Source organism: Peribacillus sp. P4_B1 (genome assembly GCF_056402395.1).
This window is the reverse complement of sequence record NZ_JBFUHM010000009.1, coordinates 1-57,671: the sequence shown is the minus strand read 5'-3', so window position 1 is coordinate 57,671 and position 57,671 is coordinate 1. Positions and strand designations below refer to the sequence as shown.

The 57,671-nt window shown below is 42.1% G+C and carries 56 protein-coding genes, 1 tRNA gene, 3 pseudogenes and 1 riboswitch; of the genes and pseudogenes, 21 read left to right on the top strand and 39 right to left on the bottom strand.

Translation table 11 applies throughout. The features are described from left to right. The first annotated feature begins 36 nt into the window (after positions 1-36). The 3 genes from pdxK to bshB2 all read left to right on the top strand — a co-directional run bounded on the left by pdxK (position 37) and on the right by bshB2 (position 2,096). Positions 37-864, top strand: a complete 828-nt coding sequence (pdxK, locus tag AC1DVK_RS07260) for a pyridoxine/pyridoxal/pyridoxamine kinase (RefSeq protein WP_176431819.1) — start codon at positions 37-39, stop codon at positions 862-864. A 122-nt stretch (positions 865-986) separates the two neighbouring features. Further along, positions 987-1,334, top strand: a complete 348-nt coding sequence (locus AC1DVK_RS07255; RefSeq protein ID WP_061465802.1) for a YojF family protein — start codon at positions 987-989, stop codon at positions 1,332-1,334. Positions 1,335-1,430: 96 nt separating this feature from the next. Beyond that, positions 1,431-2,096, top strand: coding sequence for a bacillithiol biosynthesis deacetylase BshB2 (gene bshB2 / locus AC1DVK_RS07250; RefSeq protein ID WP_477626150.1), 666 nt, complete (start codon positions 1,431-1,433; stop codon positions 2,094-2,096). Between the two features lie 146 nt (positions 2,097-2,242). On the opposite strand, the gene AC1DVK_RS07245 is transcribed toward bshB2, so the two are convergent. The 3 genes from AC1DVK_RS07245 to AC1DVK_RS07235 are packed head-to-tail and all read right to left on the bottom strand — an operon-like array spanning position 2,243 to position 4,467. Next, positions 2,243-3,448 carry an MFS transporter gene (locus AC1DVK_RS07245; protein ID WP_410860643.1) on the bottom strand — a complete coding sequence of 402 codons (1,206 nt, stop codon included), beginning with the start codon at positions 3,446-3,448 and terminating at the stop codon, positions 2,243-2,245. Between the two features lie 18 nt (positions 3,449-3,466). Beyond that, positions 3,467-3,886, bottom strand: a complete 420-nt coding sequence (locus AC1DVK_RS07240; protein WP_089362052.1) for a MarR family winged helix-turn-helix transcriptional regulator — start codon at positions 3,884-3,886, stop codon at positions 3,467-3,469. Between the two features lie 26 nt (positions 3,887-3,912). After that, positions 3,913-4,467, bottom strand: coding sequence for a hypothetical protein (locus AC1DVK_RS07235; protein ID WP_477626149.1), 555 nt, complete (start codon positions 4,465-4,467; stop codon positions 3,913-3,915). Here AC1DVK_RS07235 and AC1DVK_RS07230 point away from each other — a divergent pair. Continuing rightward, the gene (locus AC1DVK_RS07230; RefSeq protein WP_477626148.1) at positions 4,466-4,684 is read left to right on the top strand and encodes a hypothetical protein; all 219 of its coding nucleotides are present in this window, start codon (positions 4,466-4,468) and stop codon (positions 4,682-4,684) included. The two genes, AC1DVK_RS07235 and AC1DVK_RS07230, sit on opposite strands and share 2 nt — an antisense overlap. A 129-nt stretch (positions 4,685-4,813) precedes the next feature. On the opposite strand, the gene AC1DVK_RS07225 is transcribed toward AC1DVK_RS07230, so the two are convergent. From AC1DVK_RS07225 to AC1DVK_RS07130, 20 genes and pseudogenes are all read right to left on the bottom strand, one after another. Next, a complete protein-coding gene (locus AC1DVK_RS07225) occupies positions 4,814-5,905 on the bottom strand; it encodes a PQQ-dependent sugar dehydrogenase (protein ID WP_477626147.1) in 1,092 nt (363 codons plus the stop codon). Positions 5,906-5,932: 27 nt separating this feature from the next. Further along, positions 5,933-6,799, bottom strand: coding sequence for a Cof-type HAD-IIB family hydrolase (locus AC1DVK_RS07220; protein ID WP_317778015.1), 867 nt, complete (start codon positions 6,797-6,799; stop codon positions 5,933-5,935). 167 nt (positions 6,800-6,966) lie between these two features. After that, positions 6,967-8,085: a PRK06851 family protein gene (locus AC1DVK_RS07215; RefSeq protein ID WP_477626146.1), complete on the bottom strand. Its 1,119-nt coding sequence runs from the start codon at positions 8,083-8,085 to the stop codon at positions 6,967-6,969. Positions 8,086-8,174: 89 nt separating this feature from the next. Continuing rightward, complete coding sequence (ybaK, locus tag AC1DVK_RS07210) at positions 8,175-8,651, bottom strand: Cys-tRNA(Pro) deacylase (protein ID WP_089362056.1); 477 nt, start codon at positions 8,649-8,651, stop codon at positions 8,175-8,177. 98 nt (positions 8,652-8,749) lie between these two features. Beyond that, on the bottom strand, positions 8,750-10,294 hold the full coding sequence (gntK, locus tag AC1DVK_RS07205) for a gluconokinase (protein ID WP_317778017.1): 1,545 nt from the start codon (positions 10,292-10,294) through the stop codon (positions 8,750-8,752). 22 nt (positions 10,295-10,316) lie between these two features. Further along, positions 10,317-10,875, bottom strand: a pseudogene (locus tag AC1DVK_RS07200) (GntT/GntP/DsdX family permease). A gap of 18 nt (positions 10,876-10,893) precedes the next feature. Further along, entirely contained in the window at positions 10,894-11,076 is a 183-nt protein-coding gene (locus tag AC1DVK_RS07195) for a hypothetical protein (protein ID WP_477626145.1), read from the bottom strand. Between the two features lie 296 nt (positions 11,077-11,372). Then, the gene (locus AC1DVK_RS07190) at positions 11,373-12,059 is read right to left on the bottom strand and encodes an ATP-binding protein (RefSeq protein WP_477626144.1); all 687 of its coding nucleotides are present in this window, start codon (positions 12,057-12,059) and stop codon (positions 11,373-11,375) included. 8 nt (positions 12,060-12,067) lie between these two features. Beyond that, positions 12,068-12,562: an ECF transporter S component gene (locus tag AC1DVK_RS07185; protein ID WP_410860649.1), complete on the bottom strand. Its 495-nt coding sequence runs from the start codon at positions 12,560-12,562 to the stop codon at positions 12,068-12,070. A gap of 2 nt (positions 12,563-12,564) precedes the next feature. Further along, positions 12,565-13,149 (bottom strand): cob(I)yrinic acid a,c-diamide adenosyltransferase, encoded by a 585-nt coding sequence (locus AC1DVK_RS07180; RefSeq protein ID WP_317778021.1) that lies wholly within the window; start codon positions 13,147-13,149, stop codon positions 12,565-12,567. A 13-nt stretch (positions 13,150-13,162) separates the two neighbouring features. Beyond that, a complete protein-coding gene (locus AC1DVK_RS07175) occupies positions 13,163-13,591 on the bottom strand; it encodes a bifunctional adenosylcobinamide kinase/adenosylcobinamide-phosphate guanylyltransferase (RefSeq protein WP_089362062.1) in 429 nt (142 codons plus the stop codon). Further along, positions 13,543-14,160: a histidine phosphatase family protein gene (locus AC1DVK_RS07170; protein WP_477626143.1), complete on the bottom strand. Its 618-nt coding sequence runs from the start codon at positions 14,158-14,160 to the stop codon at positions 13,543-13,545. The genes AC1DVK_RS07175 and AC1DVK_RS07170 overlap by 49 nt, the downstream gene beginning before the upstream one ends. Further along, positions 14,118-14,909, bottom strand: coding sequence for an adenosylcobinamide-GDP ribazoletransferase (gene cobS / locus AC1DVK_RS07165; RefSeq protein ID WP_477626142.1), 792 nt, complete (start codon positions 14,907-14,909; stop codon positions 14,118-14,120). The genes AC1DVK_RS07170 and cobS overlap by 43 nt, the downstream gene beginning before the upstream one ends. Next, entirely contained in the window at positions 14,906-15,481 is a 576-nt protein-coding gene (locus AC1DVK_RS07160) for a bifunctional adenosylcobinamide kinase/adenosylcobinamide-phosphate guanylyltransferase (protein ID WP_477626141.1), read from the bottom strand. Before AC1DVK_RS07160 ends, cobS begins: the two co-directional genes overlap by 4 nt. After that, positions 15,454-16,527, bottom strand: coding sequence for a threonine-phosphate decarboxylase CobD (gene cobD, locus AC1DVK_RS07155; RefSeq protein ID WP_477626140.1), 1,074 nt, complete (start codon positions 16,525-16,527; stop codon positions 15,454-15,456). The genes AC1DVK_RS07160 and cobD overlap by 28 nt, the downstream gene beginning before the upstream one ends. Beyond that, complete coding sequence (cbiB, locus tag AC1DVK_RS07150; protein WP_477626139.1) at positions 16,502-17,467, bottom strand: adenosylcobinamide-phosphate synthase CbiB; 966 nt, start codon at positions 17,465-17,467, stop codon at positions 16,502-16,504. Before cbiB ends, cobD begins: the two co-directional genes overlap by 26 nt. Further along, a complete protein-coding gene (locus AC1DVK_RS07145) occupies positions 17,464-18,936 on the bottom strand; it encodes a heme ABC transporter ATP-binding protein (protein WP_477626138.1) in 1,473 nt (490 codons plus the stop codon). The genes cbiB and AC1DVK_RS07145 overlap by 4 nt, the downstream gene beginning before the upstream one ends. A 6-nt stretch (positions 18,937-18,942) precedes the next feature. After that, positions 18,943-19,998, bottom strand: coding sequence for a FecCD family ABC transporter permease (locus AC1DVK_RS07140; protein WP_061465837.1), 1,056 nt, complete (start codon positions 19,996-19,998; stop codon positions 18,943-18,945). Continuing rightward, positions 19,961-20,926 (bottom strand): ABC transporter substrate-binding protein, encoded by a 966-nt coding sequence (locus AC1DVK_RS07135; protein ID WP_477626171.1) that lies wholly within the window; start codon positions 20,924-20,926, stop codon positions 19,961-19,963. The genes AC1DVK_RS07140 and AC1DVK_RS07135 overlap by 38 nt, the downstream gene beginning before the upstream one ends. A 160-nt stretch (positions 20,927-21,086) precedes the next feature. Continuing rightward, positions 21,087-21,261: riboswitch (cobalamin riboswitch) on the bottom strand. Positions 21,262-21,347: 86 nt separating this feature from the next. Then, positions 21,348-22,250, bottom strand: coding sequence for a polysaccharide deacetylase family protein (locus tag AC1DVK_RS07130; protein WP_477626170.1), 903 nt, complete (start codon positions 22,248-22,250; stop codon positions 21,348-21,350). Between the two features lie 188 nt (positions 22,251-22,438). Between AC1DVK_RS07130 and AC1DVK_RS07125 the strand changes: the two genes are divergently transcribed. Beyond that, positions 22,439-22,512: transfer RNA gene (locus tag AC1DVK_RS07125), tRNA-Arg, on the top strand. A gap of 381 nt (positions 22,513-22,893) precedes the next feature. On the opposite strand, the gene AC1DVK_RS07120 is transcribed toward AC1DVK_RS07125, so the two are convergent. After that, the gene (locus AC1DVK_RS07120) at positions 22,894-23,757 is read right to left on the bottom strand and encodes a hypothetical protein (protein WP_477626137.1); all 864 of its coding nucleotides are present in this window, start codon (positions 23,755-23,757) and stop codon (positions 22,894-22,896) included. Between the two features lie 901 nt (positions 23,758-24,658). On the opposite strand from AC1DVK_RS07120, the gene AC1DVK_RS07115 reads away from it, so the two are divergent. Both AC1DVK_RS07115 and AC1DVK_RS07110 read left to right on the top strand, forming a co-directional pair. Further along, positions 24,659-25,135: a GNAT family N-acetyltransferase gene (locus AC1DVK_RS07115; RefSeq protein WP_477626136.1), complete on the top strand. Its 477-nt coding sequence runs from the start codon at positions 24,659-24,661 to the stop codon at positions 25,133-25,135. 304 nt (positions 25,136-25,439) lie between these two features. Then, positions 25,440-25,595 (top strand): hypothetical protein, encoded by a 156-nt coding sequence (locus AC1DVK_RS07110; RefSeq protein WP_477626135.1) that lies wholly within the window; start codon positions 25,440-25,442, stop codon positions 25,593-25,595. 218 nt (positions 25,596-25,813) lie between these two features. Here AC1DVK_RS07110 and AC1DVK_RS07105 read toward each other — a convergent pair whose 3' ends face one another. Continuing rightward, entirely contained in the window at positions 25,814-28,006 is a 2,193-nt protein-coding gene (locus tag AC1DVK_RS07105) for a DNA topoisomerase III (protein ID WP_410860661.1), read from the bottom strand. A 261-nt stretch (positions 28,007-28,267) separates the two neighbouring features. On the opposite strand from AC1DVK_RS07105, the gene AC1DVK_RS07100 reads away from it, so the two are divergent. Together AC1DVK_RS07100 and AC1DVK_RS07095 are read left to right on the top strand one after the other, a co-directional pair. Further along, on the top strand, positions 28,268-29,818 hold the full coding sequence (locus AC1DVK_RS07100) for an ABC-F family ATP-binding cassette domain-containing protein (protein ID WP_061465848.1): 1,551 nt from the start codon (positions 28,268-28,270) through the stop codon (positions 29,816-29,818). Further along, positions 29,800-29,928 (top strand): hypothetical protein, encoded by a 129-nt coding sequence (locus tag AC1DVK_RS07095; protein WP_477626134.1) that lies wholly within the window; start codon positions 29,800-29,802, stop codon positions 29,926-29,928. The genes AC1DVK_RS07100 and AC1DVK_RS07095 overlap by 19 nt, the downstream gene beginning before the upstream one ends. Here the strand turns inward: AC1DVK_RS07095 and AC1DVK_RS07090 are convergent. Genes AC1DVK_RS07090 through AC1DVK_RS07080 form a run of 3 tightly spaced genes read right to left on the bottom strand, consistent with a single transcriptional unit; the run spans position 29,925 to position 33,767 of the window. After that, positions 29,925-31,112, bottom strand: a complete 1,188-nt coding sequence (locus AC1DVK_RS07090; RefSeq protein ID WP_477626133.1) for a class I SAM-dependent methyltransferase — start codon at positions 31,110-31,112, stop codon at positions 29,925-29,927. The two genes, AC1DVK_RS07095 and AC1DVK_RS07090, sit on opposite strands and share 4 nt — an antisense overlap. Positions 31,113-31,145: 33 nt before the next feature. Next, positions 31,146-32,054 (bottom strand): phosphotransferase, encoded by a 909-nt coding sequence (locus AC1DVK_RS07085; protein ID WP_477626132.1) that lies wholly within the window; start codon positions 32,052-32,054, stop codon positions 31,146-31,148. A gap of 15 nt (positions 32,055-32,069) precedes the next feature. Next, complete coding sequence (locus AC1DVK_RS07080) at positions 32,070-33,767, bottom strand: DEAD/DEAH box helicase (protein WP_477626131.1); 1,698 nt, start codon at positions 33,765-33,767, stop codon at positions 32,070-32,072. Between the two features lie 305 nt (positions 33,768-34,072). Between AC1DVK_RS07080 and AC1DVK_RS07075 the strand changes: the two genes are divergently transcribed. Then, entirely contained in the window at positions 34,073-35,365 is a 1,293-nt protein-coding gene (locus tag AC1DVK_RS07075; RefSeq protein WP_477626130.1) for an NCS2 family permease, read from the top strand. A gap of 97 nt (positions 35,366-35,462) precedes the next feature. Here the strand turns inward: AC1DVK_RS07075 and AC1DVK_RS07070 are convergent, their stop codons facing one another. Further along, a complete protein-coding gene (locus AC1DVK_RS07070) occupies positions 35,463-36,002 on the bottom strand; it encodes a hypothetical protein (RefSeq protein WP_410860668.1) in 540 nt (179 codons plus the stop codon). 8 nt (positions 36,003-36,010) lie between these two features. Beyond that, positions 36,011-37,204: a ParM/StbA family protein gene (locus AC1DVK_RS07065; RefSeq protein WP_284469144.1), complete on the bottom strand. Its 1,194-nt coding sequence runs from the start codon at positions 37,202-37,204 to the stop codon at positions 36,011-36,013. Between the two features lie 519 nt (positions 37,205-37,723). On the opposite strand from AC1DVK_RS07065, the gene AC1DVK_RS07060 reads away from it, so the two are divergent. From AC1DVK_RS07060 to AC1DVK_RS07045, 4 genes are all read left to right on the top strand, one after another. Next, complete coding sequence (locus tag AC1DVK_RS07060; protein ID WP_477626169.1) at positions 37,724-38,005, top strand: FAD-dependent oxidoreductase; 282 nt, start codon at positions 37,724-37,726, stop codon at positions 38,003-38,005. Positions 38,006-38,419: 414 nt separating this feature from the next. After that, positions 38,420-39,949 carry an FAD-dependent oxidoreductase gene (locus AC1DVK_RS07055; RefSeq protein ID WP_477626129.1) on the top strand — a complete coding sequence of 510 codons (1,530 nt, stop codon included), beginning with the start codon at positions 38,420-38,422 and terminating at the stop codon, positions 39,947-39,949. A 103-nt stretch (positions 39,950-40,052) separates the two neighbouring features. After that, a complete protein-coding gene (locus tag AC1DVK_RS07050; RefSeq protein ID WP_061465859.1) occupies positions 40,053-40,247 on the top strand; it encodes a YwbE family protein in 195 nt (64 codons plus the stop codon). Between the two features lie 175 nt (positions 40,248-40,422). Beyond that, complete coding sequence (locus tag AC1DVK_RS07045) at positions 40,423-41,082, top strand: SIMPL domain-containing protein (RefSeq protein ID WP_477626128.1); 660 nt, start codon at positions 40,423-40,425, stop codon at positions 41,080-41,082. Positions 41,083-41,142: 60 nt separating this feature from the next. On the opposite strand, the gene purU is transcribed toward AC1DVK_RS07045, so the two are convergent. Continuing rightward, positions 41,143-42,045, bottom strand: coding sequence for a formyltetrahydrofolate deformylase (gene purU, locus AC1DVK_RS07040; protein WP_061465863.1), 903 nt, complete (start codon positions 42,043-42,045; stop codon positions 41,143-41,145). 496 nt (positions 42,046-42,541) lie between these two features. Between purU and AC1DVK_RS07035 the strand changes: the two genes are divergently transcribed. The 4 genes from AC1DVK_RS07035 (at position 42,542) to AC1DVK_RS07020 (ending at position 46,753) form a co-directional block, all read left to right on the top strand. Then, entirely contained in the window at positions 42,542-43,321 is a 780-nt protein-coding gene (locus AC1DVK_RS07035; protein WP_061465865.1) for a transporter substrate-binding domain-containing protein, read from the top strand. Positions 43,322-43,347: 26 nt separating this feature from the next. Further along, complete coding sequence (locus tag AC1DVK_RS07030; RefSeq protein WP_061465866.1) at positions 43,348-44,013, top strand: amino acid ABC transporter permease; 666 nt, start codon at positions 43,348-43,350, stop codon at positions 44,011-44,013. Between the two features lie 11 nt (positions 44,014-44,024). Beyond that, on the top strand, positions 44,025-44,765 hold the full coding sequence (locus AC1DVK_RS07025; protein ID WP_061465868.1) for an amino acid ABC transporter ATP-binding protein: 741 nt from the start codon (positions 44,025-44,027) through the stop codon (positions 44,763-44,765). Between the two features lie 335 nt (positions 44,766-45,100). After that, entirely contained in the window at positions 45,101-46,753 is a 1,653-nt protein-coding gene (locus tag AC1DVK_RS07020; RefSeq protein ID WP_477626127.1) for a glutamine--tRNA ligase/YqeY domain fusion protein, read from the top strand. A gap of 63 nt (positions 46,754-46,816) precedes the next feature. Here AC1DVK_RS07020 and AC1DVK_RS07015 read toward each other — a convergent pair. The 3 genes and pseudogenes from AC1DVK_RS07015 to AC1DVK_RS07005 form a co-directional block, all read right to left on the bottom strand. Then, a pseudogene (locus AC1DVK_RS07015) lies at positions 46,817-47,057 on the bottom strand (STAS domain-containing protein); the annotation flags it as partial. Positions 47,058-47,201: 144 nt separating this feature from the next. Then, positions 47,202-48,161, bottom strand: coding sequence for a peptide-methionine (R)-S-oxide reductase MsrB (gene msrB / locus AC1DVK_RS07010; RefSeq protein ID WP_477626126.1), 960 nt, complete (start codon positions 48,159-48,161; stop codon positions 47,202-47,204). 187 nt (positions 48,162-48,348) lie between these two features. After that, on the bottom strand, positions 48,349-49,533 hold the full coding sequence (locus AC1DVK_RS07005) for a NupC/NupG family nucleoside CNT transporter (protein WP_477626125.1): 1,185 nt from the start codon (positions 49,531-49,533) through the stop codon (positions 48,349-48,351). Positions 49,534-50,121: 588 nt separating this feature from the next. On the opposite strand from AC1DVK_RS07005, the pseudogene AC1DVK_RS07000 reads away from it, so the two are divergent. Further along, a pseudogene (locus tag AC1DVK_RS07000) lies at positions 50,122-50,289 on the top strand (IS5/IS1182 family transposase); the annotation flags it as partial. A 205-nt stretch (positions 50,290-50,494) separates the two neighbouring features. On the opposite strand, the gene AC1DVK_RS06995 reads toward AC1DVK_RS07000, so the two are convergent. The 4 genes from AC1DVK_RS06995 to AC1DVK_RS06980 form a co-directional block, all read right to left on the bottom strand. Further along, on the bottom strand, positions 50,495-51,733 hold the full coding sequence (locus tag AC1DVK_RS06995) for a sensor histidine kinase (protein ID WP_477626124.1): 1,239 nt from the start codon (positions 51,731-51,733) through the stop codon (positions 50,495-50,497). A gap of 10 nt (positions 51,734-51,743) precedes the next feature. Then, positions 51,744-52,415 carry a response regulator transcription factor gene (locus AC1DVK_RS06990; protein WP_477626123.1) on the bottom strand — a complete coding sequence of 224 codons (672 nt, stop codon included), beginning with the start codon at positions 52,413-52,415 and terminating at the stop codon, positions 51,744-51,746. A gap of 108 nt (positions 52,416-52,523) precedes the next feature. Further along, positions 52,524-53,696, bottom strand: a complete 1,173-nt coding sequence (locus AC1DVK_RS06985; protein ID WP_477626168.1) for an ABC transporter permease — start codon at positions 53,694-53,696, stop codon at positions 52,524-52,526. Then, on the bottom strand, positions 53,635-54,375 hold the full coding sequence (locus tag AC1DVK_RS06980; RefSeq protein WP_477626122.1) for an ABC transporter ATP-binding protein: 741 nt from the start codon (positions 54,373-54,375) through the stop codon (positions 53,635-53,637). The genes AC1DVK_RS06985 and AC1DVK_RS06980 overlap by 62 nt, the downstream gene beginning before the upstream one ends. 269 nt (positions 54,376-54,644) lie before the next feature. Between AC1DVK_RS06980 and AC1DVK_RS06975 the strand changes: the two genes are divergently transcribed. Continuing rightward, positions 54,645-54,983 carry a DUF485 domain-containing protein gene (locus AC1DVK_RS06975; RefSeq protein ID WP_061465876.1) on the top strand — a complete coding sequence of 113 codons (339 nt, stop codon included), beginning with the start codon at positions 54,645-54,647 and terminating at the stop codon, positions 54,981-54,983. A gap of 13 nt (positions 54,984-54,996) precedes the next feature. Beyond that, positions 54,997-56,535 (top strand): solute symporter family protein, encoded by a 1,539-nt coding sequence (locus AC1DVK_RS06970; protein WP_477626121.1) that lies wholly within the window; start codon positions 54,997-54,999, stop codon positions 56,533-56,535. 90 nt (positions 56,536-56,625) lie between these two features. On the opposite strand, the gene AC1DVK_RS06965 is transcribed toward AC1DVK_RS06970, so the two are convergent. Further along, a protein-coding gene (locus AC1DVK_RS06965) for an IS3 family transposase (RefSeq protein ID WP_477626120.1) occupies positions 56,626-57,671 on the bottom strand; the annotation gives its coding sequence in 2 pieces (ribosomal slippage) (positions 56,626-57,527 and positions 57,527-57,671; 1,047 coding nt annotated over the 2 pieces). This gene is flagged as partial in the annotation.

The following is a 57,671-nucleotide window of genomic DNA, read 5'->3' as shown; positions in this document are numbered from 1 at the left end:
AATATCGATATCTAATTCTCCTGAGGAGGTCACATAATGACTATGAAAAGAGCTATGACAGTTGCCGGATCGGATTCGAGCGGCGGAGCGGGTCTTCAAGCAGATTTAAAGACATTTCAAGAATTCGGCGTTTACGGTATGTCCGCTTTAACGACAATCGTGACGATGGATCCTAAGAATGGGTGGTCCCATAATGTATTCCCTACACCGGTTGAGGTTTTGGAAGCCCAAATCGAAACGATTTTATCAATCGGCATTGATGCCATGAAAACGGGAATGCTTGGATCAGTGGAAATCATTGAACTTGTTGCCCGTAAAATAGATGAGTTGAAACTGGACAAGGTCGTAATCGATCCAGTTATGGTATGTAAAGGTGAAGATGAAGTGCTGCACCCTGAAACAGCTGTAGCTTTGCGTGAACTTCTTGTTCCACGTGCAACAGTAGTTACGCCAAACCTGTTCGAGGCTGCCCAGTTAGCTGGGACAGCACCTATCAAGACGATCGATGATATGAAGGGTGCAGCTGAAAAGATTCATGCACTTGGTGCTAAATATGTCTTGATCAAAGGCGGTAATAAGCTGGGGAATGACAAAGCCATCGACCTTCTATATGATGGAAAAGAATTTGAGATCCTTGAATCCGAGAAAATTGAAACAACCAACACACATGGTGCCGGCTGTTCATCTTCAGCAGCTATTGCAGCTCAATTGGCTGAAGGGAAAAGTCCTCGTGAGGCTATCCACATTTCGAAGGACTTCATTACCGAAGCGGTTCGCCATTCTTGGAAGATGAATGACTATGTAGGACCTGTCAACCATGGTGCATACCATAAATATGGAATTGCTGAAAACACCCAAAAATAACATCAAGTTTAGTGGCCGCTCAAATTCATCGAGCGGCCTTTTTCGCTTTTTTTGTTTTTATTTAGTAAACTAGAAAGAAGGAAAAGCTTATCTAGCCGCCCAGTTAAGGAGGAAATTATAGAATGAAACCTATAGACCGTACAGAGGTGCAAAATGCTATTGATACTTTCGCCGGACAAGATGTATATCTTCACCTTGAAACGACAAATGGTGCCTATGCCACTCATGTAGATGAAGCTTTCTTTTCGGCAGGTGCTTATATTCGTAATGCATTAATACAGTATGAACACGGGAAGATAGTTGGGGATGGACCCTACCGCATCGGCTTAAAGCTCAATATTGGCTGGGTATATGCAGAAGGCGTTAACCACTTCGAAATGGATGAACAAGGTAGGTTGCTGTTGGCAGGACTTGATTTTTCCGGGAAGCTTGCTGTCTCCATGCAGCTCAGCCCTACTCCCTTTGAATGAGTACAACTTGCTTGATATTTTAATATTATTCCGATGAATACTCCCATTCACCGATAACCATACTCACTGTAAGTAGAACGGAAGGAGAAATATACCTTGGAAAAAGAACGTCATGTATTAGTTATTTTCCCACATCCCGATGATGAAGCCTTCTCGGTCTCTGGAACGCTTGCCCTTCATAGAGAAGAGGGCACTCCCGTCACCTATTTATGCTTAACTTTAGGAGAAATGGGACGTAATTTAGGAAATCCTCCATTTGCAACAAGAGAATCGCTCCCTAAAATTCGTAAAAAGGAATTAATCGATGCAGCAACTGCGATTGGAATCCAGGACTTACGCATGCTCGGTTTGCGTGATAAGACAATCGAATTCGAAGATGATGAAAAGCTGACTTCATTATTTACCGATGCTATCAATGAATTGAATCCTTCATTGATCATTACGTTTTACCCAGGATACAGTGTCCATCCAGACCACGAAGCAACAGCACGGGCTGTGGTTCGGGCTGTGGAAAGAATCGAAGAAAAAGAGAGACCTAAACTTCATTGTGTCGCGTTCTCCAATAACTGCATCGATGAGTTAGGACAGCCCGATATCATCCATGATATATCTGCCGTAGAAGAAAAAAAGGTGGCTGCATTCACTGCCCATCGTTCGCAAACGCAAGCGATGGTGATCGATTGGAAAGAGAAATTCGAAAATCAGGATGCAGATTTTCTCGACTGGATCCGCAAAGAACGATTATGGACCTATAAATTTTAAAGAAACCGCCAATATGGCGGTTTCTTTGTTTATGGGCATAAAAAAAGCGCCTGCTGATAACAGGCGGAGAAAAGGGGGATAATTTGGAAAATTAATCATTATAAAGCATCCCCTAAATTTCCTATTTTATACAGACATATAAAAAATTAAGCAGACAAACGTTCCTCATGATGCATTTTCTTTCTTGCCGAGGCTTTTTTTCCATGTGCCAAATAATAAATCCCGATAAGGGCGAATGCAAAGATTGACATTCCCATGAATAACCCTTTGAACCCGGTAAATGGGATAAGGAAGCCCAATAGGAATGGGCCAACACCAATACCAAAATCATACATTGTAAAAAACGTGGATGTGGCTAATCCCATCCGATTTGATGGGGATTCCTTGATAGAAATCGCTTGACTGCTTGATTGGAACGTACCATATCCCACTCCGATAAAGGCACCGGCAATCAGAAGCGTGATACCATGATGGGATTGGCTGAGGATGACCATACCCATGGCAAATAAGAAGAGCGATGGGTAAATGACTGCATTCTCCCCCTTCACATCGAACATTCGTCCTGTAAACGGGCGGGATGCCAAAAGGAATACTGCAAATACGACAAAGAAAAAGCTCGCCGCATCCATTAAATCGATTTCCTTTGCAAAAGATGTTAAATAGGACAAGATGCTCGAATAGGTAAATCCGGCAAATCCGATAAAAATGGAAATGGGCAGGGCCCTTTTTTCAAAGTAATCACTGATTTTAAATCCCTTTTGTGGTAGAGCTCTGCCTTTTTCCCCTTCAGGCACATTCATGAACAACGATGCGACTAAAGAAAATGCGGCAAATAAAGAGGCAGCATAGAAAATGATCGAATAGCTAAAATGCTGTGTGATCAGCAATCCAATAAACGGACCGAATGCCATTGCCAAGTTTGTACTCATGGCAAAATAGCCTGTACCTTCCCCACGTCTTTCATTCGGAATGATATCTGCAGCAATCGTTCCAGTTGCCGTTGTGGCAAGGCCAAAAGCAAAACCATGAATAAGACGATCGATCAATAAGAGGGGTAAACTATTCACCAGGAAATAGCCAATGGATGCGGCCAGGAATAGAATCAAGGATCCAAGCAACATTTTTCTGCGGCCGATCTTATCAATTTTTTTCCCTGCAATCGGTCTGACAAGCACTGCCCCGAGGACAAAGATACTTGAGGCAAGTCCTGCTTGTGCTTGCGACGCATGAAAGCTATCCATCGTATAAATGGTCAATGTCACCATCAAGACATAAAAAGTTAAAAAAAGAAAAAAGTTCGCAGACGAGACAATCAGAAAGTCTTTCGTCCACAATTTCGGTTTGTCATTCATTTCAATCCTTCTTCCTTACTATTGTTTTAATTTTTCCTTCAGGAAAGTCAAAGTTCGTAACGTTGCCTCACGATCCTCTTCAGCCAAACCACTCATTAATTGAAGTTCAAACTCTTCAACCACTTTTTTGGCCTCCTGAAAAGTCCTTACACCAGTTTCCGTTAACTGTATTCTCCGTTCCCGCTTATCTTTTCCTGGGATTTGTTCAATCAAATCAAGTTCTTCCAAACGGTTTACCGTCCGGGTTACCGTCGGCTTCTCCACATCTAGATAAGTGCTTATTTCAACAAGCGTAGAACAGCCATACTGATTCAGATAATATACAATCAGCCACTGGGAATGAAAAAGATCAACCTTAGCCAATTGTTCATTTAACTTTTTGGTAAATGACCTTGAAAATTGTAAGTTATGATGAAAAAAACCATTTTGAAAGGACAAAGGTATTCCTCCTGTTTATTAGTTACCTAGGTAACTATAAACTTATTCTTTAGAAATGTCCAGCCTTCGATGAAGAAAACACTTGTCGTGAATTTGGAACATTTACTCGTGAATTTTGCTGTTTTACTCGTGAGTTTCACGCTTTTACTCGTGAATTCCGCACGTTTACTCGTGAGTTTTGCTGTTTTACTCGTGAATTCCGCATGTTTACTCGTGAATTCTGCTACACTCATGATTTCGCGCTGTTTACTCGTGAATTTCGCACGTTTACTCGTGAGTTTCGCGCTTTTACTCGTGAATTCTGCTACACTCATGATTTCGCGCTGTTTACTCGTGAATTTCGCACGTTTACTCGTGAGTTTCGCGCTTTTACTCGTGAATTCTGCTGCACTCGTGATTTCGCGCTGTTTACTCGTGAATTCGCGTTGTTTACTCGTGAGTTTTACTGTTTTACTCGTGAATTTCGCGCTTTTACTCGTGAGTTTCACGCTTTTACTCGTGAATTCCGCACGTTTACTCGTGAGTTTTGCTGTTTTACTCGTGAATTCCGCATGTTTACTCGTGATTTCTGCTGCACTCATGATTTCGCGCTGTTTACTCGTGAATTTCTGCTACACTCGTGAATTTCGCACGTTTACTCGTGAATTTCGCATGTTTACTCGTGAATTTCGCGCTTTTACTCGTGAGTTTTACTGTTTTACTCGTGAATTTCACGCTTTTACTCGTGAGTTCCGCAAACTGTATGGGTCAAATCGGGGCCATGCCATGCTCTTCGTGGTCGATGCTTCGAGGCCATAAACAAAAAGGGAACCCCGCCATTAAAAAGCGAGGCTTCCGATATTTGATCTTTGCGTTTCGGAATGATTTCATTCGAAAACTATTTTGAATTACACAAATACCACATCTCCGAGCTTCTCATTGAAAACTTCAGGACATATTTTTTAACCGGGAAAGTGGCACACGATAAAGCTTATCATCCTTTTCATCAGGATTTCCTCGGCCATCCGTATTGTTGCTTATGAAATAAAGGAATTCTCCATCTACGGATACATCACGTATCCGCCCAAAACCCGTAATGATATTAGTCAGCTTGCCGCTCTGTACATCATAACTTTTAACCGATTCGCCCCTTAAGGCAGCAAAATAAAGCTTTCCGTCAAAATAGGCCATTCCAGAAGGGGCCCATGTTTTCTCACCGGAATGAATCAACGGGTTTACCATATCAGGTTTTTGCTCATCGCCCTCTATTTCTGGCCAGCCGTAGTTCTTACCTGGATCAATCTTATTTAATTCATCGTGAGCCGAGTCCCCGTGCTCACTTTCATACAACTGTCCGGATTCATCCCACGCCAGACCTTGTGGATTGCGGTGACCGTATGAATAAACGTATGAATTCCCGAAAGGATTATCTTTCGGAATGGTGCCATCCAGATTCATGCGCAAAACCTTCCCGCCTAAGGAATTAATATCCTGTGCGATTTCCGGCTTTCTTGCATCACCTGTTGTTGCATATAGCTTCTTATCCGGTCCAATCTTGATCCGGCCACCATGGTGGTATTCCCCGCTTGGTATGCCGTCAATCAAGGTCTCCATCTCCTTCCATTCATCACCAACTTTTTGTAAAATGATGATTCGATTGAAGGAAGCCCCGCCTTCTTCATACGTATAATAGGCGAAAGCTTGGCCGCTCTTGGAGAAATCGGGAGTTAACAAAAATCCAAGTAATCCCGCTTCCGCTTTTGCGGACAATGTCTTATTAAGATGGACCTTTTGCCTTGTCATCTTCCCCTTGTCCCATTCTACGATGGTTCCTGTCCGCTCTGATACATACATTGTGTCCCTATCCTTCTGAATCGACCATGGGGAATGCAGGTTCGTTACTAGCACATCCGGATCTTCTCCTAAAGTGCCCGTCACTTCTTTATCCGGCTTCGGCTGGGTTTTGCTGTCCTCTTTATTCATGTTACAGCCAGTTAAAGTCAATGTTGCCATAAGGAAAAATAAGAGCCATCTTTTCAAAAGTCATTCCCCTTTCGATTCATCAGTTTAATAGGCTGACTGTTTAAGTACCTTTAAAATGGCCTCCGCTACACCGGATTCATCATTCTTACCTGTTACTTCATCACACAGTTTTTGAATATCGAGCGGGGCATTTCCCATTGCAACAGACAAACCTACCCGTTCAAACATGGATACATCATTATAATTATCCCCAATGGCCATGGTTTCCTGCATCAAGCCGGATTTTTCATTTACATAAGTTTCAAGCGCCGTACCTTTTTGAGCTGCCCCACTCATGATTTCCACATTTCCCCGTCCCGATGAAGTGACTGTAACTCCCTTTCCTTTCAATTTAGAAGCAATTTGATTTAATAAACTTAGATCTTTTGAGAAGCTGAGAATTTTATAATATTCCACATTCGAATGGCGGAATAACTCGGAATAATCGGAAATGGAAGTCACCTGCCCAAGCTGTAAACGCTCCTCTGCAAATTTCCTCATTCTCTCAGGGTCAATCTCCGGATTGGCTGTAACAAATACATCCACCAAAGCAGCTATTGCGTTTTCATAGTCTTTAGAATAGATTCCCTGACTTGTATATATTTCGAAATAAATTCCTTGTTCTTCGAGGAATTCACCTACCATGCTGGCAGTGGCGGCGGACATTGGGTTGGAAGCAGCAATCTTTCCATCCTCCCTGAAGAGTGCAGCACCATTTACACAGATGACAGGACAAACGATGCCTGCTTCATCTAAAGCGAACCTTGCTTCCACATAAGATCTGCCAGTCGCAATGATCACTTCCACTCCCTCACTTTGCGCCTTCCGGATTGCGTCTCTATTTTCCTTACTGACCTTTTGCATTTTGTTTAACAATGTTCCGTCCATATCAATTGCGATCGTCTTTATCAATTCTACCGGCTCCTTTTTTTCAATATAATCCCTATTTTAACCGAAAGAGCATGGATAAACACGTTTTACAAACTCGTCTTGATTCTTGGTGTAGCTTCAGTCATTTAAAAATTCCAATTATGTAAATAAATAAACTGCACCTATGAAGAAAGGTGCAGTTTGTTCTCTTAATGTAGAATCGTGTGGCTATCCACTTCCTGTGCCCGTTCAATAATCTGTTGGTGGATGTCGCTTTGAATGTCATCGATTGCTGTAAAGTCCATCGCTTTCACATAAATCTTTTCAAGTTCGTCATGCAGCTCTTTTGCTTTAGCAAGACTTGCTGTAGCTTCATTCATTTTCGTCCTGTACCTGGAGGAAACATCCATTATCTGATCAGCATAGATTTCATCTGTTCCTGGCAAGATGGCCGTTTTATATATATCAATGATTTCATCACCTTCACAACTCGGAAAATATTCATGAGGGGATGTGCTGTCAAAAATGGCAATCCCTACTTCCCGGACGATTACCATGTCCAAGCTATGCGGATCAAAACCACAATGATATACTTCCACATCAAAGCCTCTTTGCTCCGCAGCCTTTGCAATCTTTTTCAGCATCGTTGATTTACCGGAACCCGGACGCCCCTTTAAAAAGTACCGTTTTTGTACTCCTTCAGTAATATTGGGAACGAAATCAACTGCACCCCTTGGTGTAGCGGCACCTAAAAACCGATGACGAACATCAGCCTTCTTGTTAAGGACGATATCCCTATAAAAGCCTTCTATCAATTTATTGGTCAACCCATTCAATTTAACGAAATCAATATTTGCCTTATAAATGTCTTCCCATTCATCATGTATCTTCAATGCTTCAGCGAAAAGGGCATATGCCTTCTCAAAACTCTTGCTTCTCGCATTCGTCAATCTTATGATTGCCGCTCTTTCGGAAGCCAGCTGCTGGGAATTCCAAGCAGACCCTAGATTGACATATTCCTCAATGGCCCCTGGTGCCTTCGGCTCAATCACATGCGGCGCCGTCCCATCCACGAGTCCAATCTTCAAAGCCGGTATGATTACTCCATCAATGGAATCATTATCGGAAGAACAATGTAAAAACTCGATGTCATAGTCTTTATCCAGCCATTCTTGGCCGATTTTTTTCATAATGGTCGATTTACCGGAACCAGGTCCGCCTTTTAATATGAATAATCTTTCCAAACCTGCTAAATTGGAATCATATAAACTATAAAAACCTTTAGCCGTATTGCCTCCAGCGAAATAATGCATCACTTTTCCTGTCACTTTTACACTCTCCCTCACAATACAGATGTGATATTCAAGACAGCGTATGCAGAAAAAGCCTATTAGGTGAATGCCTAAAGATAAACAGTCTATTTTATAAGGGCTACAGATTCCGCTTGTGTGATTTCCAGGAACTCTGACGGTTTTAAAACGATCTGTGTACCGATCCGCCCTCCGCTTACGATGATTTCAGGCAGGTTGGTTGCACTTTCATCGATGAAGGTGGGGTATTGCTTTTTCATTCCGATCGGTGAACAGCCTCCCCGAATGTAACCTGTATATTTTTGCAGGTCTTTAACCGCGAGCATTTCAATTTTTTTTGCACCTGCCGCCTTCGCTGCTTTTTTTAAATCCAGTTCGGTGGCTACAGGAATGACGAATACATAAAGCTGCTGCGGTCCACTATGGGTAACAAGTGTTTTAAAAACGGTTTCTGGAGTTTTTCCAATTTTGTCCGCAACAGTGATTCCGTCAATTTTTCCATCATTGGCATCATAACTCATCATGCCATACTCTATACGTTTGTTATCAAGAATTCGCATTGCATTCGTTTTACTTGCTCCCATATTAATATTCTCCTTATCGTTTTCTTCCATCTTACCATTTTTAAATACAAGGCAAAAAGAAAAGCACAGTGCTTATACACCTGTGCTTTCCCTTAAATTCATTCTAAATGACGTCTTTGGAAATCAGCAATCCGCTTGTAGTCGCCTTCCAATTGCCTGCTCACGGATAAATAAATCGACATTAATTCTTCATACACTTTAACGTTCTCTTCGATTGGGACAAGTTCATTCGTTTCACCGATCATACCCTCAACCTCATCGAGGCTTTCGATTTCCCCTAAAGCATATAATCCAAGTACGGCGGCACCTAAGCTCGAACTCTCAAAGCTTTCAGGAATTGTCACATTCTGATTGAATATATCAGCCATGATTTGACGCCAGAGCTTTGAGCGGACAAATCCACCGCTTGCATGAATTTTCTTGGGAGCACCAGTCAGTTCCTTTACAGCTAGAAGGACACTGTACAAGTTATACATCACACCCTCCAACACTGCCCGGACCATATGATCACGAGTGTGATGAAGCGCAAGTCCAAAGAAGGAGCCCCTCGCATCGGCACTCCATAATGGCGCCCGTTCCCCAGCCATATACGGGTGGAATATTAGCCCATCGGATCCAGGTGCGATATTGGAAGCCATATCCGTCAGTATCTCATAGGAATCCTGGCCCAAAGCCTTCGCTTTTTCAATTTCCACACGGCCTAATTGATCGCGTGCCCATCGGAAGGTGATTCCCCCATTGTTGACCGGTCCGCCGATTATCCAATGATTCTCAGTAAGGGCATAGCAGAATGTCCTGCCTTTCGGATCGGTAATCGGTCGGTCACTGACGGTTCTTACCGCACCGCTCGTTCCGATTGTCACTGCCAAAACTCCTGGCTTGATGGCGTTTTGCCCTAAGTTGGCAAGCACACCATCACTCGCGCCAATCACAAACGGGGTACCTGCCCGAATGTTCATTTTCGCAGCTAATTCCTCACTTAAACCTGAGAGGGTATGCGTTGTAGGGACAAGCGTTGGCAGCTTGTCAGCCCCAATACCGGCAATGATAAGTGCCTCTTCATCCCACTTCAAGTCATTCAGGTTGAACATGCCCGTTGCAGAAGCAAGCGAATAATCCATCACGTACTCATTGAAAAATTTATAGATGATGTATTCTTTAATTCCTATGAATTTGTCCGTTTCGTTAAAAACCCCAGGATGCTCATTTCTTAACCACATTACTTTCGTGATTGGGGACATTGGGTGAATGGGTGTTCCCGTCCTATGATACAATTGCATCCCCTGTTCCAAAGCCTTCAATTTCTCCGCATAAGAAACACTTCGATTATCCGCCCAAGTAATGCTATTCGTTAGCGGATTACCGTCTTTCCCCATGGCGATCAAGCTATGCATTGCCGAACTGAACGATATGAAACCCAGTTCATCCTTTTCTATACCGCTTGCAATCATGACCTCGCCTATAGTAATGATGACCGCTTTATAAATTTCTTCGGGGTCTTGTTCCGCAACGGAAGGAGTTGGACTGTGAAGAGGGTATCCCTTCGAACAAGATTGGATAACTTCCCCCCTTTTTGAAAAAAGAACAACCTTCGTACTCGTCGTACCAATATCGATTCCCATCATATAACCTGAATGTTTCATACTTACATCATGCTCCTTTCTCTTAAACAATTGAATTCAATAGTAAGATTAGGATAAGTGAAACGACTGATATATTCGTTCCCATAACCGTCCAAGATTTTGCCGTTTGTGCGACTGTTAAATTAAGGAGCTCTTCGATCATCTCAAATCCTCATCATTCAAGTGGGATGGAATTAATGAACTCAAACCGATAGCAAGGACCAGCGATTTAAAATTAACACCTGGAAAAGAAGATATGATCGGCAGTACACTACCTGCCGCAGCTGTCATCACGACAGTTGCTGAACCTGTGGCCTCTTGAATCATAACTACCAAACAGAATCGGTGAAATATCAAAGGAAGCCCCTTAACTTGCAATGGCTTCACGACTCCACTCATGATCAATACATTCCGCCAGCTCCGATATTCAAAATAATGGACGCGGTTGGAGCAAGACAGGCGGATATAAATTGGTTTATTTCTTCTTTATTAAAACGTCTGGTGTAACCTAATGTAAAGAATGCAACCCCACAGAGACCATGTGGGCGATGATTATTTTTCAAATGAAGGCATGCCAATTCATTCTTCAGCAAACACGGCATCGAAAGCACCAACCTGCTTTAACACGTGATTAAGGTAATGTCGAAAGCAGGGAGTATTACTGCCCCTGTCTGAACAGCATCTGCAACATCCGGAACATCCATACCTGCGACAATCCTTAAAATGACGGAAGCAAGCAGTAACCATTGGTGACATTTAGCTTTTGGATGATAATGATCAAGAAAATCATAAAACTGGGCCATAAATCAATAAACTATTGTTATGGATCAATCCAAATAAACGCAACTCTTTTTGATGTTGATTAAAAAGACCGTTATGATTGTTGTCATTCCTAAACCAGCCCAAACCTTTGGAACCCCTTATAATCTCTCTATGTATAGAAGGTAAAATCAGAATAATATTTTATAATGAAAAAATAACATAATAGAGAATTCAAACGCTTTTCTCATGAAGCATTAAATGTATGACCTAAATGAAAAAAGCATCGACCCAGTTCATTGTGAACTGGAACCCGATACCTGATTCATTCATGAAATGATCATTCACCAATAAAAAGAGGACCGGATTGGAGCTTGATTTCTTCCTCCAGATGTTCAGGATAAGCAATGAGGAAGCAGGTAGATGGTCCAGACGATTTTTCGATATCGACTTTATTACTTATATGGATAGAAACACCTTCACCACTTGGGTCCAGATGCTTCCACTCATACGCTATCCCTTTTGAACCGACTGGAAGTGCCTGAACTTCTTCCATTTCACATAGGCTTTTATATAAAGATAATGGGGCGATCCAATCTTGTTGATCCATAACTTCTTCTCCAACGAGCGGCCTGCCGATGAGAGCGATTTTCTGTAAAGGATGTTGCTTTTTAACACCTTCATTCCTTCGTTTACCAATCACCATGAGACCAATTGCTGATTGAAGAAGCGGCATGTTACTTTCTGTGCTGCCAGTAATGGGAAGGCCCTCCATTCCCAATTCTTTCAGCCCCTCCCTGACACCCCTGGTCAAGTCCTCCCAGGCTTCATTACCGCAGAAATTATTTAGAACGACGGATACTGGACTTCCGCCAACCCCCAAACATTCCATGACGGCAACCCGAAAGGAATAATATCCAACGACCCCATAAGGGACATGGACCAGGTCTTTTTCCTTCAGACCGATTCCGCCACTATTATCACTTGAAACAATCAATGAATCTGATTCGGAAAATGGTAAAATCAATGAATCACTCATTCTACGAGTCTATCTTCAAAAATCATTTTTTTCAAAACAGGCTCCAAGCGTGGCATTAAAATGGCTGCCAATACTACATTTACCGCCGTCGCCGCCGTTAATCCCGGAACAAGCAACGTGTAAAAACCCGTGCTGACCAGAAAGGCGAAAGGCAGGCCCAAGATGAAGGCGTTACCGATGAAGAAGAGGAAAAATGCGCCTATTTTTTTTCCGTGTATATATAAAATGCCAAACATCCATACGAGGACTGCCATTTCGGCCATTATCAAAAAATGGAATGGCCCAAGTGGCATGCTGCCCATGAACGCTGAGATGATATGACCAAGCCCCGCTACAATAGCCCCCGATACCGGTCCAAGTATGACAGCCGCCAAAAGGGCCGGAAAACTATCCAAAGCGATGCTGCCGATTGGGGAAGGGATTTTAATCATCGCCCCCACCGCCGATAAGGCAATGAATATAGCGATTGCACTAATTTTTCTTACGTCCATGTTTACTCTTTTTCCTTTCTTTTCCCTCCACGGAATACATTTGCACTGCGGATATATTCCACATCTTTCACACCAAGGCGGAAATTGATCACACGTGCAACAGCAAAGAAGTAATCCGACAAACGATTTAAATATTGTAGAGATAATGGTGAAACTGCCGCACCCGACTTAATCAAAGAAACGACCAACCGTTCCGCCCTGCGTGTAACCGTTCGGGCAATATGAATGGTTGCAGACGCTTTTGAGCCGCCAGGCAGGATGAATTTTTCCAATTCCGGCGCTTCGAGTATGAAGGCATCTATTCGTTCTTCCAAATAGGTAATGGCCTCATCCGTCAGCTTTTGTGGTGCCTTCTCGGAAACGGTTGCCAAATCACCGCCACAGTCAAATAACTCATGCTGGATTTTCTCTAGATCGGCCAATACATCCGTAAATATAGCGGGATCCAATTCAGTCACCGCAAGACCGATATAGCTATTCACTTCATCCACTGTTCCATACGATTCAACACGGATGTCATCCTTGTCAAGCCGGCCTCCGATTACGCTTGTTTGTCCCTTATCCCCTGTACGTGTATAGATTTTCATCCCATTACCTCCTCTATTTTATTCTTTGGTTAATTCCGTACCAAATGATGTCAACGCGCCTTGATATGGATGCTACATCTTGAAAGACCCATCCACAGGCATCGCGCCATCTGCGATCACTTGCTTCCATCGGGACAATGCCTTTGGAAATATCAGAGCCGATCACAATGAAATGGTGTTCATCCCTTTCCTTCTCCCATATTCGCCAGTCAGCCATGATTTCCTTCCACCTTTTTCGAATCGAATCAGAATCCATCTTTTCTGCATCTTGTTGTATCCATGCATCCAACCCCTGCAATACAACAGTTTTGCCTTGAAAATCAATCAATTCCGGCTGTTCTTTTCGATAACCGGATAGCCAAAGGACATCACTTTCCAGACCATACAATTGCTTTACCCATTTAGTTTTCCCATTATAGGCGCCGCCTGTAACAAAGTGCATCGTTCTCCCCTCCTTAAGCTGTTCCGGTCTTCCCATATCAGCTCATATCCCCTGCCATGGGCAATCCCCCAATCAAAAAAATTCTTTTCCTTCGGGGCATAACGGACCAATAAGTCACGAATTACCCCACCATGTGTCATTATGGCAAAGCGGTTCTCCTTACAGGCAATCAATTGTTTCCAGCCATTATTAACACGTTCGGAAAATCCCGGATAGCTTTCACCCCCAGGCACCAATGCCTCCATGGGACGTTCCAGCCAATTAAGATAATCTTCATCTGCCTTCAAATCTTCATACGTCTGCCCTTCCCAACTGCCGAAATTCATTTCACGGAACGAAGCGCTTTTGACCGGAACTATATCTGGAAACAGCAGTCTTGCAGTTTCCACACAACGAGGCAAATCACTCGTGTAAATTTTTTCATACTGTGGGTAAGAACCCCTTAAGTCTTGAATTTCCTTTTCTCCTTCGGTACTTAATGGAGAATCCGTCCAGCCTAAATAGGCCTTTCGCTCATTTGCTACTGTCAGCCCATGGCGAAGTAGTGTAATAGCCACAATATCAGCCATAACCAAAGCTCAACCCCTTCCACGGATGCCCCCAGTACATCCCCCGTTATCCCACCAAACCAACTGATGACTTTACGTTTTATATAGAACAGGAAAAACAGTGCAGCCAGACACATGATGAAAAATAAGGTGACAAGCTTAAAATCGATGATCCAGGCGATCGCCAGACTTACAAGGAGGTACAGCAAATAAATGGGCAAACTGCTTTTCTTTACTGCACTTTGAAAAAAAGCGCCGAGCCCCTCTTTTTTAGCCAGTGGCATCCGGATAAGTAAATAACCCATCACACATTTGCTTAAGAGTGGAAGGGCAATGATCAAGAAGTATGTCCATTCATTGACCATTTCGACAATTTCATAGATAAATATGAACCGGGCGGCCAAAAGGACAATGACGGAGATGACACCGAATGCACCTGTCCTTGAATCCTTCATGATTTCCAATCGCCGCTCTTTATCCTGATAGGAAAAAAAAGCATCACTTGCATCGATCCAGCCATCGAGATGCAAACCTCCCGTTAATGCCATCGTCAAAAACCAAAGGAAAAAGGCAATTGCAAGCGATGACAATGGGGTCCATTCCACTAGTGCATATAAAACACCGCCCAATATCAAGCCTAATAAAAGACCAACTAGCGGAAAGGTTTGAATGGCACGGTGTATATATTTCTTCTCCATAGGAAGCTGCTTCTTAATTGGAAAAACTGTAAAGAACTGCAGGTTAATTAAAAATCCAATCACTGCGTTCATTCCTGCATGCACCCTTTCTTCCGCAATGGGATTCCCGATTCAACTAGATAGGCTTCATTCGCCTGCCCGACGATCGTTTGATGAAGCAGGCCTAATGTTTTTCCGTATATATGGAGGAAATCATTCTGGAAAATCGGTTCCTGCACCAATTCATTGCTCACGACTATTAAACAGCTGGATCGTTTTCTTATCTCATTGATCCCGGTTATTATTTTTGAAAAAACGCTTTGTAAAAACTCCTTTTCAAGCGGAACACCTGGGCCAAATAGTTCGTTATCAAGCAGGGTTGTCAGACAATCGAGCAGGATTATGGAATTCTGATTAATGTCCGCTCCTATTCGTGTAATATCCGTTGCGTATTCCGAAGTCTTCCAGGCGATTGGGCTGCTCTCTCTATCTTTCTGGTGCCTAAGGATGCGTTCACCCATTTCAACATCACTGACACGGCCGCAAGCGAGGTAATGCAAGTTCCCATCCGTTTGAAGTGCATATTCAAGGGCTTTTCTTTCCGCGAAACTGCTTTTTCCGGACCGGACACCCCCGGTTATAAAACAGAGCCTTGCTTTCTCCACTGTCTTACCCCCTCCATCAGCGCTTCGTTATCACGTTCACTCTTCACTGCAAACCGAAGCCACTTTCCATCCAACCCCGGGAAATTATAGGTATGGCGCGGTACTATTCCTTTTTTTAACAAAAAGGGGAAAAGGGATAAGGATTCATCTTTCACTAAATAGAAATTAACTGCGCTATCAGAGACACTCAACCCTTGTTCCTCATAAAACCGGAATAGTTTCTGCTTTTGCAATTGAATATAGTCTCTTGTTTTTCTCATATATGCATCTTCAGCAAGACAGATTTTCCCTACTTCCAATGCAACATGGTTGACGCTCCAATGCGGTTTATAAGTTCTTACACGGGTTATGATGTCAGGTGCCGCAAGCAAATAGCCTAGTCTCAAACCCGGAATTGCAAAGATTTTAGTCATTGATCTTAGAATGAGTAAATGTGGAAATTCATTGATTAAAGAAGCATAAGTAAAGGCATCTTCCGTGAAATCATAAAAAGCCTCATCCATGACAACCAGGCAATCCGATTTTTGACATTCAAAGATCAATTCCCTAACTTCATCCTTCTTAAATGAAACACCCGTCGGATTATTAGGCGTACATAAGAAAAGTGCATCATATTCGGATAATCTAGGAATCAACCGATCCAAGTCCAGTTTCCACTCAGGTGCATCAAGCTGATGAAAATCGACCTCACATCCTGCTGCCAAACAAGCTTCTGCATATTCCGCAAATGCCGGCTGAATGATCAACACCCTTTGATTGGTTAACCTGTTCGCTACCAACATGATTATTTCTGCACCACCATTTCCCACCAAGACGGATTGCTCAGGAAGCGCTTCTTTTTTGGCAATTGATTTTGTCAGTTCAATGGCATGCGGATCTGGGTAATGTAAGATTCCTTCGAAAAATTCAGGCCACTGTTCCTTTATACGTAAAGGCGGACCCAATGGGTTGATGTTAGCACTGAAATCGAGAACAGATTCAGGCATTTCGATTTCCAGCGCTTCGTAAAGATAATGAGGATTAGAGCCATGAGCAGGTAATGTCAAGAATAAGTCCCCCTAGCCATAGCATCAGTAGAAATAGAAAAGATGACCGATGCATGATGGTAATCGTTTTTGGTATATGTTTTGCTTCTAATCGAACAAGCGGAACGCCCATCCTCGCACGGTCGGAAACAATTCCTTTGTACATATTCCGGCCGCCTAGCTGTATTCCCAAAATGGCAGCAACGCCTGCTTCACACCACCCGCTATTCGGACTTGGATGTTTTTTAGCACCATTGAATAATATCTTCCATCTAGCACCAAATCCATGATAGCCGGATTTTGAGCTCAGCAACATCAGGAACCCAGTGAGGCGGCTGGGAATCCAGTTCACGATATCATCGAGCTTGGCTGAAGCCCAGCCAAATTGTCCATATTTATCATTTTTGTACCCAACCATGGAATCGCAGGTATTAATTGCCCTGTACACCATTGCGAGCGGCGCACCGCCAACAGCTGCCCAAAACATTGGGGCAGTAACACCATCACTGGTATTTTCTGCTACGGTTTCTACCGTCCCCCTGACGATTTCGGATTCATCAAGATCAGCAGTATCACGGCCCACGATATAGGAAAGTTTTAGCCTCGCTTCAGGATAATCCCGTTCATTCAGCGGATGGCACACATCCATTCCAGCTTGCTTTAAGCCCTTCTGAGCTATCGTAGTGGCAATGACAACAGCCTCCCAAAGGATACCTGCAAGCGGATGGATCCGATAAGCCAAGTAGACGGGTAGGCCTGTAATCAATATCACCATCGCTAAGACGATGATCAACATGAAGAGTCCATTCCGTTTCTTATATGCCCCTCTATTGAATGCCTGATCCAACTTGCTTATCATCGTTCCTATCCATTTAACTGGATGCGGCCAATTTGGCGGATCACCAATTAATAAATCAAGGAAAAACGCCAGTGTAACTGCAATAAGATGATGGTAAATCATAGATCCTCAATCCGTTTCCGATTTTTCTTTATTGCTTCTACTGTACAATCATATACACCGCGACTGATCAGCTTCCCTAACGGAGTGATGGTGCCTGCATATTGAAGCGCCTTCCCTCTTTGGGACGCTGCAATCAAAATACTGTCGGTCGATGTTCCTGTTGCACATGTATTCGTCACCTTATCCATGACATTCGAATCATGAAGCGCTTTTACTTTTGCCTCGGTTGCAGTAACTATGCTGTGTATGAAAGCCTCTTCTGCCAAATGCCCATTTATGAATATCCATGTATTTATGGTTCCTGGAGTGGAACTCCAAGAATGCCGGTCAGCTAAAGAAGCGTCGATGGCATTCCCTACACCAGCCGTCACGATGATAAAAACCGAGAAATCTTCAGCTCTCATTAACTTGAAGGCAACCGTATCGAGAAAGACGGCTGTCATCATCCCCACCGTTTCCTGCGGTTCAAATCCATGAGTTCTTAAATAGCCGGCCATTTCAACATGATGATCTTCGCAGTCATAATCATGATGGACATGCCTATTCACGAAATATTTATGCCAGCCCGTACCCGAACCGGTCACTCCAGAAGACATCGTTCTAAGCGGGATCGGAGAATTCAATTGAATCATCTCAGGTCCCATTGTCAGATAAGATTCATCAATTTCCAATGGGATAGTGTCATTGCCATGCTTCTCCGGAACGATGAACATTTGAGGTTTCGGAAGTGCGGGATGTGGATGTTTTTCGATCGTCGTATGATATACACCTTGAATCCGTTCCTGTTGGAGCACTTCATTCGGCACATCAACAACCTGAATTTGCCCTTTTTCAAGCAACATAAGCCGATCACAATATAATCCAGCCAAATTCAAGTCATGAAAAATTGAAATAACGGTTAACTCCTGTTCTTTTGCCATTTTTCTCATTAGATCAAGAAGGTCCTTTTGATAGGAAAGATCCAAATGGTTTGTAGGCTCATCCAAAAAAAGGATTTCCGGTTCCTGGGCAAGTGCCTGTGCCAGCAAGACCCGTTGTCTTTCCCCACCTGACAATCGTTCAAAATGAAGATCCTGAAAATCCGCTACTCCCGTTTGTTCCATAACCCGTTGGACGATCATTTCATCTTCTGCGGACCAACTATGGAACCAGCCCGTTTGATGGGCATACCTCCCAAGTGAGACCGTCTCTTTTACTGTATAGGAGAAAGCTAATGAGGAATGTTGAGGGAGCACGGCAATGACCTGTGCAAGTTGTTTTGATGAATATTCCTTCAAATCCCTGCCTCTTATCCGTACGCTTCCGTCCTTATAATCAAGCACCCCGCTAAGCATGCTTAAAAGCGTCGTTTTTCCGCTGCCATTAGGACCAAGGATCCCGAATAATTCCCCTTTATGTACATCAAAAGAGATAGAGTCCAAAACAGTTTTGTTGTCATATCCACCTGTTAACCCTTTTACTTCAAGCATCCGTATTTACCCTTCTCTCCGTCTCTTTAATAAAATCAGCGCAAATGCCGGTGCCCCGATAAGTGAGGTGATCACCCCGATCGGCAGTTCCGCGGGGGCAATGATCGTTCGTGCTACAAAATCCGCCAATATTAAGAATCCGCTTCCTATCAACAATGACAACGGAAGCAAATGTTTATGGTCAGGTCCCCAAATCTTCCGGACAAAATGAGGAATGACCAATCCTACAAAACCAATCGCCCCTGAAACGGCAACGGCTGCCCCTGTCAATGTCGAACCGGCTATCAAGATCCACATTTTCCGCCGCTTCACGTTTACACCTAAGTGTTTTGCCCGGTCTTCCCCGAAAGTCATCGCATTCAATTCGCTTGCATTCATGATCAAGGTCAACGAACCAATGATAAAAAACGGCAAAATGATTACGATATAATTCCATCCGCGCATTGAGACGCTTCCCATCAGCCAGCCGATGATTTGTCTTAATTCTTCACCCGTCAGCGCAATCATCAATGAAATGAAGGCACTTAAAAACGAGCTGAAAATGATTCCCGTTAAGATGATCGTTTCCACTTTCATCGACCGATCCATTTTTTTTGCAAAAGTCAGTACGCAGAGCATCGTGAGCACTGAACATAAGATGCTCAATGCCGGAAGAGTATATAAACCGATGAATGGCAGTGATATATTCAAGAATATTGTCAATACGGCGCCGACCGATGCTCCTGAAGAAATACCTAATGTGTAAGGATCAGCGAGCGGGTTCCGGAGCAGTCCCTGAAAGGCTGCCCCGGCAATCGCAAGTGATGCCCCAACCAAACCAGCGAGCAGCACACGCGGCAAGCGGATGTTCATCACGATATTCGTAAGCATCACATCCGGATCGGCAGAAATCGGCAAGTGAAAAATCTCCTTGCCGATTATTTGTATAAGTACGGAAATCGGAACTGGCACCGAACCAAAGGAAATGCCTATCGTCATTGCGAATAACAAAATTAACAACGCAATCAAATAAGCAAACGCCCATTTAGTTGTCAAATTGGTTCGGATAGACTGCTTTTGCAAGTTCCTCTACTCCTTCTATTAAGCGTGGACCGGAACGGGTCACCAAGTCAGAAGGGACATCAAAGACTTGGCCATTCTTAACGGCATTTACGTCTTGCCATCCTTTTCGGCCTGTCACTTCACTTACTGGATCTTTTGTATAATTACCATACGTTGTAATGATGACATCCGGATTTGCAGCAATCATCGACTCTTCATCAATTTTTGCCCAGCCGTCCAATTCAGCAGCAGCGTTATCCGCTGAAATAATATGAAGCATTTCATCCATGAAGGTATTTTTTCCAGGTGTATATATATCCGGTGATGGCGAAACCTCAATTAAAACGGTCTTCCTATCCGCTTCCTTAACGGATTTGACTTTTTCCTGAATATCCTTGAGCTTCGTTTTCATATCCGCAACGATTTCGCTTGCCTTATCATTTTCCCCCGTTGCCTTTCCAATCATTTCAATAGATTCATAGACTTGGTCAAAGCTTTGTGCATCATTGACTACAAGGACATCTATTCCAGCATCCTTAAGCTGCTTTAATCCCTCATTTGAATTATGGGCACTTGATGCATGGGCAAGAACAAGGTCAGGCTTCATGGAGACAATCAGCTCCGTGTTCATTTCCATTCCGCCAACTTTTTTAATTTTTTTCGTTTCTTCCGGGTAATTATCATTGTCGGAAACACCAACGACCTTTTTACCTAAACCAAGTGCAAATACCACTTCTGTATTACTTGGTATCAACGTAACGATTTTCTTCGGTTTTTGTTCTATCGTTACTTTTTCGCCCGTTGCATCTTTAATCGTAATCGGGAAAGCGTCGTGTTGAGCATGATTCGTTTGCTGCTTTTCTTTTCCTTCATCAGTAGCGTCACTGCAGCCAACCATCATGCCTGCAGTCAGTAACATCAACAATATCAAACCAAAAATCTTCTTCATTTTCATTCCCCACAATCTTTTCATTTAATTTCTTCACCTAATAATCTCGGAAGGCACCCAAAACAAAAAGCACCTCCCGTTAAACGGAAGATGCTTGTATGGCAACAATATCATTACGGACTCTTAGGGTCTGCCACACACCTTCCCATCCGCGTAGGTTACAGGTGTACGAATCTTGGCAGGTCTCCTGGCTCATGGTCATCGTCAACGGCACCTTCCCATATCCCATACAGTGGTACACAGCCGTCAGCTCCCAAATACAGTGGCGGGACCGCGCTGGCATTTCACCAACTTCCCTTTTAAGTCATTAAGACACCAAATCGTTCATATGTATACAATTTTCACTGCCTTCATTATACACCATGTAAGAATCGATTATTATATGATTTTTCTGAACAAGTTTGAAATGCACCGTCCATTTTCAATGATTTGAAGCATTTTCTATCAGCGACGCGAACCCATCGACTGATAATCCAGGTGAAATCCGAACTCGATGCAAGGCATACATCCCTTGGTCCCTTGAAGCTCCTCCAGGTTCAGTAGTGACTGCCATCTTGTATCCAGCTTCTTCTGAAAGCCTGAGACTCTCTTCATTATAACGACCAACTGGATAGGAAAGCACTGTCGTGTCCTGTTGCAGGATACGATCAAACAGATCCTTTGACTGGACCATTTCCGCTTCTTGCTGCTCTGCCGTCATTCGGTTCAGCTCCAAATGGTTGATAGTATGGCTTTCGATCGAAATCCCCTTCCCCCTCATCTCCATCATTTGATTTTCAGTCAGGTGATGACCTTTATCGATGGACTTCCCGATCATGAAGACAGTCGCTTTCATATCATATTCTTTTAGTATATGGAAAGCGTCCGTGTAGTTATCTGTATAGCCATCATCAAAAGTAAGCCAGACACACTTTTCACTCGGCATCCGATTTTCGGTTAAAACGAGAAATGCTTCTTCAGGGGATAATGTGTAGTAACCATTTTCCCGAAGCCACGTCATTTGTAATCGGAATTCCTCTTTTGGTACCCGAAGGCCATTGCCTTCAGAAATGCTATGATACATCAATATTGGAAGCTGTACCGCGGACTTGGCCGTTATCCAGTCTCTCGTATCGATTCGTTCAGTATATAATTCGTCCTCCGAATCCTGCCCAGTGTCATTCTCCGCTGCTGCAGCCACTTCAATGTTATCTTCCGTGATAGGCGCAGCCGTCTTTGTGCCTATACCCTCTAAAATCCCTTGTGAGCATGCCGGTAAAATTAAAATCCCCAGCAGCGTCACCATCCATAAAACTCTATAATTCCCCACTATCATTCTCCTAATTTTTTCTAGCATAATAGTACCAGAAAACCAGGAAATAATAAAGTATTCCATTTAATGAAGAGTAAGGAAACAGGAGAGCTGAGTGCCCCCTAAGCGTCTAGATGTTTTTTTTCATAATTATTATTGCTATTAACTTGAAAAGTTTGCCTATAAGAAATATAATAAATAAGTCGTCGACTTTTTTATATGTCCCAGTAGCTCAGCAGGATAGAGCGACAGCCTCCTAAGCTGTAGGTCGTAGGTTCGATTCCTATCTGGGACGCTAATTTTATAAACCCTGTTATAATGCGGTTTCTCCGTGTTGTAGCAGGGTTTTTTCTGTTGTTATGACCGTTAAAAGCCGTAAATTGCATGTAGGATAAAAGCATTTCTGTACGTAGGAAACAGTGATATTCCATTTCACTATTATTTTTCTATGTCTGGAGGTGCTTTTTTTCATGAAGAAACAAAGACACAAAAAAAGGAAGAGGGACTACAAAAGTCCCTCTTCCTTTTTCACTTTATTTTTTTGAAATTTTTCTTAATAAATATAAAGCGTATATGATAGCTGGTATAGCTCCAATCATTAAAATCATCTTTATTAAACCAAATATAAAAAAAGAAGGCGATACATTCATTTTTTAATTCAACCCCATTAAAAGTTTTAATCTCTATATGTGTATTTTGAATAAACACGAGCACTTTTACTACTTTTAGTTAATTGAGTAAGTTTGAGAGAACTAGTAAGACTTACATAGCCATTAGAAACGCTACCACTCAATTTATAATTTCCTACAGCATTCATATCATAACCTACTTTTTCAGCTTTTGAATCAGTAACATCACATGAAGCATCTACATTTGACCAAGTAGTACCTTTTGTTCCTGCTACAGAACAATATCTCATTTTCAGCCCATAATCACCAACAGAATAATGATTACCTAATTTTAAGGTAGCAACAGTGACCCCTAAACTTTTTAATTTAACCCAAGCAGTATACAATCTATCTCCATAATCTTTAGGTCCATGAATCCATTTCCCCATCTCCGTAGAGGTGATTGCCAGAGCCTGTATGCTTCTTGAATTACTGTTATCAACTTCATCTGTTGAACTAAGGTCAACAGATGAACCATCGCTTAATTCTATTGTTGTAGGTCCTTCAGAATTAACATTAACATTTGATTCGTCTGATAAAGCTTCTTTAATCTCGTTCCATTTCTCTTTCTGGTATTGCTGTGCCACCTCTTCAGGTACAGACTCTACAATTGTATTTAAAAGATCTAGTTTATCGTTGTTTGAAAGACTTTCTACTTGATTAGATTCTTCAATACTTTTTAATACAGCAACTAAATCATCGGAATCGCTATTTTCATTTAATTTTTTAGAGTATAAATCAGTTGCCTGCTCCAATGAGTATTCTGATTTTTCTGGATCAGAAGCTTCAGCTTTATTAAATCCCGTACCTGAAACAATAATCCCAAATCCCAAAACGCCTGTAAATACTTTTTTGCAAAATCTTAAATTCATTTGAAAAATTTCCCTTCTTTAGTAAAATATTTATATACTAGCAAACATATACTAATATAACTAGTAATTGTACATATTTTCCTACTAATTATGAAATAATTACCTAAAATGTGTATTTACGACAAAAATTATATTAATTGATTAAGTTGACTGTCAGGCAAATTACACTCATCATTGAAGAAAAACTCGTGAAACTCATAAGTTAGAGTACCTGCTACCCCTATTGACGTTAACACCACAGCACTTGCCATTACACTTAACACGTACAATGTAGGGTGCGACTCACTACCACAATAGAATGAGTGAATTAGAGATTAGATTAAGGATTAGAGTCAGGACCCTACCCGGGCAGGATTTAACCTCTCAAATACTGATCCATAGGAAAGGTACGAAGAAATATCCGAAGGGTATATGGGGTGGACGTCGGTACCTCCCTCTGACCCGACTACTAGTTGGAAAATATACACCACGGTTGAGAAAACACATTTACAAATTACGGTAATTAACTATAAGCATAAACCGCAGCCGAACACTTTTCAGACTCCTTTTCTATATCCTTGTTATGATGATCAAATTTTCTATGTGCGAGGATTTTGATGCAAAAAGATAAAAGCTACATTTTGTCAGGGGAATTTTTAAAGATGTGAAGTCATAGTCGCATCTATTAAAAAAATTCCACTTTCTGCTTTGCCTCCCTTTTTTGACTGCAAATTGTAGTTATCATGATATGTATCGGATAAATCTTTAAAATTGGATGGTAAATAATAATTAAAAATCTAAAATATTACCATTCTTGAACATTCGGTGAACTTTAATTTTAAATGGCACTAATTATTTAAATTAAGAAGATAGCCGGCTTCGTAATGTAATATATAGAAGAAGGGTTAGGGGGGAGCATTTTATGGAAAAGGTAAATTCCGTTGAGTTAAAGCATTTTTCAGATGAATATTCCGAAAAACTAAATCAGTTTGAACTGCCTGAAGAACAAGGTCTATTTACTGCCTTGCCAAACAAGTTTACAGACGTTACAAAAGGGCAGCATCGTATTGTCATTTTAAGTGATGATGAACCTGTGGGTTTCTTTTTACTGCATTCAACAGATCGCGTAAAAGAATATTCGACTAACCCCAATGCCATATTGCTGACCGCATTATCAGTTGATCGTGAGCAGCAGGGAAAAGGCTATGCAAAACAAGGGATGTTCCTACTTGCCGAGTTTGTTAAATCAGAATTTCCTAATTGCGATGAAATTGTATTAGCTGTCAATCATAAGAACATCCCCGCACAAAAGCTGTATGTTAGGGCTGGATTTCATGATACGGGTTTGAGAAAGTTTGGAAATATCGGCGAACAATATATTATGAATTTAACCATTTAATTCATATTCATTTTTTTATTTCGATAAATATCTGCAGAAAAATAATGGATATACATTACTGGTATATAATTACACTTTTTTTAAAAGAAATGTTTGAACCTGTCCCAGCCGGGTATACAAATACTGTAAGACATTCTCACCAAAGGAGATGATGTGCACGATGAGTACAATCAGAAGCCAATGGAACAAAGAGAATGACGCAGCGGTGTTTAGTCCCGGTGATCAGCGTTAGAGTCAATTGAAGAGTTAGATGATAATCAAAAAGGGAATTACTAGTCTTCTCACCCAAAGGAGGATACTGATCATGAGTATTTACAGCCTATGGAATCCAGAGAATGATGAAGCAATTTTCAGTCCGGGTGATCAGCAGCCATTCTGTACGCTTACACTAGTGGATTCGGATAAACACAAAAAAAAACTGACAAAACACTTGAATATGAATTGCACGGGACCGTACTGAATGAAATTTAGTCGTAGCCGCGATATATGGAAAGGGATGGAGCGAATGCTCCATCCCTTTCCACTGTCTTTTTTTATGAATTTCGCCACTTCATATTGTCTGGAAAGATAGCCCTGCGGAAGCAGAAAACTGCAAGGATTATGCCCACTCTGCCCATGCAAATAATCCCACAAAAAGAGCCCTCACTATAAAAACTAATAGTGAAGGACCTATTTCTTTTATTTATCGAATTTCAGTTTGGCCAAAGCATCCGCTAAAGCAGTATTGATCGGCTCTTCTTTATTTTGCTTTTTCATATAATTGGAGACTTCATTTTTTGATACTTTTTGATTTTTATTTTGCCCTCTTCGTTTATTGTAAGAAGAAAGCTTTTCGTGAAAACCGCATTTACATGTGAATGTCTGTGCTTCTCCTTGACCGCGCATTTCCATCTTTTTGTGACATTGTGGACATCTGGCATTTGTTACACGTGAAACACCTTTTTTGTGGCCACATTCACGATCTTGACAGACAAGCATTTTCCCCTTTTTACTATTCACTTCAAGCATCAGCTTGCCGCAATCAGGACATTTCGTTCCTGACACGTTATCATGCTTGAATTTTTGGTCACTATTTTTGATTTCATGAACGATATTTTTAGCGTAGGCGCGCATATCGCCGATGAAAGCCTGTTTTGCTAGCTTTCCTTTTGCAATTGCTGTTAACTTTTGCTCCCATTGAGCTGTCAGTGCTGGAGATCGTAAGTCTTCAGGTGCCAATTGAAGGAGTTGTTTTCCTTTCGAAGTAACATGAAGGCCCTTCCCTCTCTTTTCGATCAGGAAGCTATTGAACAGTTTTTCAATAACGTCAGCTCGCGTTGCAACAGTCCCAATTCCGCCAGTTTCACCCAGAGTCTTGATGAGTTCTTTGCTTTCCCCTGTCATGAAACGAGCAGGATTTTCCATTGCCGAAAGAAGTGAGCCTTCATTGAATGGTTCCGGCGGTTTCGTTTCACCCTCTGTTTGTTTCACAGTCGAAATGGTTAAACTGTCACCTTTTTGAACGTTCGGAAGCAGTTGCTCGGCAAGGCCATCTTTAGATTCTTCCTCATCAAATTGATGATCATAGACTTCCTTCCAGCCTGATTTCAGGACGACCTTCCCTTTTGCCATGAACGTCTCCTGCCCCATTTTCGCGGTTATGGTCGTTTGCTCATATTCAAAAGGCGGCATCAATACGGCAAGGAACCTTTTAACGACCAGATCATAGATTTTCGATTCTTTGTCGCTCAGTTTTCCCGGTAGCGGCGTTTGCTCAGTGGGGATGATTGCATGATGATCCGATACCTTACTATCATCCACGAACGATTTATTGGCCTTAATCGGACTGCGCAGGATCCTCGATGCATACTGGGCATATGGTTTAATGCTGACGGCCTGTAATCTTTCTTTTAGCGTATCAACTAAATCCGTTGATAAAAAGCGTGAATCCGTCCTTGGGTACGTCAAGACTTTATGGCTTTCATATAAGCGCTGCATGATCGATAATGTCTCTTTCGCCGAATAGCCGAATTTCTTATTGGCGTCCCGTTGAAGTTCCGTTAAATCATATAAAGAAGGGGCAAAACTTTTCTTATGGGCTTTGTTCACTTCCACCACTTCTGCCTTTTTCCCCTTCACGGCTGCTAGAACCTTTTCTGCCTTGGCTTTATCGAATGTGCGTATATCTTTTGATTGGGCATCTTGCCAGATTAGGCGCAAATCGGATTCTGCATTTGCCGAAACGCCATAATATTTCTTAGGCTGGAATTGTTTTATTTCTTCTTCCTTTTTTGCAATCATCGCAAGTGTCGGCGTTTGGACCCGACCGCAGGATAACTGGGCATTGTGCTTGGTTGTAAGGGCGCGTGTCGCGTTCATCCCAACGATCCAGTCCGCTTCCGCTCTGGCCACAGCAGAGGCAAATAGATTTTCATACTCCTTGCCATCCTTCAGCTTTTTAAATCCATCTTTGATCGCTTTATCCGTTACAGAGGAAATCCAAAGCCGCTTGATCGGCTTCTTCACATTCGCTTTTTCGAGAATCCAGCGTGCAACAAGTTCCCCTTCACGGCCTGCATCTGTTGCAATGATGATATCCTTGACATCATTGCGGTTCAGCTGTGTTTTAACCGATTGAAATTGCTTGCCTGATTGCTTGATCACGACCAATTTCAAAGAATTCGGCAACATGGGCAGGTCCTCAAGGCGCCAAGTTTTATATTTTTCATCATACGTTTCCGGATCTGCATGTGTCACCAAATGACCTAGAGCCCATGTGACGATATACTGATCGCCTTCAAAAAAACCATTACCCTTTCTCCCGCAATTCAGCACTTTTGCTATATCTCTTCCGACCGAAGGCTTCTCGGCCAGTACGACTGTTTTACTCATAGTAAACATCCTTCCCTTTTAAACTGATTTCTCTATTATCTCACATAATTTATAACAGGGCGATAATGCATAGGCATGGCATCCAAAAACAGGTCCAACAGGTGTCGACCCTATATTCATCATTACGCTTTTTCCTGCCAAGGGCTCGATTGTCACCAAAGGGCATATATGTAAATTAATAGATTAGATAGCAATCCCGTGCAGATTTTAGTATGATGAAACGTAGGGATTTTTTCAAATTAATTGGGAGGTTCAATATAAATGAGCTTACTTTCTATAGATAAATTAGCACACAGCTTTGGCGACCGCACCTTATTCAAGGATGTTTCCTTCCGCCTGATGGCCGGCGAACATGTTGGTCTGGTCGGGGCAAATGGTGTCGGAAAGTCAACAATGATGAATATCATTACAGGACAGCTTATCCATGATGATGGCCGGGTGGAATGGACACCTGGTGTCGAATATGGATATCTAGATCAGCATACGATACTTTCTAAAGGTAAATCGATTCGCGACGTCTTAAGGGATGCATACTTACCTTTATTCGAGCAGGAAAAAGCATTGAATGAAGTAACAGAGAAAATGGGGACAGCCACTCCAGAAGAACTTGAAGAACTCTTGGAACAAATGGGTGAAATCCAGGACAAGCTTGAAGCCGGTGGTTTTTACAATCTGGATATTAAAATTGAAGAAGCGGCACGCGGCTTAGGGTTGGATGCAATCGGATTGGACCGTGACGTTTCTGCCCTAAGCGGTGGACAACGGACAAAAGTTTTACTAGCCAAGTTACTTTTGGAACAGCCTGAAGTATTGCTCCTTGATGAGCCGACGAACTACTTGGATGTAGAGCATATCCGCTGGCTGAGCAGCTACCTAAAGGAATATCCTAATGCTTTCTTATTGATTTCGCATGATACCGAGTTCATGAACGGCGTCGTCGACGTCATTTTCCATCTTGAATTTTCAAAACTGACCCGTTACACGGCAACTTATGAAAAATTCCTTGAGCTTGCCGAATTGAATAAAAATCAGCACATCAATGCCTATGAAAAACAGCGTGAATTCATTAAAAAGCAAGAAGATTTCATTGCAAAAAATAAAGCCCGTTACTCAACGACCGGTCGGGCAAAGAGCCGTCAAAAGCAATTGAATCGCATGGAACGTATCGATCGTCCAGAAACTGCAATGAAACCTACCTTTGACTTTAAAGAATCACGTGCGAGTAGCCGTTATGTATTTGAAGGCGAGGATTTGGAAATTGGATATGACCGCCCATTGCTTCCGAAGTTGTCCATGACAATCGAACGGGGAGAAAAAATTGCCGTGGTCGGCTGTAATGGAGTTGGAAAATCCACTCTTTTAAAAACGATTTTGGGTAAAATTGATCCTCTAGGCGGCAAAAGATCACTTGGCGATTTCCTTTTTTCTTCTTATTTTGAACAGGAAGTCAAAGCAGGCAATACGACACCGATCGATGAAGTGTGGAATGCATTTCCGCATCTAGACCAACCACAGGTACGTGCCATTCTTGCCCGTGTCGGTCTGAAAAACGAGCACATTACACGTCCAATGAGCCATTTAAGCGGTGGTGAACAATCAAAAGTACGTCTGTGTAAACTTATGCTTACCGAAAGCAATTGGCTGTTATTCGATGAACCGACTAACCATTTGGATGTCGTTGCAAAAGAAGAACTGAAACGTGCATTGAAAGAGTATAAAGGAACGATTGTCCTCGTATGCCATGAACCTGACTTCTATGAAGATTGGGTTACCAAAGTATGGGATGTAGAAGAATGGTCGGCTCAAAATTAATTTTTTTAGGGGATGTCGCAGAACGCGGCATCCCCTTTTATTATGAAGTAAATAAAAAGCTGACTGAAAAGGCTCATTCAGTCAGCTTTATTTCCTTAACAGCAGCTTAAACTCGTTCCGCCACCAATGTATATGTTTTCGGAAGTCCAATATCGTGGATTTTATGATTCGGTTCTTCCTCGAGTACTTTAATAACAAGCCCTGATTGACCTATTGACGTTATAAGTTCCCCGATTGTCCATTTACGCTGTACAACTCTTGAAAGGCTCCCCTTTTCCTCATCCGGCATATGCTTGGAAAAAGCGACCTCATTATTTTCGATTGCCGGGGCAAAATAGTTTCCTGTTATCTTATGCTTTTTGCCATTCGAAGTAATGAGCTTTGTTGAAATCGGGTGAAATTCATGCAGTACGAATCGGCCTCCGGGTTTCAACATCGATTTAATTTTTTCAAATAACGGCTGGAGATCGATTAAATAATGAAGCACTCCAAGCTCCATTAAGATCAAATCCTGATTCCCTGATTCATGTTCCGACGGTAATGAAAGCACATCGGAAACAATATACTCGATGGAGACATCGGACCCATTTGCCAGCTCATTTGCAAACGTTGCGTTTTCCTGGGAAAAATCAACAACTTTCACTGTGGCTCCCAATATGGCCATCGCAACTGCTTTGACACCGTTCGACCCCATCAAATGAGTGATTTTTTTGCCGGATATGTCCCCCATATATTTATAAAAAGGGTGCAGTCTCCATTTTGGGTTTTGCTTGATTTTCGATGCCAGTTCCGCAGGATTTCCATAACGATTGACAAGCGCTAAGTAATTATTCTGGTTCCACGCCTGTTCATTTTCCGCTGTGAACCCTTTCTGCTCGGCAAATAAGTAAGCATGAATCTCGGCACTGTACCTTCTCATTTCTTCATCGTATAAATAACTGTACAACGACCTGCACCATACCTCCATATCCCCCATCTTTATAGACAAACGATAAGGGTCTGTTTTAATGGTCGTGTTAAACCTGCAGTGGACAGTGACAGAAATCCCCTCGACATCCATTTGAAAAGAGGCAGTCTCAGGACTTTTTTCAGGATTTGTCGGGGAGTATTCGGAAAAAAGATCTAATGCCTCATCAAAAAGATCCCATTGTACATCAATGACGATGTTCTCATAATTATCAATATCCACTCCTTGCACGAACAGAGCAGGTCGACCTGTATATTGATAAGGAATATTAGCTTGTTCCAACATATTCCCCATTAATGTGATTGCATGATAATAACTTGCCTTCATATGAACCTCCTAGACATCAAAAGAGCATTACAATTATTCTTCTATAGCAAATTTCAAACCGGTACTCGTAATGGCTATCAGCTCTTCATCATGGCGGTCAATGCCATAAACGAGTAATGTAACAAGCATATATATTGCTCTGAACCTGGCTAAGCTCTCCGTTTCTTTTTCGATTTTACCATAGATTTCAAAAAAGCCTCGGCGTGCTTCTCTTGGGAAATAACTATATAAAAAGGATAAATCAATGGCAGGGTTTCCGATATGCACATCTCCCCAATCAATGATACCTGTAAGAACGCCTTCGTCATCAAGTAAAACATTTCGGATATGAATGTCTCCGTGAACGAGTGAACTCGGTTGCGGAGCACCCAACTCGCCTAGCCCTCCAACAAAATCTTTAACCGCATCAGCTTGTTCAAAGTATCCTAGCATTATTAGATTTGAGACATTTTCCATTAGTGACTTCTTGCGATAGGATACATCAAGCCTCATCATCCCATCAGGCTGTACACCTAAATGCTTAGCCCTTTCCACAGGGAAACGGTGAACAACTTTCAAAAAATGGGCAAATCTTTTTGCCGATTCAGCCTTCTTTGCTTTTGTTCCTTCTACAGGCAAGTGTCCCTTTACCATTTTATAACCGGTAAAAGGATAAGGATATAATGTACTTGGTTTCCCAAAAAAGATTGGTTCAGGGATATCAAGCGGAAAAGTCCCTGCAATTGAAGGCAAAAGCTGATTTTCCAACTGAATCAACGTAACTGCAATAGGGCGGCGAGGGAAACGGAATACAAATTGCCCATTGATTTGTATGACCGTATTATCGAACCCCTCCCCAAGCTGCTTGATCTCTTTCAACTCAATTTCCGGAAACTGCAGCATGATCAATTTTCCTGCAAGCTCCAACGAAACTGGATATTCTGCCAACCAAGGCTTTTCCACTCCAGTCTCCCCCTTTTACCGGTTTCTCCCTCTATTGGGGCTGCTGCCTGATCCACCCCTAAGATTACTTGGCCCTTGTGCACTGTTTGCTCTACGGCTGTCTCTGTGATCTCCTCGTGGATTGTCACGCTTTGGTCCACGGCTGTCTCCCGATCGGCCTCCCCGTGAATCTTCACGTTTGGGTCCGCGGCTGTTTTCCATCCGGCCTCCCCGTGAATCTTCACGTTTTGGTCCACGGCTGTCTTCCGATCGACCTCCCCGTGAATCCTCACGTTTGGGTCCGCGGCTGTTTTCCATCCGGCCTCCCCGTGAATCTTCACGTTTGGGTCCGCGGCTGTTTTCCATCCGGCCTCCCCGTGAATCCTCACGTTTAGGTCCGCGGCTGTTTTCCATCCGGCCTCCCCGTGGTTTCTCCCTCTCGATTTCACGATTGTCCGCTTGATTTACAGAACGGTGACTGCCTCGATTCGGTCCTCTCGTATCTATCCGTTCCCGATGGCGCCTTCCCCCTCCTGAATGCGGTCGGCGGGTACCCACTTCAGCATTATCATCATAACGTTTCTTTTTTTGTCCCACCTCATCAGGTTGGAACATTTTCACTCCTTCAATCGTCTTTCTTTCGATTTTCATGGAGATCCCTTTTTCTATATCGCTTAAAAGCTGAAGATCCTTCGTGGCAATGAAGGTTACAGCCAAGCCATTCTCACCCGCTCGTCCTGTACGGCCAATTCGATGGATGTAACTTTCAGCGTCCTCGGGAACATCATAATTGAATACATGTGTCACACCTTCTACATCAAGTCCTCGTGCAGCAACGTCCGTTGCCACTAAATATTGAAGCTTGGCATCCCTGAAGTTTTTCATGACGCGTTCCCGCTTTGCCTGTGAAAGGTCCCCATGGAGTTCTTCAGAATTGAATCCGGCTGCCTTGAGGGCATCATTCAAAACTGAAACGCGACGTTTTGTACGGCAAAATATGATCGCCAGGTATGGCTGTTCTTCTTTAATTATGTTAATTAATGAAGACTGTTTGGCACGATCGGTCGTTTCGATGACAAGCTGTCTGATTTGCTCGACCGTTACTTGCTCAGCCTTCACAGCGGCAGTTAATGGTTTATTCATGTAGCGCTTAGCCAATTGATGCACTTGTTCAGGCATCGTCGCTGAAAAGAGCAACGTTTGGCGCTCCTCTGGAAGCTGACCCATGATTTCTTCCACTTCTGGTAAAAATCCAATATGGAGCATTTGATCAGCTTCATCCAGCACAAGTGTTTGAGTTTGGGAAAGGTCAATGGTGCCCCTTCTTAAATGATCTAATAACCTGCCTGGTGTGGCAACCACCACAGAAATATTTCTTGTCAGCTTTTTCATTTGCTGCTCGACATCCTGTCCGCCATAAACTGCAAGCACCTGAAGTCCTTCGATTTCATTGGCGAATTTTTTCAATTCGGCTGTGATTTGCAAAGCCAATTCTCTGGTTGGCGTGACGATCAGGGATTGTATGTGGGATGCAGCAGGATCGACTTTTTCCAGGATTGGCAGCAAAAACGCCAAGGTCTTCCCCGTTCCCGTCTGCGCCTTCGCGATGACATCTCTTCCAGCAAGGATATCCGGTATCGATTTCTCCTGTATGGGGGTGGGGCTGGATATTCCTATTTGCTTTAATATCATGTTAATCGCCGGGCTGACGCCAAGGTCGATGAATTTTGTCATGTATTTGCCTACTTTCTGAATTTCTTCATTTTATTGACTTGTAAACCAACTTCAGGAAATGGATACACTTCCTTCACTAAAGGTCATTTTTCTTAGTCTAAGCTATTTGTTAGTATATCATTATCTATTTTCGAGAAAACCTGTCACTTAAAATTTTTCATGCTATTGTACTTTAGTTATTTTTCTAATATAATTTATAAGGTTTTATTATCCATACTATCAAGCTGCTTACTTGAAAAAGGGTAAGCAGCTTATCCTTGTAGAGTTTTGCAAGGATTTTTTTTATATAAAAAAGGAGTGACCGCATGTTTAAATTAAAAGAACGGAATTCAAATATTAAGACCGAAGTACTTGCGGGGCTTACAACCTTTTTAACACTGGCTTATATCATCGTTGTAAACCCAATGATCCTTTCTGATGCCGGAGTTCCTTTCGACCAGGCATTCACAGCAACCATAATCGCAATAATAGTCGGTACCCTATGCATGGCCCTTTTGGCCAATTACCCAATTATCATAGCACCGGCCATGGGATTGAATGCTTATTTTGCATACTCGGTACTGGGAACCCATGATATCTCATACACAGTTGCCTTTTCGGCGGTCTTTGTTACCGGTATCATCTTTATCCTTTTATCACTTACCTCTTTCCGCTCAAAATTGATTGAGGCCATCCCCAATAACTTAAAGCATGCAATCAGTGCCGGAATCGGACTTTTCATCACCTTTATCGGACTTCGCTTGTCAGGTGTCGTAACACAGCATGAATCCAATCTAGTCACCCTTGGAAGCTTCAGGGACCCTAGTGTGGCACTTACATTGGTTGGTCTGGTCATTACGATCGTGCTGATCGTACGTAATGTACAGGGTGCAATATTCATCGGGATGATCGTGACTGCCATAATCGCTTTCTTTACAGGCCAATTGGAAGTGGATGGTCTTGTTTCCACTCCTGCATTACCTGAAGGGATAATAGTCGCCAATCCAATCACATCTATCGCGGATGTCATTAACTACGGGCTTTATGGCGTCGTCTTCTCCATTTTACTTGTGATGTTATTCGATACGACAGGTGCTTTATTAGGCATTGTTCGCCAAGCCGGATTGTTGAAGAATAATAAGCTTGAAAAATCCGGCAGTGCTTTTTTTGCAGACTCCATCGGCACTACCGTTGGTGCCATGTTCGGTACAAGCCCGACAGCAGCCTCAGTTGAATCTTCAGCTGGGGTAGGAGCAGGCGGCAAGACAGGCTTAACCGCGTTAGTTGTGGCCATCCTTTTCTTAATAACTGCCTTCTTCAGTCCACTGATAGGGGCTGTTTCAAATGTAGCGGCAATCACGTCACCAAGCTTGATCATCGTGGGTAGTATGATGATCAAGAGCATTAATGAAATTGACTGGACACACTTTGATGAGTCATTCCCAGCCTTTTTGGTCATTGTCGCCATGCCGTTAACGTCAAGCATCGCAAACGGGATAGCACTTGGATTCATTGCCTATCCCATTTTAAAAATGGCTAGAGGCAAGTTCCGTGAAGTGCATCCGTTCGTGTACGTGTTTGCTATTCTATTCCTCTATCAACTGATTTTCCTAGCTTGATCATTTCAAGAGGAACCCCCTGTGGTTCCTCTTTTTTTAACCAGCTCTCCAATAAAAAGAAGGATATCCAACTTTTCGTCAGATATCCTCCTATATATTACTGGTTCATTTGATCAAGAAAATCACCCAGGAGATCATCAAGATTTTCCTCTTCTTGTTCGGGTTCTTCCACTTGTTGTTCGGGTTCTTCCAAACTCCAATCAAAATCATCCAGATCTCTCTTAGGCAAGTCTTCCTTGACCCCATCCACTTCCTTTTCTTCAAGCTCAACTTGCATATATTCCTCATTCGATCCATTACTGTTCAAAGAGGCAAGCAAGGCCGTAGCGCGTAAAGGATCGGATAAAAGGTTGTACATAATCGTTCCAAGCATAGCTTCTGAGTGGGAATGCTTGAGCCAATCACGCTGAGATTTGCTTAGCTTGTTCGGCATGGGCAGGGCAATCATTTCCCGATCCTGATGGGTGGATTGCCCGACTCCATCGAGAACATACTCGGCAATTTTACTGGAAAAATTCCTTCTTTCCGTTTCCTTCAATTTCTGCAGCTGTCTTAACGTATAGTCTGATACATCCGAAGGGATACGAAAAGTGATGGCTTGCCCTCTTTTAATTTCAGAAGAAGCTGTTTTTTTCATTCTCTCACCTATTTAATGGAACCCGTTCTTTGTTCTTTCTTCTTTTGCTGGGACTGATTCTGTTCCTTTGCATTCCGGCGTTTAAAATCCGAAATCAATTTATAATAGGCGTTTGCCATCATCCAAACGCTTTCCCGCTCATCTTCGAAAAAGTCTATATTGTAGCCATCGAAATTTTGATTCAATGTTTTCAAGTAATCTTTCAGGACAATTGATCCCCCGCCTACAAAATAGCAGATTTCCGTTTGGGAATTTTTTTGCCATACATTGCGCAGGTGGCGATATTGCTTTTTGGCCAGTTCTCCCAAAATACGGTCAACGATATCATGGACACTAGTCCGGCTTCCGCGAACCATAATATGATTGCGATCATTTTTCTTCGTGATGATTTCAACGACGTCGCGTCTGCTATCCAGCTCGACACCATGTTTCTTCCTGATTTCTTCACGAATCGATTCAAGGGCTTCAGCTACTCCCAAATTGAATCCTTGAGCTTTGTCATCGTCAACTTTACGGTTTTTAATGACCGCGATATCTGTCGATAATCCACCGATATCCTGAATGAGTATTCTTCTATCTATTAATTCACGGTTAATGATATTCAAATCTTTATCCATGACCAAATTTATGTATGCAGCGAAGCCTTCTGGATAGACTTTCACTTCATCGAATTTGATATTAACCTTCATGCCTTGGTATTTAGGAGTAATTAAAAATTCCACCTGGTGGACTGAACCAAGTAATTTCGAGCGGTACCCGACGTCTTTCCCTTCTTTAACCTCCCGAAGTGGCAACCCTGTTCCAAGCGTATAGTTGGCTTCCACAACATTATTCACTTTTTTGAATGTATCGTTGTCTCCCAACTTGGCAGCGTCTAATGCAAGAGCCGCAAAAAGCATGACTAATGTTTGATCTTCTTCCGATTTACTGCTTCCTAAATCCAGTTCTGTAGGATTATCACTTTTTGTCGCCAAGTTCCCAACGCGATAAATCGCATTATTGTCTTGCAGAGCCGGTGAATGGACCCTAATATGAATCCCTTCCAATGGGTTTTTTTCATTAAGTTCCTCAATCCCAATGACCGGACGGTCCTCTATGTCTTTTGCAATGACATTCGGTATATATAGTTCAGACTCTAGCTTTCCAAAAATAGCTTTGATAGCATCATTTCCTACGTCTACTGCTGCGATTCTAGAACTCATCTAAAAAACATCCCCTTTTTTATAGAAAAAAAATAGTGAAGCATTCCCTTTAAGGATAGAAAAGGTTTCCACGATAGTCAATCCTTCATTAGTAATAGCTAGATTTGTCGAATTGTTTTCAAATTGTTTACAATAGGAACAAATATGTATACACCTTATATATAGCTATGTGTACGCATTTGCACACAGGTATACGTAATTGTACACGATGCATCTTTTTTTGTTTACACGTATACGTTTTTGTACACAAACCTTATATTGTATTTTTAATTGATCTTTCCCCCTACAAAAATAAGCGTATAAATAGTGAATTTGGTTGTGGTAATAAATGGGCGATTCATTAATGAACTGTACAGAGGTATTCAATGATTGAGAAAAATACAGAAACCTCCAAATTTGGGAACCTTATTGGCGCAGTCCGTTAACTTTCCCTTCTTTTTCTAAACTAGATACAGATATAACCGCTGACGTCTTAATTGCAGGCAGCGGAATTACAGGGATTACTCAGCTAAACAAGGTATTAAAGTTACACTGATTGATGCTGGCGAAATCCTTAATGGAACAACGGGACGGGACACACCACAGCATGGACTGATTTACGACCAGTTGATCACCGAACATGGAGAAGAGAAGGCCAAACTCTATTATGAAGCGAATGCAGATGGAATGAAATTAATCAAAGACTTGGTAGAATTACATTCCATTGAATGTAATTTGACTGCACAGGATGCCTATATTCACGCGAATACTGATGAATATAAAAGTAAAATTCAAAAAGAACTAAAAGCCTATCGAAACTAGCCATTCGCGAGGATTATGCAGAAGAAATGCCTTTCTGCTTGTAAATCTTCTATGATCCAAGCACAGTTTCGCCCCTTTAAGATATTTGACGGCCCTCCTCCCCACGATTCTGGAAGCTCAAAAAGTTATCCCGATAGTCATTCCTTCATTAGTTGTAACTATATTTGTCGAATTGTTTTCAATAGAAAAAAATATGTATACACCTTATATATAGCCATGTGTACACAATTGTAAACATGAATACATATTTGTGTACAACAAATCTATTTTTGTTTACATGTATACGTATTTGTAAACAAACCAAATAATGTATTTTTCTGAATCTTTCTCTTACAAAAAATAGGGGTATAAATAGCGGATTTGGGTATGGTAATAAATGGACGATTCACTAATGAACTGTATGGAGGTATTCAAATGACTGATAAAAATACAAACCTTCCTCAATTTCCGGAACCCTATTGGCGCAGTGCGTTAACTTTCCCTTCGTTTTCTAAACTAGATAAAGATATAACAACTGATGTTTTAATAGTAGGTGGCGGAATAACTGGAATCACTTCAGCTTATCTATTGGCTAAACAAGGCATTAAAGTCACACTGATTGAGGCAGGCGAAATCCTTACTGGAACAACCGGACACACTACAGCAAAAATAACAGCCCAGCATGGCCTGATTTACGACCAGTTGATCAACGAACATGGAGAAGAGAAGGCCAAACTCTATTATGAAGCGAATGCAGATGGAATGAAATTAATCAAAGACTTGGTAGAAGAACATTCCATTGAATGTAATTTGACTGCACAGGATGCCTATGTTTACGCGAACACCGATGAATATAAAAGCAAAGTCCAAAATGAACTGAAAGCCTATCAAAAGCTTGGCATTCGGGGGGATTATGCAGAGAGTATCCCTTTCTCCATTCCTTGTAAAGCTGCAGTGATAATGAAAGATCAAGCACAGTTCCATCCGTTAAAATATTTAACTGTCCTCATCTCCAAGATTCTTGAAGCTGGAGGGACAATCTATGAACGGACAACGGCCATGAAGATTGAAGACGGCGACCCACCGACCGTTCAAACCGATACTGGATATACAATCAAAAGCAATCAGGTAATCGCTGCCTCCCACTTCCCTTTCAATGATGAAACGGGCTTATACTTTGCCCGTGTTTATGTAAAAAGGTCCTATGTACTTGGAATTAAGACTGATCAGGAATATCCAGGTGGGATGTATTACAGTGCAGACAACCCTACCCGATCCCTTCGCTATACGGAATTGGAAAATGGGGAAAAACTTATACTTGTCGGCGGGGAAGGCCATAAAACAGGCCAGGGAATCTCGACTATCGAGCATTATGAGGCCTTAAAGGACTTCAGTTCCCAATATTTCGATGTTACGGATATTCCATATCGCTGGTCGGCACAAGATATTATGTCACCGGATAATATCCCCTTCGTCGGTCCAGTGACATCCAATCATCAAAACGTTCAAATTGCAACGGGTTATGCAAAATGGGGTATGACGAATGGATCGATTGCCGCTAAAATCTTGACTGACCATATTTTGCAAAGGGATAACCGGTATGCAGAATTGTATGCCCCTTCCCGTTTAAAAGGCTTGAAGAATATGAAGAATATAGTTCAACTTAATGCTGATGTAGCGAAACATTTGATAAAAGGCAAATTGGCCACCATTCTTAAAACGCCAGAAGACTTAGGCATTGATGAAGGGGCAATCGTGAAGGTCAATGGAGACAAGGCTGGGTGCTACCGAGATCATGATGGTCAGCTGCATATTGTCGATTCCACATGTACCCATATGGGGTGTGAGGTTGCATGGAACAGCGGCGACCGTACCTGGGACTGCCCATGCCATTCTTCCCGTTACTCTATAACCGGGGAAGTATTAAATGGTCCTGCCGTCGAACCATTGAAAAAAATACGCTAATGGACAATGTTAGTAATAGTCGACTGGGTTCGCCGTTTTCCTTATACTGAAGTTATGCATGATTGAATGATTGCAAATAACTCTGAAAAGGATTGAATTGAACATGAACGGTAAAAATCGGAAAGACATTACCCCTGGTGCCTCTGTGGACATTATACTTAAAGCAGATCAACGCAGCGGAAAACTGACAAGCGGAACAGTAAAGGATATTTTAACCAACTCCAGCAGTCACCCTCATGGAATTAAAGTAAGATTGACTGATGGCCAGGTTGGCAGGGTTCAAGTCATTCATAAGTAAAGCGCACTCGGTCCAGGCCGAGTGTTTTTTTTGTATATCTTAAGCTTGAAGATATTATAGAAATTTTTTATGGGTTTTTCGACGGTATCGATAAAGATGGAGATATTTCAATCATGTTTCCCGTTCATACTTCGTACAATAGGGTTGAGATCTCATTAAAAAGGCTGGTGTCAACATGAATCAAGAATATAATGCCCCCGATAGGGATTATTACCGCAATGATGAACATACATTAAGAGTTTCCGGCTCAGAGACGCTATCTGCTGCCCCGGATCAAGCCATAATCACCCTTGGAGTCATAACAGAGGATAAGGACCCGCAAAAGGCCCAGCAGGCCAATTCCCAAGCAATCGCGAATGTCATCGCATCACTTAAATCCGCTGGCATACCCGAAGAGCAATTGAAAACGAGTGATTATAGAATCGATCCACAATATGATTATATCGACGGAAAGGAATTGTTCAAGAACTATAAAGTCCAGCACATGATCCAAGCCCAAATGACAGACATCGAAAAAATAGGCAGCATTATCGACACGGCAGTCAGAAGCGGTGCCAATTCGATCACAAGCATCCGCTTTTCCTTATCCAATCCAGAAGCATATTATAACCGGGCACTTTCGCTCGCTTTAAAAAAGGCATACGAAAAGGCACTCTCCATGGCTCGAACAATAGGAATCTCATTGAATCCAATCCCTAATCAAGTTGACGAAGTATCAGAAACCACGACGCCAATCCATTTCCAAACGAGCACCTTTTCAAAAATGGCATCCACCCCAATCCAGCCTGGAGAATTGAATATCACCGCCTCAGTCAGGGTGGTGTACACATATTAAACATTTCATTATCCAATCCATGCTAAAAACCCCCTTGGCAAACCAAGGGGGATCTTCACTTTAAAAGACTACCGTTTTATTTTCATGAACGAGGACGCGGTCCTCCAAATGCCATTTAACTGCACGGGCCAGCACTCTGCGTTCAGCTGAACGACCGATTTTCTTCATATCCCCTGCTGAATCGCGATGGTCCACACGTTCAATATCCTGCTCGATGATTGGACCTTCATCCAAATCATTCGTCACATAATGGGAAGTCGCCCCAATCAGCTTAACACCTCTATCATAAGCTCTTTCATAAGGCCGGGCACCAATGAAGGCAGGTAAAAATGAATGATGTATATTGATGATTTTGTTTGGATGGGCAGCTACGAAATCCGGCGTCAATATCTGCATATACCTAGCTAATACAATTAGGTCCACATTGAACTCTTCCAAAAGCCCAAGCTGTTTTGTCTCAACTTCCTTACGTATATCCTTATTTGCAGGAATATAATAAAAAGGGATGCCCATCGATTCGACAATTTGCCTGGTATCTTCATGATTACTTATGACTAGCGCAATATCAGCTAATAAATCCCCGCTTTGCCATTCCCATAGCAATTCCAGAAGACAATGCGGTTCCTTGGAAACGAAGATTGCCGTCCTCTTCAAATCACTCACATGGTTAAATGTCCATTGCATTGAAAATGTTGTCGAAACTTCCTGAAATGCAAGTTGCATATCCTTTGCCTTATCCTTTAATCCTGGACAATCGAATTCAATTCTGGTGAAAAAGGTACCGCCCTCAGGATTCATCGAATACTGGCTCAATTCAACAATATTTGCATCATATTCTTTAAGAAAGGCTGTAACTGTTGAAACAATTCCTGGCTGGTCCGGACATTTTATAATTAAGCGGCCTCTATCTTGATTTTTTTCGCGAAATTCCTGTAATTGATCTTGCACAAAGTTGCTTACCATTTTCCCAACTGCCCTTCTTCTATTTTGCTATATTATACTTCACTTCATAGGCAAAATTAAAGTCAGTCAACAAATTCAGGATTTTGTTGGCAGACAATACGAAGCTTTTTTCGTTATCCCCACAGTTTTATCTCATTTCCTTTCATTTCAATAGAAACGGTTTTCAACCATTTTTCTCTTTCGATAGAGATTAAACCATCATCCTGAATTGTTTTATATTCATTTCTAGAGTTGAATCTAGTCGAAATCTCTTACCCTATTAAATAATTATTGTCATTTTTTCAGGAAATTACCGGTAATTTAGGAGGAAATGAAGGCAATGGCCGAGAACCTTTAAGAAGTGCATAGTGAAGGGATTCATGAATGAAATGTCAGCATGATCTGGGCACCTTTTTTTATTTCAGTTTTATTTTCCCTAGTGAATGAGGTTATTTCACTACCTCATAAGGGTATAGACCATTCTATTAGTTTTTTCAAAGGGGGAAATGAAATTATCATGAAATCATCAGTTACATTCATGCTATCCATTCTGGTTATTCTTGGTCTTCTGTCCGGCTGTGCTGAAAAAGACCAGCTAGAGGATGGGAGTAAGCTGATCAATAAGGAACAGTTTGTATTCGCTGCCTCAGGCGAATTCAAGCCATTCAGTTATGTCAATGATGACATGACCGTAACAGGATTCGATATTGAAGTTGGCGATGCAATAGCCAAAGAACTCGGCCTGGAGCCAGTACCTAAACGGATAAAATTCAAAGGTATAGTAGAAGGTGTCAAAACTGGTCGGGCAGATGCCGCGGTTGCCAGTCATACAATTAATGAACAACGAAGTAAACATGTTGCCTTCTCCACCCCTTATTACTACTCAGGTCCTCAAATTTTCGTCCGCTCAGATAGCGATATTAAAACGGTCGAAGATTTAAAGGGAAAGGAAGTTGCGGCTTCTAAAGGCTCCACTTACGCAACCACAGCCGAAAAGTATACAACCAATGTAAAAACCTATGATAGTGATATCACCGCCCTGAAAGCATTGAGCGGAGGACGTCATGATGCCGTCATCACCGACTTTGTAACCGGCAAGGAAGCGACCAAGGAAGGTTTCGACATCAAAGGACGACAATTGATAGAACGAAGCGAGCAGGCCATCGTACTGCCTAACGACAATCCACAGCTGCTTGCACGCATCAACGAAGCACTTGAAAACCTCCGGGAAGATGGAACTCTTGCGAAAATCAGTAAAAAGTACTTTGGTGAGGATATCACAACTAAGCCTGAATAAAGATTGTTAGAAAGGGAGTCATTACATTGCCAAGTTTCTCACATTTTTTTGATACATTATTTAGCTCCTCGGACGTATTCATCCGAGCCATGCTCCTAACATTGGAACTGACGGTAGTCTCCATATTGGTGGGAATCATCATTGGGCTGTTATTTGCACTTTTAAAAATATCAAATATAAAAATTCTTGCATGGATTTCAGATACATATGTATTCCTGGTACGGGGTACACCGCTTATCGTACAGATTTTCATACTCTATTTCGGTATCAGCAATCTCTTCTTACTACCAGACTTCTGGGCGGCGTCACTTGCCCTGGCCTTCCATAATGGAGCTTATATCTCTGAAATTTTACGTGGTACGATCCAATCCATCGACAAAGGCCAAATGGAGGCCGGACGCTCCCTTGGCATGAGCAATTCGCTCACATTAAGAAGAATCATCTTACCTCAAGCCTTCCGTCGTGCATTGCCGCCGCTAGGCAACCAATTCATCATCGGTCTGAAGGATTCATCACTGGCAGCCTTCATATCCATGAATGAGCTGTTTAACGTAGCCACTACGTTAGGTTCCAATAATTTCGATGAAATGACTTATTTATTGATTGTAGCGGTCTACTACTTGATTCTAGTGGCATTCCTGACCATTATCGTCAATTTATTCGAAAAGAAACTGTCCATTAGTGATCGATAGGGGGAATTGAAATGGAACAAAAAGAAATGATTCGCATTAGGAATTTAAATAAATCTTATGGAAACCTACATGTACTCAAAGATATCGATATGAAGGTGCTGGATAGCGATGTTGTCTGTCTGATCGGACCAAGCGGTTCCGGAAAAAGCACACTTCTCCGCTGCTTGAATTATTTGGAGAAGAAGGACAGCGGGCAAATCCTTATTGAAGGAACGGAAATCAAACCTGGTACACATGATATTAATAAAATCCGCGAGAAAGTCGGAATGGTTTTTCAGCATTTCTATCTCTTCCCGCATATGACCGTACTTGAAAATGTCATCGAAGCACCGACTCACGTCAAAAAGATCCCTAAGGCCCAGGCTATTGAAGAAGCAAAAGCATTGCTTGCCAAAGTCGGTTTATCAGATAAAGCGGATGTTTATCCAAGCAAGCTCTCAGGCGGGCAGAAACAGCGTGTTGCCATAGCCCGCGCCCTTGCCATGAAACCTGATATCCTGCTCTTTGATGAGCCCACCTCCGCTCTGGATCCCGAACTTGTCGGGGAGGTTCTTGCTACGATGAAGGAACTTGCCTTGGAAGGGATGACAATGGTAGTCGTTACACATGAAATGAGCTTTGCACGTGAAGTTGGGGATTGGATTGTCTTCATGCATAATGGACGGGTTGTCGAAAGCGGCCCGCCAAAAGAATTCTTCACCAATCCAAAAGAAGAGCGTACAAAAGAATTCCTGCAAACGACAGTCTTTTGATTTGGCGGGAAGAATTCCTCCTTCACTGCCGATAATCCGGCCTTGAGCCCGGACATCATTATAAGCAGTACAGGCGTGAATTCCTGTATTGCTTATTTTGCATGTAAAGCCCGTTCATTTTTTTCTTTATTTGCCAGTTAGCTAGTTCTTCATTTATATGATTGAAATTTCAGGGATATTTTCAATCTGACTGTACAAAATATATACTTGATGAATTGTTTCAGAACATATCCCAAAACCCTGATTCCGGCTCGAACATGGAAAAATATCTGTATTTATGGTATATATACAGGTAAAATTAAAAGAAGTATATAAATGAAAGAGGTCGAATTCAGTTGGAAAATAACTCTTCGAATTTTATTAAAAATATTATAAAAGATGATCTAGAGTCCGGAAAACATGATCATGTCATCACCCGCTTCCCTCCTGAGCCTAATGGATATTTACATATCGGGCACGCCAAATCAATTATTTTGAATTTTGGGGTGGCTGATGATTTCAATGGGAAAACAAACCTTCGTTTCGATGATACGAATCCATTGAAAGAAGATATCGAGTATGTCAACTCCATTAAGGAAGATGTAAAATGGCTCGGCTACGACTGGGATAACCTTTTCTTCGCTTCCGACTATTTTGATGAAATGTATAAGAGAGCTGTGCTGCTCATCAATAAAGGAATGGCATATGTGGACGACCTTAATGCCGACCAAATCCGTGAATATCGCGGAACGCTGACCGAGCCAGGGAAAGATAGCCCCTACCGCAATAGAACCGTAGAGGAAAACCTTGAACTATTTGAAAAGATGCGCAGCGGCGAATTCGGGAACGGTGCAAAAGTATTGCGTGCAAAAATCGATATGAGCTCACCTAACATTAACCTGCGCGATCCCGTTATATACCGTATCTCCCATACCGAACACCATAATACCGGCAACAAATGGTGCATCTATCCGATGTATGCCTTTGCCCACCCTATTGAAGATGCTATCGAGGGAGTCACCCACTCCATTTGTACGCTTGAGTTCGAAGATCAACGCCCCCTTTATGACTGGATCGTTGAAAATTGTGAAATGGACAGCAAACCAAAACAATATGAATTTGGCCGTCTTAACCTGACTAATACAGTAATGAGCAAGCGAAAACTGAAGCAGCTCGTGGATGAGAGCTTCGTGGACGGCTGGGACGACCCACGGATGCCTACCGTTTCGGGATTACGAAGACGCGGGTATACACCCGAAGCGATTCGTGCATTTTGCCAAGAGATAGGTGTCGCAAAAACAAGCGGGGTTGTAGACTCTCAAATGCTCGATCATTTCGTGAGGGAAGACTTAAAGCTGAAGGCTCCGCGAACCATGGCTATTCTAAATCCGCTTAAAGTGGTCATCACCAACTACCCGGAAGGTGAGATTGAATGGCTTGATGCTGAGGTCAATCCGGAAGTTCCGGAAATGGGCACACGGCAAATCCCATTTTCACGTGAAATCTATATCGAACAGGACGATTTCATGGAAAACCCGCCGAAAAAGTATTTCCGTCTTTTCCCGGGCAATGAAGTCCGTTTAAAACATGCTTATTTCATTAAATGTGAAGAAGTGATAAAAGACGAAGACGGTAACGTCATTGAGCTTCGCTGCACATACGACATTGAAACGAAAAGCGGATCTGGCTTCACTGGCCGTAAAGTTAAAGGTACATTGCACTGGGTCGAAGCTACACAGGCCGTTTCAGCAGAATTCCGCAACTATCAGCCTTTAATATTGGATAAGGAAAATGCAGATGAAGAAGAAAAATCATTCTTGGAGCGGGTAAACCCTGATTCCGTAGAAGTTTTACAAGGCTTTGTCGAGCCTAACATGAAAGATGTTAAGCCTCAGGATAAATTCCAATTCTTCAGGCATGGGTATTACAATGTTGATTCAAAACTCACTTCGCCCGGCCAATTGGTCTTCAACCAAATTGTTGGTTTGAAAAGTTCCTTCAAGTTATAGAGTCACTGAAAAGAACCAGATTCCTAGCGGGATCTGGTTCTTTTCATTCTCTGCACCCTTATATCATTTTCTCTCGTAAAGTTTGATGCCTTGCTTGGAAAGGGCCTGTTTAAGAGTACTATGTGTCGAAACTTGACTAAAATCAAGTCCTAACTGAATCGATGTCTGGGCTACATCAGGACGAATACCGGAAATGGTCGATTCAATGCCCAACAGGCAGGGTACTTATCAATTGAAAAATCTGATGGGCAACCATCGTGTCTAAAAGGGAAACTCCCGATAAATTGATGAATAAGTTCTTGATGGTCAATGCATTCTGTCCCCTAGAAGCTTCTCAATTTCCACATTGGAATCTGCTGAATAGATGGATCCAACATAGAAGAGTTATCAAGGTTGCATCGATATAAATTTTCATCCACTTTATCCAGCTGTGTTCCCCTACAACTAGTTAGTTCATTTTAAAAAGTAATAATAAGTCTGCATATCCCTCTCTCTCCATTTCACTTCTAGGAATGAATCGAAGGGCCGCAGAGTTTATGCAATATCTCGTGCCTTTAGGATTGGGGCCGTCAGGAAAAACATGTCCGAGGTGCGAATCGGCGTCCCTGCTGCGCACCTCGGTCCGGGTCATTCGGTGGCTGAGATCCATTTTTTCATTGACACTTGCCGACATGATAGGCTTCTTGAAACTCGGCCACCCACAACCGCTATCATACTTATCACGTGAACTGAATAGGGGCTCCCCAGAAACGACATCCACATAAATGCCTTCTTCAAAGTGGTCCCAATAAGCATTATCGAAAGGAGGCTCCGTGCCATTTTCCTGGGTTACATGGAACTGACGCTCGGTTAAGGTCTTCCTAAGACGCGCATTATCCTTAGGCCAATTTTCCTTAATGAAAGCATCCCGTCCCGAGCCCTTACGATACAATGCATAGCGAAATTGATTTTTCCGATAGAATTCTTGATGGTATTCCTCTGCTGCGTAAAATTTCCCCGAGGGTAAAATACCCGTAACGATAGGTTTCTTAAACCGTCCGCTCATCATTAAAGCTTCCTTGGATTGCTCTGCTTCCTGTTTCTGACGTTCATTAAGATAGAAAATGGCTGCCTTGTATTGCCCTCCCCTATCCGAGAACTGGCCACCGTCATCCGTTGGATCGATTTGGTGCCAAAATATCTCTAATAACGCTTTATAGGAAATGATTGATGGATCGAATTCCACTTGAACCGCTTCGACATGATCAGTCGAACCGGTAATCACTTGTTTGTAACTAGGCGCGGTAAAACTACCGCCCGTATAACCCGATGTCACGCTAATGATTCCATCCATTTCATCAAAGGGAGCAACCATGCACCAAAAACAGCCTCCTGCAAAGATAGCTGTTTCTTTCTCATTCATCGTCATCCTCAACTCCCCTTTCATGGCTAGTGATTTCATGTATTATATACCAGCAAGCCAAATACCTTCAAATTCAAAACAATAGATTTCTTTATCTTTGCTGAACAGATAAAAAAGAGGCACTTAGGAGTAAACCCAAGTACCTCTTATGTTAAATCCACTTGCATATCATTAAACTGAACATTATGGTTTCTTAAAGTATTACACTTACGATGATCGCTGATAGGATGCTGACAAGAGTCGCACCGTATAGCAGCTTCAAGCCGAAACGAGCCACAACATTTCCCTGTTTTTCATGCAGGCCTTTGACCGCACCAGCAATGATTCCAATAGATGAAAAATTAGCGAATGAAACCAAGAAAACCGAAACGATCCCTATCGTCCTATCGCTCAATGCCGATGATGCATCCCCTAAGCTCAGCATGGCAACGAATTCATTCGTCACTAGCTTCGTCGCCATGATTCCGCCTGCAGTAACGGTTTCTGAAATCGGTACACCCATGATAAAGGCAAACGGTGCAAAGATATACCCCAGGATTTCTTGGAAGCTGATGCCGAGGATCATATCGAATAAACTGTTGATTCCTGCAATTAATGCCACGAAACCAATTAGCATCGCTGCAACAGTGATAGCAACCTTAAATCCATCCATGATATATTCCCCAAGCATTTCGAAGAAAGACTGCTTCTCTGCGCCTACTTCAACTGGGAGAATATCATCTTCATCCGTTACCGTATAAGGGTTAATAATGGATGCAATGATAAATCCACCAAACATGTTAATAACAATAGCCGTCACAACATACTTTGGTTCAATCATGGTCATATAAGCACCGACTATCGACATTGATACGGTTGACATGGCTGACGCACAAAGCGTATACATGCGTGATGGAGGAATGGCACCGAGTTGTTTTTTCAAGGTGATGAAAACCTCGGATTGGCCGACTATTGCTGATGCGACAGCATTGTAAGATTCCAATTTACCCATTCCATTCACCTTACTCAGCAGGAATCCAATCCACTTCATGATGAAGGGAAGGATCTTGAAGTGCTGTAAAATCCCGATTAATGCTGAGATGAATACGATAGGTAGAAGGACATTTAAAAAGAAGGGTGATGCTCCTTTGTTTACAATCCCGCCAAATACAAAGGTGACCCCTTCATTTGCCCATTCCAAAAGTTTTCCGAAACCATTGGCAATCGAATTGATGATCACTAAACCGAACTTCGTATTTAATAATAAATAAGTTAAAATAAGCTGAATGATCACCATCAGTATGATTGGTTTAATTTTAACTTTCTTGCGGTCACTACTCACTAAAATAGCTAGTCCAAAAACAATAAGCAGTCCTAAAATTGCTATCAGAAATTTCATATTCTGCCTCCACTAAGGTGAATTTAATGATCGTGCATTATTAGTAGGGTACCCTCAAAAATTTTATGCAAACGTTTTCTCTTTTATCCAAAATACTTGTACGTACCTCTCTAGAAGTTTATATTAAACTAATATTTTTTCAAGTGCAATTGTTATCTCACTTTTTAAAATGGCAATTGATTACAATAATGGTTTTTTCCTGAAATAAAAAGAAGGTTCCCTTGAAAAGGAACCTTCCAACTGTAGACAAACTCGATGAAAATCGAGTTGAACTGCCCCGTAAATGTTAGACACCAAACTAACATTTACGGGGCAGTTCACTTTTGCCTACAGTCTTTTTTGTTTTAAAATAGGATAAAACTTGAGGTGATGACGATGCTTTCGAAACATCATTGATAAAGTGCCTCCCTTCTCAACGTTCGGGAAAAATTACGAGCGACACTTTAAAGATACTGACCTGTTTGAACAGATTTTCTATCGCATCTTAATGACAGCTTCCGAAAGAAAGTTAAATAAGTGCTGAGCATGACTTTCTTTGTGAACTTTTGCTTATTTGCACTGGCTTTCACATGAGTGGAATCAACGAATACACGAGCGTTTCAAGAACGTCTTCAAGAGGAAATAAATCAAGATCGTGAAAACCATGGAAAGAAACCTTTTCCACCAGATAAATTTTATAAGGAAGAAACCAAACAGATTAAAGAAAGTACAACAGATCCTGAGAGTGGTTACTATGTGAAAGATGAAGGGACAAAATAGTTTGCCTATTCCGAACCCCTTTTGTCGACAAACTGAAGGTTCCCTTGAAAAGGAACCTTCTCTTATAGTATCCCATAGCTTGCCTTGAAACATGTTTCTATAAGGATTGCTTTTTAGACTTCAGTTTTTTTGGACATTAAATGATGTATGTGAACGGCAGCGGCAACGAACCCATGAATGGTCAAGCGATTGGATGGCATCATTAACTTTTCTTTTGATTTCTCGGAAAAGTGATTTCAAAACGGGTTCGTTCATTTTGTTCACTAGTAACCTTGATCGTCCCTTGATGTGTGTTAACAATCCATTGGGCAATGGATAGGCCTAAACCGGAGCCTTCATTTGCTGAACGGGATTGCTCCACTTGATAAAAACGGTTAAAAATCAAGGGGATTTCTTCCTGTGGGATGCCTTCTCCATTATCCTCTACAGAAAGAATGATGGATGAAGCATTCTTGATGCAGGAAAGGGAAATCTCCCCGCCCTCCTCCGTGAACTTCATGGCATTATCTACCAAAATCACCAATAGCTGATGAATTCTCTCTTTATCCCCATGAAATACCACCTGTTCGGGGGCATGGCTAATTATTGATTTTTCTTGAAAAGAAGCTATATCAGTATACTGTTCAACTATGTCCATCAGTAAGTCATCAAGGAAAAAGTTCGATTTCTTAACCTCTATTTGATTCGAATCCGTTCTAGTCAAGGTCAAAAGTCCGTTAACAAGTTTATTCAATCGTCGGACTTCTTTCGAAATGATCGATATATCAACGGCTTTTTCCTCGATTGTCGCGTTCGGTGATTGAAATAGCAAATCAGCCCGCGATTGAATGACAGCAAGTGGCGTTCGAATTTCATGCGAAGCATCCGAGACGAACTGCTGCTGCTGATCCCAGGATTTCTTGACTGGTATAAGGGCCCGTCCTGCAAGAAGATAGCCTGCGCCGACCGCCACCAAACTTCCAATTCCCCCACCAACAAACAATATGAGCAGCAAGCGATCGAGCATTTCTTTTTCTGTATCCACATTCCTGATGAATTGTACGGTCATCTCTCCATATTCCGTATTGACCTTGGTGGAAAGCGCACGATACGTCGGTCCATTTACAGATATTTCTTCAATCTCATCAAATTTTTTAGGATAAAATTTCGATTCATTAACCTTAAAGAAATTGTCTTCGCTCAGTCTTGGCTCAATAATCGTATCATCCGGTCCCCAAACGATGACGCTTGGCCCCGGACCTAATAGAAACTCACCTTGCGGACGTCCGCCTGGCATGCCCCCATTATTGAAATCCCTGTGATCCTTTTCAAGTGAATCATTGACATCCCTATAGATCTGATCTTCCGTATAGAAATAAATCGTTCTGCTTAATATGGCTATTAAGACAATAAAGACGATAGAATTCAATAATGTTAGTTGAAGCCGTGTTTTTTGGAACATAATGATCCCCTTATGGTTGTTTTAGCATATAACCAATACCCCGAACCGTTTGAATATCCTTATGATAATTGAAAGGTTCCAACTTTTTTCTTAAATGATGGATGTACACTTCAACAATGGCAATCGTCGTATCTGAATCAAATCCCCAAATGCGGTCAAAAATCTGCTCACGGGTCAATATTTTCCCATTATTTTGAATTAGATACTCCAGTATTTCAAACTGCTTCAAGGTCATTTTAATGATCTTTCCATCAACCAAAATATCCTTTTCTTTTTCCAACAGTTCAATTCCACGGTATTTCACATGCTGCGCAAGCGATATAATGCCACTCCTTCGAAGCAGGGCACGAATCCTGGCCTTAAGTTCCGGTGCCTGAAATGGCTTGACCAAATAATCATCGCCACCCATCTCCAAGCCTCTGACACGGTCCTCAAGCGCATCTTTTGCCGTCAAAAACAAGACGCTTGTATCTATCTTTGCTTCCCTGATTTTCCGTACGATTCCAAATCCATCAATTCCCGGAAGCATTACATCCAAAATGATGATATCGTAGATACTTTGCAGGGCCATGAATAGTCCATCTTCCCCATTTTCCGCTGTATCTACTTCATATTCATCAGTCAGGATTTGCCTGATCGATTCTAATAATGAAACATTATCTTCTACCACCAAAACCTTCATCCAGGGTGCCTCCTAACCATTTCAATTATGATATATGTTGATTTTATCCTTTTTCATAGGCAAAAGAAAGCGGGCTTTTAATCGCCGGCTTTCTCTCAAATTGTATGTTCATTCGTGACGCAGTGCTTGGATTGGATTTAATTTGGATGCCTTATTGGCAGGGAAAACACCAAAGATTATACCGATTAAAATGGAGAATAAGAAGGCGAACAGTGTCACCGACCATGAATAACTAATCGTTAAACTTGAAAAAACTGAAACCGATTTCGCGATCCCCAATCCAATTCCAACTCCCAACAGTCCCCCTAAGCAGCTCAAGACCATCGCTTCAATTAAAAACTGAAGAAGAATGGATTTTCGATTTGCCCCAATTGCCTTTCTAATCCCGATTTCCTTCGTCCTTTCTGAGACGGAGACCAGCATGATATTCATAATTCCAATTCCGCCTACAAGTAACGAAATACTCGCAATACCGCCAAGCATGAGAGTGAACGTATCCGACACAGAGCTCATTGTATCCATCAGATTTTCTTGATTGGACACCGAATAGTTATCACTCTGACCTGGAAATGATGTGGTCATCGTACCTTGTACCCGGTACATCGCCCTATCTAAGATATTCTCGTTCTCCGCTTTTAAATATACCGTTCCGATTGTCGTGCTGCCTGTAGCCCGTTCTGCAGCAGTGATCGGTGCAATGATTACATCATCCCCGCCCATTGAGGTGCCTGCTGATTTCAAAACACCGATCACTCGATAGGAAACACCTCCGATAAGAACGCTTTGGTCCACCGCTTTTTGATTTTCAAAAAGCGCGTCGGCTGTATCTGACCCCAAGACAACCACCTTAGAGCGTAATTCCGTTTCCATATCCGTCAAAAAACGACCTTGACTAAGCTTTAGATCCCTCACTGTTAAGTAGGATGAAGTTGTACCGACCATTGAGACCTGTGTCGAAGCTTCTCCGTTTTTAGCATAAACTCGTCCGGTGACCACAGGTGCAACTTCCGATATCCCGTCCAGATCTTTAAACTGTTCAATTGTGTCATCCGTCAGCTTCACGGAGTCGGTATCCGTGACACTTACCGTTAACAGGTTCGTTCCCAAGCTATTGATCTCGTCCTGAACGGACTGTGAGGAACCCTGCCCAATCGAAACCAGAACGATTACAGAGGCAACTCCAATAATGATCCCGAGCATGGTCAAAAATGCACGGACTTTATTGGTTTTGATACTGCGTATAGCCATCTTCATTGATTCGCCCAAGTTCAATCGAATCACCTCCGTTTTCAAATAGCTGACCATCCTGTATCCGTAAGACACGAGTTGCTTCTCTTGCCACTTCAAAGTCATGCGTTATAAGAATGATTGTTTGTCCCTTTTCGTTTAAATCTTTCAGCATTTGCAGCACTTCTTTACTTGTTTTACTATCAAGAGCCCCTGTCGGCTCATCCGCCAATAAAACGGGAGGGTTGCCTGCAAGCGCCCTAGCAATTGCAACCCTTTGCTGCTGCCCACCCGAAAGTTGAGTCGGCAAGTGATTCTTCCGGTCACTCAGGCCCACCATATCAAGGCATGCATTGGACACTTCTCTTCTTTCCTTCACACTTGCCCCTCTATAAACCAGGGGAAGTTCCACATTCTCCAACGCTGTCAGTTTTGCCAACAGATTGAAGTTTTGGAAGATAAATCCTATTTTAATGTTACGAATGGCAGCTAACTCATTATCCTTCATCTTTTCCACTTCTTTTCCATCAAGAAGAAATTCACCTGTATCAGGCTTGTCAAGACAGCCAATCATATTCATGAACGTCGATTTCCCCGATCCAGAAGGTCCGATGATAGAAATGAAATCTCCTTTATTGATTGTAAGGCATACATTTTGAAGTGCCTTAACCGTATCTCCGCCTAATTCATACGATTTAGACATGTCCCTGATTTTTATGATGGGGTTCGCCATATTACTGACCTCCCCCACCGTTTGGCATCCCGCCTCCGAAACCAGTATCGTGAAGTAAGCTTAACTTTTCCTTAATGGTCGGATTTGATTTCATGGTCGTACATTTATGTCAGCCTTTACTCTCATTAATAATTACACTATGTCGAACGAAAAAAGGTTTATTTCAAGGTTTTAAATTTACAATATATTCTGAAAAATATATACTGATACTGTTATCAGAAAAATTGGTAATCAAAACCAAAATAATATTCAATGAAGGGGGAACCAACTTGGCATCAAACGATTCAATAGCTAAGAAAACCGAGGTAAGCGCTTCCACGGACTACACTAAGATCGTCCAATCACAATCTTTTCAAGAGCTCCTAAGGAAAAAACGCAATTTCATCGTCCCACTATCCATCTTTTTCATGGTCTTTTATTTCACCTTACCCATACTGACTTCCTATTCTAAAGTTCTTAACTCTTATGCCTTCGGGGCTATCAGTTGGGCCTGGGTTTTTGCCTTCGCTCAATTTATCATGACCTGGACCTTATGCATCCTCTATTCCAAAAAAGCTGCGGCTTTTGACCAAATAGTTGAAAAAATCGTTAAAGAAGCGAAAGGATAAAGGTGAATTTACAATGAATATACTTGCTTTCATATTATTTTTAATCATTGTCGGGCTTACATTAGTCATTACCTATTTTGCTTCACGGCGCACCAAAACGACCGCGGACTTTTATACGGCGGACAGCAGCCTGACTGGCTGGCAGAATGGCTGGGCCATTGCGGGTGATTATATGTCCGCCGCCTCTTTTTTAGGAATAGCTGGGATGGTCGCACTCTCTGGATTTGATGGCTTTTTCTATAGTATAGGTTTTCTGGTTGCTTATCTGGTCGTTCTTTATATCGTGGCCGAACCGCTCCGTAACCTTGGTAAGTATACACTTGCGGACATGATCGCTGCCCGTTTCAATGAAAAGAAAGTACGCGGGGTCGCTGCCCTTAACACCATTTCCATTTCAACCTTTTATATGATTGCCCAACTAGTCGGTGCAGGTGCCCTTATAAAACTCTTACTTGGAATTGATTATCTATACTCCGTCATCATTGTAGGTATTTTAATGACCGTCTACGTCGTATTCGGCGGTATGACGGCCACCAGTTGGGTCCAAATCGTAAAGGCGATTTTATTGATGGCAGGTACATTCATCATCTCTATTATCGTGTTGGCGAAATTCGACTTTAGCGTGATCGAGATGTTCAAGCAAATGAAAACAGCCACCCCTTTAGGCGGCGATTTCCTCAACCCGGGTAACAAATTCAAGGATCCATTGGATACTTTATCCCTTAATTTGGCGCTTGTACTCGGTACTGCTGGACTTCCTCACATTCTCATCCGTTTCTTTACGGTAAAAGACGCCATCACAGCCCGTAAGTCCGTAGTATATGCCACTTGGATCATTGGCATCTTTTATATAATGACCATTTTCCTTGGCTTTGGAGCAGCAGCTTTTGTTGGATACGACAAAATCATAGCCGCGAATGCCGCTGGCAATATGGCTGCCCCGCTGCTTGCCGAAGCCATAGGAGGTGACTTCCTGTTCGCCTTTGTGTCTGCAGTTGCTTTCGCTACCATTTTAGCGGTTGTAGCAGGTCTCGTTTTATCTGCAGCCTCTGCTTTTGCCCATGACTTTTATGGCCACATCATCCGAAAAGGTCAGGCTACTGACAAAGAACAGGTCGTTGCAGCTCGTTGGGCATCGATCGGAGTATCCATCCTCTCCATCATCCTTGCTTTATTTGCCCAAAACATGAATGTCGCTTTCCTTGTGTCACTTGCCTTTGCCGTCGCTGCTAGTGCCAATCTGCCAATCATTATCTTCACGGTATTCTGGAAACGTTTTAACACAGCTGGGGCTGTCACGGGTATGATAGTGGGGCTGGTCAGTTCTTTATTACTTGTTTTCCTAAGTCCCAATGTCTGGTCGCCGGTAGAGGGAGCCGCAATATTCGTAGGGGAACCATTATTCCCACTTGCCAATCCAGGCATAGTCTCCATCCCAATTGGTTTTATCGCAGCCATCGTCGGAACCCTGATGTCAAGCAAGAAAGCTGATGCCAAAAAATTCGACGAAATATTGGTTACAGCTAACACTGGAATGAAAGACCCTTTATAAGCTGGCTTCATTATTAAATATTAAAAAGAGAAAGGAGATCAAGGTATTCTGCACATAACCCTGTCAAGTAGACAATAAAAAAAGAGTATTTCAAGCTGCGGCCTTTTCTCGATATTCAATCGGGGAAAGGCCGTTAAATTTTTCCTGGAAGCGATCCGTATTGTAGAAGTCTATATACTCCTGAATAGCTACATAAGCTTCCTCTGCTGTTTTTGGACATACCAAATATAACTTCTCTGTTTTTAAATGCGAGAAGAAACTTTCTATACAAGCGTTATCATGACAATTGCCWCGACGAGAGTGGCTTCCTTGAAGACCGAGTTCTTTTACCTGTCTTTCGTATGATTTCGTCGTATATTGGAATCCTTGATCGGAGTGAAGAAGGGCCCCCTTTTCKAATGACTTGTCCCTTAACTGATTCAACGTATTATGAACCAATTCAAGGTCGTTTCGAGAAGAAACTTCCCATGCCACAATTTCATTATTATACAAATCTAAAACGGCAGATAAGTAGGCAAATGTGTTTCCAATCCGCACATAGGTTATATCTGTTACTAACTTTTGAAACATKGACTCTGCATAGAACTCACGGTTTAAAACATTCTTAAATACAACGGATCCTCTTCGACCATAGAAAGGACGTTTCTTTCGAATAACAGATGTAACCCCTAATTCTCTCATCAAGCGACGAACACACTTATGATTGACAACGATTCCCTCTCTGAATAAAGCTCGAGTCATCCGCTTATATCCGTAGTACGGATGTATCTTATGAATAGCTAATATATGTTCTTTTATCCATAGGTTTTTCTCAAGTCTCAGAGACCGTTTAGACTGAGTCTTCCGCCATTTATAATAGCCAGCTCTTGAAACTTCACCGATTTTTATTAGCCACGCGAGTGGGTGTGTTTTCCTCAATTCATCAATCACTTGAAACCTTTCGGCTTTCAGGACCATTCCTTCCCATGTAGATTTGGATTGCGCTTTTTTAAATAGTCCACCTGCGCTTTCAGATAAGCATTTTCTTCTTCTACACTAGTAAAATTCTTACGGTTCCATACACCACGTTGGTCTTCAAAAGGCTCATTATTTTGCACTTTCTTTACCCAATTCGCTATTTGTGCATCACTTTTGAT

Coding starts and splice junctions, on each gene's coding strand:
- pdxK (WP_176431819.1), top strand. CDS start 37: ATGACTATGAAAAGAGCTATGACAGTTGCCGGATCGGATTCGAGCGGC.
- AC1DVK_RS07255 (WP_061465802.1), top strand. CDS start 987: ATGAAACCTATAGACCGTACAGAGGTGCAAAATGCTATTGATACTTTC.
- AC1DVK_RS07245 (WP_410860643.1), bottom strand. CDS start 3,448: ATGAATGACAAACCGAAATTGTGGACGAAAGACTTTCTGATTGTCTCG.
- AC1DVK_RS07230 (WP_477626148.1), top strand. CDS start 4,466: ATGATTTCGCGCTGTTTACTCGTGAATTTCTGCTACACTCGTGAATTT.
- AC1DVK_RS07235 (WP_477626149.1), bottom strand. CDS start 4,467: ATGAGTGCAGCAGAAATCACGAGTAAACATGCGGAATTCACGAGTAAA.
- ybaK (WP_089362056.1), bottom strand. CDS start 8,651: ATGGGAGCAAGTAAAACGAATGCAATGCGAATTCTTGATAACAAACGT.
- gntK (WP_317778017.1), bottom strand. CDS start 10,294: ATGAAACATTCAGGTTATATGATGGGAATCGATATTGGTACGACGAGT.
- AC1DVK_RS07195 (WP_477626145.1), bottom strand. CDS start 11,076: ATGGCCCAGTTTTATGATTTTCTTGATCATTATCATCCAAAAGCTAAA.
- AC1DVK_RS07185 (WP_410860649.1), bottom strand. CDS start 12,562: ATGGACGTAAGAAAAATTAGTGCAATCGCTATATTCATTGCCTTATCG.
- AC1DVK_RS07180 (WP_317778021.1), bottom strand. CDS start 13,149: ATGAAAATCTATACACGTACAGGGGATAAGGGACAAACAAGCGTAATC.
- AC1DVK_RS07175 (WP_089362062.1), bottom strand. CDS start 13,591: ATGCACTTTGTTACAGGCGGCGCCTATAATGGGAAAACTAAATGGGTA.
- AC1DVK_RS07170 (WP_477626143.1), bottom strand. CDS start 14,160: ATGGCTGATATTGTGGCTATTACACTACTTCGCCATGGGCTGACAGTA.
- cobS (WP_477626142.1), bottom strand. CDS start 14,909: ATGAACGCAGTGATTGGATTTTTAATTAACCTGCAGTTCTTTACAGTT.
- cbiB (WP_477626139.1), bottom strand. CDS start 17,467: ATGATTTACCATCATCTTATTGCAGTTACACTGGCGTTTTTCCTTGAT.
- AC1DVK_RS07145 (WP_477626138.1), bottom strand. CDS start 18,936: ATGCTTGAAGTAAAAGGGTTAACAGGTGGATATGACAACAAAACTGTT.
- AC1DVK_RS07135 (WP_477626171.1), bottom strand. CDS start 20,926: ATGAAGAAGATTTTTGGTTTGATATTGTTGATGTTACTGACTGCAGGC.
- AC1DVK_RS07120 (WP_477626137.1), bottom strand. CDS start 23,757: ATGAATTTAAGATTTTGCAAAAAAGTATTTACAGGCGTTTTGGGATTT.
- AC1DVK_RS07115 (WP_477626136.1), top strand. CDS start 24,659: ATGGAAAAGGTAAATTCCGTTGAGTTAAAGCATTTTTCAGATGAATAT.
- AC1DVK_RS07110 (WP_477626135.1), top strand. CDS start 25,440: ATGAGTATTTACAGCCTATGGAATCCAGAGAATGATGAAGCAATTTTC.
- AC1DVK_RS07105 (WP_410860661.1), bottom strand. CDS start 28,006: ATGAGTAAAACAGTCGTACTGGCCGAGAAGCCTTCGGTCGGAAGAGAT.
- AC1DVK_RS07100 (WP_061465848.1), top strand. CDS start 28,268: ATGAGCTTACTTTCTATAGATAAATTAGCACACAGCTTTGGCGACCGC.
- AC1DVK_RS07095 (WP_477626134.1), top strand. CDS start 29,800: ATGGTCGGCTCAAAATTAATTTTTTTAGGGGATGTCGCAGAACGCGGC.
- AC1DVK_RS07090 (WP_477626133.1), bottom strand. CDS start 31,112: ATGAAGGCAAGTTATTATCATGCAATCACATTAATGGGGAATATGTTG.
- AC1DVK_RS07080 (WP_477626131.1), bottom strand. CDS start 33,767: ATGACAAAATTCATCGACCTTGGCGTCAGCCCGGCGATTAACATGATA.
- AC1DVK_RS07075 (WP_477626130.1), top strand. CDS start 34,073: ATGTTTAAATTAAAAGAACGGAATTCAAATATTAAGACCGAAGTACTT.
- AC1DVK_RS07070 (WP_410860668.1), bottom strand. CDS start 36,002: ATGAAAAAAACAGCTTCTTCTGAAATTAAAAGAGGGCAAGCCATCACT.
- AC1DVK_RS07065 (WP_284469144.1), bottom strand. CDS start 37,204: ATGAGTTCTAGAATCGCAGCAGTAGACGTAGGAAATGATGCTATCAAA.
- AC1DVK_RS07055 (WP_477626129.1), top strand. CDS start 38,420: ATGACTGATAAAAATACAAACCTTCCTCAATTTCCGGAACCCTATTGG.
- AC1DVK_RS07050 (WP_061465859.1), top strand. CDS start 40,053: ATGAACGGTAAAAATCGGAAAGACATTACCCCTGGTGCCTCTGTGGAC.
- AC1DVK_RS07045 (WP_477626128.1), top strand. CDS start 40,423: ATGAATCAAGAATATAATGCCCCCGATAGGGATTATTACCGCAATGAT.
- purU (WP_061465863.1), bottom strand. CDS start 42,045: ATGGTAAGCAACTTTGTGCAAGATCAATTACAGGAATTTCGCGAAAAA.
- AC1DVK_RS07035 (WP_061465865.1), top strand. CDS start 42,542: ATGAAATCATCAGTTACATTCATGCTATCCATTCTGGTTATTCTTGGT.
- AC1DVK_RS07025 (WP_061465868.1), top strand. CDS start 44,025: ATGGAACAAAAAGAAATGATTCGCATTAGGAATTTAAATAAATCTTAT.
- msrB (WP_477626126.1), bottom strand. CDS start 48,161: ATGACGATGAATGAGAAAGAAACAGCTATCTTTGCAGGAGGCTGTTTT.
- AC1DVK_RS07005 (WP_477626125.1), bottom strand. CDS start 49,533: ATGAAATTTCTGATAGCAATTTTAGGACTGCTTATTGTTTTTGGACTA.
- AC1DVK_RS06995 (WP_477626124.1), bottom strand. CDS start 51,733: ATGTTCCAAAAAACACGGCTTCAACTAACATTATTGAATTCTATCGTC.
- AC1DVK_RS06990 (WP_477626123.1), bottom strand. CDS start 52,415: ATGAAGGTTTTGGTGGTAGAAGATAATGTTTCATTATTAGAATCGATC.
- AC1DVK_RS06980 (WP_477626122.1), bottom strand. CDS start 54,375: ATGGCGAACCCCATCATAAAAATCAGGGACATGTCTAAATCGTATGAA.
- AC1DVK_RS06970 (WP_477626121.1), top strand. CDS start 54,997: ATGAATATACTTGCTTTCATATTATTTTTAATCATTGTCGGGCTTACA.